We start from the raw sequence: 52,610 nt of genomic DNA on the forward strand, positions 1-52,610 counted from the left end.
ACCCGATCGGCATCGAGATACCCACGGACGGCTGGAAGCCCTGGGATTAGAACTGCCTACCGGCCCTCGGGACCCTCCCAAGGGCCGGCCGGGATCAGCGCTGGATCGGCGCCACAACGACCTCGACCCGCTGGAACTCCTTGATGTCGGAGTAACCGGTAGAGGCCATGGTCCGCTTCAAAGCCCCCATCAGATTCATCGACCCGTCCGCCACACTCGACGGCCCGTGCAGGATCTGCTCCAACGTCCCCACGGTCCCGAATTCGACCCGCCGCCCCCGAGGCAGATCCGGGTGGTGCGCCTCCGACCCCCAGTGGAACCCGTGCCCCGGCGCCTCGGCCGCCCGCGCCAGCGGCGAGCCCACCATCACCGCGTCGGCCCCGCACGCGATCGCCTTGGCGATGTCGCCGGACGTGCCCATGCCGCCGTCGGCGATCACATGGACGTACCGCCCGCCGGACTCGTCCATGTAGTCCCGGCGCGCCGCGGCGACGTCGGAGATCGCGGTGGCCATCGGCACTGCCACCCCCAGCACGTTGCGCGTCGTGTGTGAGGCGCCGCCGCCGAACCCGACCAGCACCCCGGCCGCACCGGTGCGCATCAGGTGCAGGGCGGCGGTGTACGTGGCGCAACCACCCACGATGACCGGCACGTCCAGTTCGTAGATGAACTGCTTGAGGTTGAGCGGCTCGGCCCTTCCCGACACATGCTCGGCGGACACGGTCGTGCCGCGGATGACGAAGATGTCGACGCCCGCGTCGATCACGGTCTTGTGGTATTGGACGGTGCGCTGCGGCGACAGCCGCACGGCCGTCGTCACCCCGGAGGCCCGGATCTCCTCGATGCGCCGCCCGATCAGCTCCTCCTTGATCGGCGCCGCGTAGATCTCCTGAAGCCGCTTGGTGGCCGCCGCCACGTCCAGGGCGGCGCACTCCTCCAGCAGCGGCGACGGGTCGTCGTACCGCGTCCACAGCCCTTCGAGGTCGAGCGGGGCCAGGCCGCCGAGGCGCCCGATCTCAATCGCGGTGGCGGGCGACACCACGCTGTCCATGGGCGCGACGATCACGGGCAGCTCGAACCGGTAGGCGTCGATCTGCCAGGCGATCGAGACTTCCTCCGGGTCACGGGTGCGCCGCGAGGGCACCAGGCCGATCTCGTCAAGCGCGTACGCCCGCCGCCCGGTCTTCCCCCGGCCGATCTCCACCTGCTGAGTCATGAACTTACCTTCTGTGATAGTTCGGAGCTTCCACGGTCATCTGGATGTCGTGGGGGTGGCTCTCCTTGAGGCCCGCCGCCGTGATCGGCATGAGCTCGCAGTCGGTGTGCATCTGCTCGATCGTGCGGCATCCGGCGTACCACATGCCCTGGCGCAGCCCGCCGACCAACTGGTGCGCGACCGCCGCGACCGGGCCGCGGTAGGGCACCTGACCCTCGATGCCCTCCGGGATGTACTTGTCGTCGCCGCCGACGTCGGCCTGGGCGTAGCGGTCCTTGCTGAACGACTGGCCACCGCGCTCGCGGTTGCGCACCGCGCCCAGCGACCCCATGCCCCGGTACGACTTGAACTGCTTGCCGTTGATGAAGATCAGCTCACCGGGCGACTCCTCGCAGCCGGCGAGCAGCGAGCCCAGCATGACCGTGTTGGCGCCGGCCGCGATGGCCTTGACGATGTCGCCGGAGTATTGCAGGCCGCCGTCGCCGATGACCGGGATGCCGGCGGGCGCGCACGCCTTGGACGCCTCGTGGATGGCCGTGACCTGCGGCGCGCCCACTCCGGCCACCACCCGGGTGGTGCAGATCGAGCCGGGTCCGACCCCCACCTTGACCGCGTCCACGCCCGCGTCGACCAGCATCTGCGCGCCCGCCCTGGTCGCGACGTTGCCGCCGATGACCTCGACCTTGCTGTTGGCCTTGACCTTGGCGATCATTTCGGCCAGTCCCTTGGAATGCCCATGGGCCACGTCCACGACCACCACGTCGACCCCGGCCTCGATCAGCGCCTTGGCCCGCAATTCGGCGTCGCCGCCGACTCCCACGGCCGCGCCGACCAGCAGGCGGCCGTCGGGGTCCTTGGTGGCCAGCGGATACTGCTCGCTCTTGGTGAAGTCCTTGACCGTGATCAGGCCGCGCAGCCTGCCGTCGGCGTCGACCAGCGGCAGCTTCTCGATCTTGTTGTGCCTGAGGAGGGTGAACGCCTCGTCGCGCGACACCCCGACCGGGGCGGTGACGAGCGGCATCTTCGTCATGACCTCGCGCACGGGCCGCGACTGGTCGGTCTCGAAGCGCATGTCGCGGTTGGTCACGATGCCGACGAGCGTCCCCGACACGTCCGTCACGGGCACCCCGGAGATCCGGTACGTCGCGCACAGCCGCTCCACGTCGGCCAGCGTGTCGTCCGGGCTGCAGGTCACCGGATTGGTGACCATCCCGGCCTCGGACCGCTTGACCAGGTCGGCCTGCTGGGCCTGCTCATCGATGGACAAGTTGCGGTGGAGGACGCCGATGCCGCCCTGCCTGGCCATGGCGACCGCCATGCGCGCCTCGGTGACGGTGTCCATGGCCGCCGAGACCAGCGGGATGGAGAGCCTGATGCCGCGGGACAGCCGGGATCCGGTGTCGGCCTCCCCGGGCTGCATGTCCGAATAAGCAGGCACCAGCAGCACGTCATCGAAGGTCAGTCCGGTCTCCGTGAACTTGCCCATGCTGCGGCCCCCTCTGCCGTTGCTTTGATTGAGCCAAGTCTAGGGCCTGCCTCCAAAACCGGATTTCACCGCCTCACCGCGTGAGACGGGCTCGGTCGCCAGACGCCGCCGTCGGCTCTCCCTCACCATGATGCCGGGAGGACGATGACCCCCACGGTCCGTCGTACTCCCGGCATCAAAAGTGCCGGGGGATGGGACGGTCGGTGATCCGTCCCATCCCCCGGCCACCGGCATCCGGTGTGGCGGCGCGATGCACCACCGAACCCCCCTCCGCGTCCTGATGGGCGGCGCAACCACACCTTCCAGGGGATGCCGACGCTAAGTGAATCCTGCGTTACTCAACGGCACATCGCAATGTGAAAACGTGCAATTGCACGAAGTTGCATCCCCGAAGCTGTGAGTCCGCGCAAGGAGCGGACACGGGCGTAATGCGGCGTTATCCTCGCGGCACGCCCGTGTCCCCCAACGGAGCCGCACACAATGCGCAACGAGTCCCGCACCGGGTCAGATCCCTTCGAGACGCTGGGCCTCAACCCGGCCCAGCGCACCCTTTACACCGCTGTCCTGCGCCTGCACAGAGCGACGCGCACCGATCTCGCGCAGGCCCTGGACGGGCCGGTGGAGAAGGTCGGCCGCCAGCTCGACGACCTCGTCAAGCTGGGGGTGGTCGACGAGCAATCGGGGGAATACCTGGCCAGGCACCCCGCCGCGGCCCTGGGCCGGGTGATCGCCGAGCGCCTCGACCGGCTGGCCGAGGAGAGCCGGATGATCGACTCGGCGCTGGGCTCGATCCGCGGCCTGATCCGCGACTACGACGCCGGCCGGGACTACCAGAGCGGGCCGTTCACGGTGGAGATGGTGAGCGGCGCGGACGTGCTCTACGAAAGCGTGGTGGGCATCGCGGTGCAGTCGCCCGGGATGGAATTAGTGACCGCCATTCCCGATGAACGCACCATGACCGACTTTGCCCGCAAATTTGCGGATCCCTGGATAGACGCGCAAAAACGAAAACTTCTCACGGTTCGTGCTGTCATCCCGGTCACCACTCTCATGCTGCCCGGCGTTCGCGACCAGCTCGTCAATCTCATCGAAACCGGCGGCAAGGTACGCACGCTGCGCCACGTGCCGAGCTGGTTCATGACCGTGGGGCCGGAGGTCGCGGGCCTGCCGCCGTTCTGGGGCGGCAACCTGCCCGATCACGCGTACAACTTCTATCTCGTCCGCACGCCGATCGTCGTCGGCGTGCTCCACGCGTTCTTCGACGAGCTGTGGGCCAGGGCCATGCCCCTGCCCTGGGGCCGCAGGGGTGACGGGATGGTGCAGGTGCTGCGCCTGGCGGCGCAGGGCATGTGCGACGACTCGATCGCCCGCCAGCTCGGCGTATCCGTGCGCACGGTGCGCGCCAGGTTCGCCGACGCCATGGCGGAGCTGGGCACACAGTCACGCTTCCACGCAGGCGTGGAGGCTACCCGGCGCGGATGGCTGAGTTAGATACTCACCGCAGGGGCCGCATCGGTCATATGGTGGGAAGGTGCTGGAAGACGTCCCCCGCGACCCGTTCGCGGACGACCCGAACGACCCTTCCTCGGCGATGGGCGCGCTCGACGACGCTGAGCCACTGACCGCAGCGGAGCGTGACGAGGCCATCACGGACCTCGCCGACGTCGAGGTCTTCCGCTCCCTGCTCGAACCGCAGGGGGTACTGGGTCTCGTACTCGACTGCCCGGAATGCGGCGAGCAGCACTACTTCGACTGGGAGCTGCTGCGCGGCAACCTACGACAAATGATCGAGAAAGGTCAGCCCCAGGTCCACGAGCCGGCCTTTCACCCGGACCCGGCCGACTACGTCAGCTGGGAGTACGCCAGAGGCTACGTCGACGGCGTCATCGACACGGAGGAACGCCGCTGACCAGAGGACCGCATCGGGACATGTGATCGGCTGACATCACCTGATGGAGAGGAGGAACGCCGGAGATCCGTCGGACCCATCGGGCGGGCAGGACCCGTCGGACCCATCCAGGACATCCTTGACCAGGACGGCAAGCAGCCGCACGGCCGGATCGTCCCGATCTCCTCGACCGCCCGGATGACCAGGGCCATCCGAACGGGCGGCCGGATCAGTAGGCCGCTCTCCACGACCGAGCGCATCGAACAGTGCGTCGGTCTTCTCCTCTGGCGTCAAGCCGACTCCAGCTCCGCCATCTGCCGCAACCTGGCGAGCGCTCGATGCTGGGCGACGCGGACCGCACCTGGGGACATACCGAGTACATTACCGGTCTCCTCCGCCGACAGTCCGGAGACCACCCGCAAGAGCAGCAACTCGCGCTGGTTCTCGGGCAGCCTGGCCAGCAGCCGGCGCGCCTGCTCGACCTCGATGTAGCGGACCACGGTCTCCTCCGGCCCGGGCCCATCGTCCGGCCCGTCCGGCAGATCCTGGGTCGGCACGGCCGACCGCACGGAGCTCCGCAACGCATCGGCCACCTTGTGCGAGGCGATCCCGAAGACGAAGGACGCGAAGGGCCGTCCCATGTCCCGGTACCGCGGCAGCGCGGACAACACCGCGATGCACACCTCCTGGGCTACGTCATCGGCAATGTGATATTGCCCTGAAACCCTGCCCAGCCTGGCGCGGCAATACCGCACCACCATCGGACGCAACTCACCGAGCAGGGATTCGATCGCGCTGCGATCCCCCTGTACGGCGAGGCTCGTCAGTTCCCTAAGGTCGGAGTCATCCGTCCGTGCCGGAAGTCTCGACGCGAGCCTTACCCCAATTTTGGCGTCGGCGACGCTTCCCTCGCTCACGATAGGCATGATGCCCGCACTGATCGGGCCTGTCGTCATGGCGAACGGCTACGGATTGGTCACATTGAAGCGACGATAACCAACAGTAACCATTCGGACACACTAAGCCTTAGATATCGCCATAATATTTCACCTGATAACCCGCAATGCGCGATAATTGTCAGACCTCGACGCTTATCCCCCGCTCCCGGTTTACTCCAATAGTCCACCTTTTCCCCCATTTCCCCCCATGGGAGCCGGCCGGGTCCGCCCGAAAAGCCAAGGCCTCCGCAGGCGACCTCCCCGGTCCCCGCGTCCAGAGGATTCACCCGGCTCCGGCACGTGGAAGCGGGTGACTGACTCTCGCGCTCAGGGCTCGTTCAATGGGAAGTGTCATGTCGTCAACGGCCGGACTTCGCCGCCGGCCGGACCACCACCTGGCCCGGAACACATGACGGCGGCCCTCGCCTGATCACAGCAAGCAGGGGCCGCCGCCGCCCAGCACTATACGGGGAGGCGGAGATCACGATGCATTGGCACGCCTACCAGTGGACGGGCGCCGGCGTCGAGCGCGACAACGAGGCCGAGCGGCGCCCGGACTCACCCGGCTTCCGTGCCTCGGCGCTGCCGCCCATGAGGACCGGCGACTGGCTGGTCAAGCCCGCTTCCCGCATCGCGGCCAGTTTCGACGACGTCGACGCGGCGGTCAGCTGGCTGGCGGCCGCGTACGGCGAGATCCGCGACGCCTTCCTCGTCCCCGATCGCCTCCCGGTGGAGGACCGGCTCGCGAACGCCCGCGATCTGCTGCCGCGCGGCGTTGACGTGCAGTGGGGCGAATGGCTCCTGGGCGGCCGCTTCGCCACCGTCGCCGTGATCTGCTGCCCGAACCGGCACGTCTCCCACCCCTGCCCCATCCGGCGAAGCGCCGGGGTGGCCGGCGGCTCGTCGTGAGCTCCCCCGATGACCGGCTACTCTCCCCGCGCGTCGAGCAGGTCCAGGTAGCCCTGCACGGCCTCCCACAGATGATGCTCCGGATACCGGCCGAGCCCGCGATGCTCCCGCCGCCACTTCCGATCCCAGTACGAGCGGTGCACGGCCCGCAGGTGCTCCAGAGCCGCCTCGAGCTCGCCGGCCATCTGGACCCGCTCTTCCTCGGCTCCGGCCGTCACCCGGCGCAGCACGTCGAAGCGGCGCTCGGCCAGCGCGTCCAGGACGGCCTTCTCGGGCCCCTCCAGTGACCAGAACCGCACCGGGCCCCGGATGACATGGTTCCACGCCGGATCCCGGAAGGACCGCCACGAGTAGGCGATCCCGCCCCGGTCCAGCCGCAGGAAGTCGACCAGCCACGCGGTCCCGGGCGGCTGGGACCCCCAGGTCACCTCCTCCGGCGGCAGGTTCAGCACGAAGACGGCCTCGATGGCGTCAATGGGGTCGGCGCCCTCCACCAGGTCCCCGAAGACGTACGCCTCCCTCAGGAACGGCTCCGCCGCCGGCACGCGTTTGGTCTGGTCACACGCCTCGGCGAGCATCCGCAACCGCTCCACCGCCCGCCGGTACCGCATCCCGCCGCCTCCTCACGCTCGCCTCGCGACCAGCGTACGGACTACACAAAGCCCACCTGTCCTGCGCCGTCCCCTTCGGGCGGCTGGTGCTGGGCGCCCCAGTCCCAGAGCGCCTGTAGGACGGGGCCGAGGCCGTGGCCTTGCGGAGTCAGCCTGTAGTGGGTGCGGGGCGGCCAGCCGGGCTCGCGGCGGCGGTCCACGACGCCGGCCTCGGCGAGGTGGGCCAGCCGATCCGACAGGACCTTGTCCGACAGGGCAGGCAGGGCTTGGCGGAGCTCGGTGAAGGTGCGCTCGCCCTGGAGGAGCTCGCGTATCACCAGGGTCGTCCAGCGGCCGCGCAGGGCCGCGAGGGTGATCTCCACCGGGCAGGACGGGCTGGGCTCCGCGACGTTCGCGCGCGGGTCGCCGGGCAGGCCCGGCCGGATCAGGTGGCCAACCGTTTGGTGAGTCACGAGGGCCCCTCCTAGCGTTGCCGGCGTCTCAGTGATTCCTACCTGCTGGAAGGACGTGCGTGCGGAATGCGGCAGCTTGCGGAGCGACTTTGCTGATCGTGGACTGGGTCATCCGGGGCACGGACGGTGACGGGCAGCCGGTCCACATCGAGGGCACCGCCACCGACGTCGCCCGGCGCGGGGAGGACGGGCGCTGGCGGTACGTCATCGACAACCCGTTCGGCGTACGCCAAGAAATCGCTCCCTAATCGGGACGCGTGCTGTCGAATTCGGGCCTGCCGTCCGACGTAAGGGTGTAAGGACGATGAGCAGCTGAAAGGGAGACCTCCATGGCCCAGTACGCGATCCTGCTGTACGCGAAGGCCCCCGCCGACCCCGACGACCTCACGCCTGAGGAGAGTGAGGCGCATCACCAGCACGGCCAGGACGTGGCGAAGCTCGGCGGCACCATGCTCACCGCGTTCGCGCTGCAGCCCAGCACCACGGCGACCACCGTACGCGGCGACGCCATCACCGACGGGCCCTTCCTCGACGCCAAGGAGGTCGTCGCCGGGGTCTATGTGATCGAGGCGCCCGACCTCGACGTGGCTCTGGAGATCGCCCGGCGCAACCCCATCACCCAATTGGGCGGCGGCGTCGAGGTACGGCCCGTGGCGAGCGGGTTCTTCGAGGGATGACTGAGGTCGAAGCCGCTGTGGCGGACGCGCACCGTCGCGGGTGGGCCCTGGTGCTCGCCTCGACGGCGCGCGTGGCGGCGGACCTGGACCTGGCCGAGGAATGCGTACAGGAGGCGTACGCGGCGGCGCTGGCGAGCTGGCGGCGCGACGGGATCCCGGACAACCCGGCGGCATGGCTCACCACCACCGCCAAGCGCCGCGCGATGGACGCGGTACGACGCGAGCGGGCGTTCCGCGCGAAACTGCCGTTGCTGGTGGAGCCGGAGGAGACGGAAGAGACCGCGGACGAGCGGGAGGAGGCGGCGGGCGAGGACCGATTGGAGGACGCGGTGCCGGACGAGCGGCTGCGGCTGATCTTCATGTGCTGCCATCCCGCGCTGGCTCAGGAGGCGCAGCCGGCTCTCACGCTCAGGCTGGTGTGCGGGGTGCCGACCGGTGACGTCGCCCGGGCGTTCCTGGTGTCGGAGACGACGATGGCCGCCCGGCTGACCAGGGCGAAGAAGAAGATCTCGGCTGCCAGGATCCCCTACCGGGTGCCGGGAGCGGCGGCGTTGCCGGATCGGCTGCGCGCGGTGCTCGGCGTGATCCACCTGCTGTTCACCATCGGGTACGCCGCGCCCTCGGGCGCGGAGCTGATGCGTGCGGACCTGATGGACCAGGCGCTGCACCTGGCCCGCATGCTCCGGGAGCTGATGCCCGACGAGCGGGAGGTGTGGGGGCTTCTCGCCCTGCTGCTGGTCACCGACGCCCGGCGCGCCACCCGGGTCGACGCCCGCGGCCGGCTGCTGCGGCTGGAGGAGCAGGACCGGTCGCGATGGGACCGTGCGGCCATCGCCGAGGCGCACGACCTGATCGTGGACGGCCTGCGGGGCGGGCGGCCGGGACGCTACGTGCTGCAGGCCGCCATCGCGTCCCTGTACGCCGAGGCGCCGTCCTACGAGCGGACGGACTGGCCGCAGATCGTGACCCTGTACGACGCGCTGCTGGCGGTGTGGCCGTCTCCCGTGGTGGCGTTGAACCGCACGGTGGCGCTGGCGCGCGTCTCCGGCCCCGGGCGGGCACTGGCGGAGGTCGAGGAGCTTGAGAAGGACGGCCGGCTCGCGGGATACCAGTATCTACCGGCGATCAAGGCCGACCTGCTGCGCCGGCTGGGGCGCGCCGAGGAGGCGTCGGCCGCCTACAGGCAGGCCCTGGATCTCAGCGGGAACGAGGCCGAGCGGGAGTTCCTGACCGGACGGCTCGCGGATCTCCCGCTGGATCACCGGGCCGGGCCGGCTACTCCGGCATGACACTCATCGGGAACGGCGCCATCGGCGCCCTGTACGAGGCGGGCGCGGGCCGGTTCCGCGACGAGATCCGCCGGAACCGGTCCTGGGAGAGCGCCATCGGCCGGCGCTGAAACGCCGTACGGCCCGCACCCCAACGCCATGGGGATGCGAGCCGTACCGCGACAAAAGGTCAGTGGCCGTGGCCGTGACCGTGACCCTGGCCGGCGGCCGGGGCCTCCTCCTCGGGCTTGTCCACCACGAGCACCTCGGTGGTGAGCAGCATGCCCGCGATCGAGGCCGCGTTCTGCACGGCCGACCGCGTGACCTTCACCGGGTCGATGACGCCCTGGTCCAGCAGGTTGCCGTATTCGCCGGTGGCGGCGTTGAGGCCGTTGCCGGCGCTCAGCTCCGCGATCTTGTGAGTGACCACGTAGCCCTCGAGGCCGGCGTTCTCGGCGATCCAGCGGGCCGGCTCGACCAGAGCGCGGCGGACGATGGCGACGCCCGTGGCCTCGTCGCCCGACAGGCCGAGGTCGTCGAGCTCCTTGGAGACGTGGATCAGCGCGGAGCCACCGCCGGAGACGATGCCCTCCTCGATCGCGGCGCGCGTCGCGGAGATCGCGTCCTCGAGGCGGTGCTTCTTCTCCTTCAGCTCCACCTCGGTGGCGGCGCCGACACGCAGCACGCACACACCGCCGGCGAGCTTGGCCAGGCGCTCCTGCAGCTTCTCGCGGTCCCAGTCGGAGTCGGACTGCTCGATGGCGAGCCTGATCTCCTTGACGCGGTCCTCGATGGCCGTCGCGTCACCGGCGCCGTCGACGATGGTCGTGGCGTCCTTGGTGACCACGATGCGGCGGGCGGTGCCGAGCACCTCCAGGCCGACGTGCTCCAGCTTGAGGCCGATCTCCTCGCTGACGACCTGGCCACCGGTGAGGATGGCCATGTCCTGCAGCATCGCCTTGCGGCGGTCGCCGAAGCCGGGGGCCTTGACGGCGACGGAGGTGAACGTGCCGCGGATCTTGTTGGTGACCAGGACGGCCAGGGCCTCGCCCTCGACGTCCTCGGCGACCACGAGCAGCGGCTTCTTGGTCTGGGCGATCTTCTCCAGCAGCGGCAGGAAGTCCGCGATGGAGGAGATCTTGCCCTGGGTGAGCAGGATGTAGGCGTCCTCGAGGACCGACTCCATACGCTCGGGGTCGGTCACCATGTAGGCCGACAGGTAGCCCTTGTCGAACTGCATGCCCTCGGTGAACTCGAGCTCCATGCCCATGGCGTTGGACTCTTCGACGGTGAGGACACCGTCCTTGCCCACCTTGTCGAACGCCTCGGCGATCAGGTCGCCGATCTGCGCGTCCTGAGCGGAGATCGTAGCGACATTCGCGATCTCCTTCTTGTCCTCGACCGGGCGGGCGGTGGCGAGCAGCCTGTCGCTGACGTCCTTGGCGGCCTTGTCGATGCCGCGCTTGAGCGACAGGGGCGAGGCGCCGGCGGCCACGTTGCGCAGGCCCTCACGGACCATGGCCTGGGCCAGGACGGTCGCGGTGGTGGTGCCGTCACCCGCGATGTCGTTGGTCTTGGTCGCCACTTCCTTGGCGAGCTGGGCGCCGAGGTTCTCGTAGCGCTCCTCCAGCTCGATCTCACGAGCGATGGTCACGCCATCGTTCGTGATCGTCGGCGCACCGAACTTCTTGTCGATGACGACGTTGCGGCCACGCGGGCCGAGCGTCACCTTCACTGCGTCCGCGAGGGCGTTGACGCCGCGCTCCAGCGCGCGGCGGGCACCCTCGTCGAACTCCAGGATCTTCGCCATTGCTGAAAGTCCTCTCCTTGCGTCGAAAGCCCCGGCCGCCCTCTAGAGCGCCCGGGGCCCGACACATCCGGCTTACTTCTCGATGATCGCGAGAACGTCGCGGGCGGAGAGCACGAGGTACTCCTCGCCGCCGTACTTGACCTCGGTACCGCCGTACTTGCTGTAGAGGACGATGTCGCCCTCCGAGACGTCGAGCGGAATCCGCTTGTCGCCGTCCTCATCCCAGTTGCCGGGGCCCACCGCGAGGACCTTGCCCTCTTGCGGCTTCTCCTTGGCGGTGTCTGGGATGACCAGGCCAGAAGCGGTGGTCTGCTCTGCCTCAAGCGGCTGGACCACAATGCGGTCGCCGAGCGGCTTAACGGGAACCTTAGTGGCGGTCGTCACGATCGGACCTCCCCTTCAGATTTGAATGATCTAGAAGAGGCGACCAGCTGGGCCTGCCGTCGCGGGTGTCAGACCTGCCTCGTCGCACGTTGGCACTCTCAAGGTGAGAGTGCCAACAGGAAACATATGCAAGAGGGGCTTGACAGTCAACACGAACGCGTCTGCTCAGAGCGATAACGCGTTGTCCGCGTACGGGCCGGCGGCGAGAATGCCGGGCCGGTGGGGCGCCGGACGCGGGCCTGGCCGGGCCGGCCGCGGCCTCGGCGACGGCGGTGACGGGCACGGCCTTTTCGCTCACAGCGTGATAGATGGTGGACTCGCCCTTCTCGACCACGGTTGCGCTCAGTTCGCCCGAGTCTTCCACGTGAACGACGGCGACACGGCAGCAGGGCAGGGAGGGCGCGGCGGGGTGGGGAGTTCGCGGGGGGTGGGCGCGGTAGCGTCGGGTGGTGTGGACCTCGATGCCTTCAACGAGCTGCTGACCCCTCGCGGCCGGCGGGCGCTCGCCGAGGCCGGGGAGCTGACCGGCGCCGATCCGGTCGCCGCCGCCACCAAGCTGCGCAAGACCTACGACACCGCCCTCACCTCGGCCGCCCTGACCCAGGCCGCTCTGCGGGAACGCGCCAGGGCCAAGTTCGGCGAGGACGCCGCGCGGATGTACTTCACGCCCCACGGCCTGGAGCAGTCCACGAGGAAGGAGGTCGCCGAGCACCGCGCCCGCCGCCTGGCAGGAGCCGTGGTCGTGGATGCCTGCTGCGGCATCGGCGGCGACTTCCTGGCGCTGGCCCGCGCCGGCTGCACCGTGACGGCCGTGGACATCGACCCGCTGACCGTCGCCGTCGCCAGGGCCAACGCCGAGGCGCTCGGGCTGGCGGGCAGGGTGACGGTGGCCGTGGGGGACGCGGCCGCCGTCCGGCCGGAGGACTACGACGTGCTGTTCGCCGACCCGGCGCGGCGGACGAGCAGGGGCAGGACGTTCGACCCGCTGGCCTACTCGCCGCCCTGGCCCGTGGTGCTCGACCTGGTCTCCAGGGCCGGGCGGGCCTGCGTCAAGGTCGCGCCCGGCATCCCGTACGAGTTCATCCCGGAGAAGGCCGAAGCGGAGTGGGTCTCGTACAAGGGCGAGGTCAAGGAGGCCACCCTCTGGACCGGGGACCGGCCGGCCCGCCGCGCCACGCTGCTGCCCGGCGGCCACACCCTCGCCGCCACCGGAGCCCGGGCCGCGGTCGGCGCGATGGGGCGGTACGTCTACGAACCCGACGGCGCCGCGATCCGCGCGCACCTGGTGGGCGAGGTGGCCGAGCTGGTCGGCGGCCGCCTGCTGGATCCGCGCGTCGCCTACATCGCGGGCGACGAGCCGGTGGACACGCCGTGGGCCGCCAGATACGAGGTCGACGACCTCATGACATTCTCGCTGAAGAAACTACGCGCGGCGCTCCGCGAGCGGCAAATCGGAAATGTCACCATCAAGAAGCGAGCGTCCGCCGTCGACATCGAACGCCTCCGGTCAGACTTGCGCCTTAATGGGGAAAAGTCAGCAGTAATCATCTTGACCCGAATTATGGATAAACCGTATGCCCTCATCTGTAACACCACCCCACCTGCCTGAACGAGGAAATCGGTCATTCTTTCGTTAACCGCGATCTTTCAATTCGCCCCTGACGGACCTTGATCGAAAGGCTAAGGTGGGCGGGCGGGAGTTCTCCCCCTAATGCGGTTACCCGTGTTCTCGCCCTTTCATCTGCAAACCGGACCTATCCCACCGCTGCGCGGCAGACCGTCGGCGAGCGAAGGAGCCTTTCGGTGGACAATTCCAACCACACGACCCTTCTTCACCCAGGAGGCCATTCCCCCGTCTCCGAGAGGATGCGGGAGATCCTCAACCGCGCCGCACAGGACCACGTGTATGAGCAGCGCACGCAGGGAGCCGTGCTCGACGAGATCCGCCAGCGCCTCGAGGGCATGGAGTGGCTGCTGCGGGAAGTGCGCGAGCGCGAGCTGGGCGGCCTGAGCGGCACGCTGGAGTCCGTCAACGGCCGCCTGGAGGACATCGCCGCCAAGCCGCCGATGTGGGCGGAGGGGCTGGCTCAGCACGTGGAGGCGGTACGCGACCACGTGGACGCCGTCGGCGAGCGGGTGCGCCACGTGGACGCCCGCGTCGCCCCGGTCTCCGAGCTGCCGAGCCTCTGGGCCGATCTGGGCACCGTGGGCGAGAGCGTCGACGAAGCGCTCAAACGCCTGCAGTCCGTGCTCGACACCACCGATGGCATCACCAAAGGCATGTCCGATTTCGCCGTCATATTGGCCGGCCTCAACTCCAGCATGGAGGCCGCCGCCAGCCGCTTCACCAAGCTTGACAAGTCGGTGGCCGAGCTGGCCACCCGTGCCGACCGCGTGGAGGCCGTGGTCGGCGACCTCTCCGAGGGCATCAACGACCAGCTGTCCGGCGCGGCTGAAGAGCTGGCCGGCAAGGTGGACGCCGCCGAGCGGCGCCTGACCACCCGCCTCGACGAGACCGACCAGCGCCTCACGACCCGCCTGGAGGAGACGGACCAGCGGCTCACCGCCAAGCTGGAGGAGACCGGCAGGGACCTCACCGTCCGCCTGGAGGAGACCGACCAGCGCCTGACCGCCCGGCTCGGCGAGGCGGACCAACGGCTCGCCGCGCGCCTCCAGGAGGCCGACGCGCAGGTCACCGGCCGCCTGGCCGAGGTCGAGGAGCGCCTCACCACCCGCCTGGACGAGGCCGACCAGCACCTGGCCGTGCAGCTCGGCGAGAGCGAGCAACGCCTGACGGCCAGGCTCGACGGCGTGGACGCCAGGCTCGACCGGGTCGAGGGCAGGCTTCTCGGCCTCGACTCCAGGCTTACCGGGTTCGACGGCCGCCTGGAGTCCGCCGACGAGTGCCTGGCCGACATCGACACCAGGCTCGACGGCCTCGACGGCAGGATGGCCGGCGTCGACAAGCGGCTCACCGGCATGGACGGCCAACTCGGCGCGGTGGGCAAGCGGCTGGGCACGGTGGACGGCCACCTGGGCAGGCACGACGACCGTTTCGACGCGCTGGACGTACGCATCGACGCCCGCTTCACCGCGCTCGACGAACGTGTGGCCGCCACCGACCAGCACCTCAGCGAGGCCGCCACCCGCAACGAGGGCCGCTTCAACAAGCTCGACAGCCACCTGGACGCCGTCGACGAGCGACTGGTGGAGGCGGAGGAGCACCTGAGCGGCCGCTTCGACGCGGTGGACGGCCACCTGGGCGGGATCGACACCCGGTTCAACGGCCTCGACACCCACATGAACGGCCTGGCCGCCCGCGCCGAGCAGGCCAGCGAGCATCTGGAGGCGGTGGACGACCACATCGAGGCCGTCAACCAGCGCGTCGGCCGGATCCCCGCCGACCTGGGCCTCCCCGACCTGGGCCTCCCCGAGCTGCTCCAGTCGCAGGCCGGCGAGCAGGCCGAGCGCCTGGCGGCCGCCGCCGACGTGCTGACCGACCTGGTCAGGTCTCGCCCCGACCGCGACGAGCTGGCCCAGACCGTCACCAGCGTCGTCGAGCCCGCCGCCACCGACCTGACCAAGCGGCTCAGCGCCCTGGAGGAGACCATGCTGGCCCTGGCCGAGGCCCTGCTGCGCCCCACGAGGGCCAAGGACTGAGTGTGGGGCACCTCACAGCCGACGCTGTCACGTCCGCCTGATCTCGATCGTCCGTTGCTCGGAGTCGAAAGGAGAACGGACGCATGTTCATCAAGATCTCGGTGGTCGTGGGCGCGGCCTCGGTGCTCCCCACCGGCGTGTGGATGCGGATCGACCCCGCGGGATTCGCCGCGTGGGCCAACTGGCCCAACCACGTCCATTTCTTACACGATCTGGCCGTGTTCCATATCGGCATCGGCCTGATGATGCTGGCCGCGCTGTGGTGGCGGGACGTGATCGCGGTCGTTCTGGCGGGCTACCTGGTCACCAACACCCTCCACGCGATCAACCACCTCCTGGACCAGCACATGGGCGGGCGCGAGTCCGACTGGTGGCTCCTGGGCCTGTTCTCGGTGCTCGCGGCCGCCGCCCTGGCCGTGCGCCTGCGTGGCCTACGCCGCGGGCAGACGGTGTGAGCGGCTCAGACGTAGACCGTGGTGATCGGCAGCGACGAGTCGGCCGGGATCTCCAGGCTGGAAGGCGTGACGCCGGCCGCCACCAGGTCGGAGCCGAGCGCGGCCACCATGGCGCCGTTGTCGGTGCACAGCCCGGGACGGGGCACCCGCAGCCGTACGCCGGCCGCGTCGCACCGCTCCTGGGCCAGCGCCCGCAGCCGGGAGTTGGCCGCCACCCCACCGCCGATGAGCAGGTCGTCCACGCCGTACTTCCGGCACGCCTGCAGCGCCTTGCGGGTCAGCACGTCGACCACGGCCTCCTGGAACGAGGCGGCCACGTCGGGCACGTGGATGGACTCCCCCGACGACTCGCGGGCCTCGACCCAGCGGGCCACGGCCGTCTTGAGCCCGGAGAAGGAGAAGTCGAGCGTGCCGTCGTCGATCTTGCCGCGCGGGAAGGCGATCGCCTTCCCGGAGCCCTCGCGGGCGGCCCGGTCGATGTGCGGCCCGCCGGGGAACGGCAGCCCCAGCACCCGCGCCACCTTGTCGAACGCCTCCCCCGCGGCGTCGTCCACGGTCGAGCCGAGCGAGATCACGTCCTCGGCCACGTCGGGCACGAGCAGCAGCGAGGAGTGGCCGCCGGAGACGAGCATGGCGACGCACGGCTTGGGCAGCGGCCCGTGCTCCAGCTGGTCGACGGCGACGTGGGCGGCCAGGTGGTTGACGCCGTAGAGGGGGACGCCGAGCCCGAGCGCGTAGGACTTGGCCGCCGCGACCCCGACCAGCAGCGCGCCCGCAAGGCCCGGACCGGCCGTGACGGCGATGGCGTCGATGTCGGAGAACTTGAGACCGGCCTGGGCCAGCGCGGCCTCCACGGTCGGCGTCATGGCCTCCAGATGGGCGCGCGAGGCCACCTCGGGCACCACGCCGCCGAACCTGGCGTGCTCGTCCATGCTGGAGGCGATGGTGTTGGCCAGCAGCGTGTGGCCCCTGACGATGCCGATGCCGGTCTCGTCGCAGGACGTCTCGATGCCCAGGACCAGTGGTTCGTCAGCCATCCAGCTTCCTTCTCATCATGATCGCGTCGGTGCCGTCGTCGTAGTAGCGGCGGCGGGTGCCGATCTCCTCGAATCCGAAATGCCGGTAGACCGCCTGGGCGCGCGGGTTGTCGGCGCGTACCTCCAGGAAGATCTCCCGCGCTCCTCTGCGCCCCGCCTCGGCCAGCAGCTCGGTCAGCATGGCGCTGCCGATGCCCGTGCCCTGGTGCTTCTCCAGCACCGCGATCGTCTGCACGTCGGCCTGGTCGGCCGCGACGGCGAGCCCGGCGTACGCCACGATCTCGTCGTCGAGCAGCGCCACCACGTAGTGGCGCGAGCGCGGCATGTCGGCCAGCTCGCCGCGCATCATGCCCTCGCTCCACGCGTCGAGCGGAAACGTGGCCCGCTCGATCGCCATGACCGCCGGCAGATCGGCCTCGGTCATCGGCCTGAGCTTCACGCCGTCACCCTCTTCGGCGCGCCCGGCACCACGGCGTCGGGCCGGCGCAGGTAGATCGGGCGGGGCGGGTCGAGCGGGGTGCCCTCCGCGAGCCGCTCGGCCGCCAGGGAGGCCAGGGCACCCGCGTAGGGGTATGGCGGAGCCTCGGTTTGTCCGAAAATATCGCGATAAAGCTCGGCGCCGGCTCCCACTACCGGCAACCCCTCCACCGGCACCTGCGCGGGCCGCTCCACGAACGGCCCGTCGAGCCGGGTGCGCATGTCCGCGTAACGCGCCCAGAACACCTCTTTGCGCCGCGCGTCGGTGGCCACCAGGAACGGTTCGGCCAGCCCGCTGCCGTAGGCGACCGCGTCGAGCGTGCAGATGCCGTACGCGGGCACGCCCAGCGTCGTGGCGAGGCCCTGCGCGGTCATCAGCCCCACACGCAGCCCGGTGTAGGGCCCGGGGCCGCTGCCCGCCACGATGGCCGTCACGTCGCGCAGCGCCGCGCGCGCCTCCCCCAGCACCAGCTCGATGGTGGGGACGAGCAGCTCGCCGTGGCGGCGGGCGTCGATCGTCGTGGACTCGGCGAGCACGCGCTCGCCGTCGTGGAGCGCGGCGGTGACGGCGGGCGTCGCGGTATCAAAGGCCAGGACCAGCACGACTGTCAAGCGTACCCGCAGGACGCCTCTCGCCCGGCCGTATCCTCAGGACCAGCCGGTACGCCGCCGCACCCAATCGAGCGCGACCACGCCCTGCGCCCGCTGGAACTCCCGGACCGTCGGAAGCCCCGGCGGATCCGGCTGGCGGGACTGCCGCACGAAATACCCGGCAAGCGCGGCGACGACCGAGGTCACAGCCGGGTCGGGATCGGTGAGCAGTTCGTGCGGCGGCGGCCCGCCCTGCATGCCGACCGAGGGCAGCATGCCCATCCGGTCGAACCAGGGCGCGCCGACGCAGGCCCACGGCCAGTCCACGACGTAGACGCGGTCGTCGGTGAGCAGGATGTTGTCGGCCCGCAGGTCGGCGTGGACCAGGCTGTCGCCCGCCGCCGCCTCGGCCCACCCCGACTCCAGCTCGGCCAGCTCGCCAAGGTGACGCAGCGCCCACGGGTCCAGGCCGTCGGTGTCCTCCTTGAGCAACTTGCGCCAGCCCTTGAACGCCGGCCCGAAGACGTCGCTGATCGGTGGCGCGTCGATCGGCGCAGGGGTGAGCGCGGCCGACATCCGGTCGATGGCGTGGAGCACCCGGTCGAGCTCGTCGCGCCGCCACGGCAACTCGGGGTGCCCGGCCTCGACGTCCTCGAAGACCAGCACCACCCAACCCTCCAGCTCGAACCCGGTCAGCAGCCTGGGCGCGGGCACCGACTCGGGCAGGGCCGCGGCGATCTTGAGCTCGGAGCGGTAGAGGAGGACGGTGTCGGGGTTCGGCTCGGGACCGACGGCCTTGACGAAGGCCCGCCTGCCCTCGTCGGTACGCAGCCGCACCGCGGCCGCCGGCGAGAACCCGCCGGGCTGAGTGATCGCCTCGGCCACACGCCCGCCGAGGAACTCCTCGACCGCCGCGCGCACCGCCGGGTGCACCTTGTGCCAGGGCACACGCGTGCCCGCGGCGGGAGGATGGCTCACACCTGCGAAGCGTAGACGATGATGTTGTCGACGTATTCGCCCCTGGCGTAGTCGAACTTGCCGCCGCACGTCACCAGCTTGAGCCCGTCCTCCATGTACACGCGCCGGGTGGGGAAGCTGTCCTTGTGCACCTGCTCGATCGAGTCGACCTTGTACGTCACGGTCTTGCCGTCACTGCGTTCGACCTTCACGGTCTGGCCCTTACGAAGCTGCCTGAGCTTGTAGAACACGGCAGGCGCCGTCTTGGTGTCGACGTGGCCGATGATCACCGAGGCGCCCTTCTCACCGGGCACCGCGCTGCCGGTGTACCAGCCGGCCATCTTGGGCTTCTCGTACGGCGGCAGCTCGACGTCGCCGTTCTTCTCCAGGCCCAGCTTCATCAGCGGGGCCTCGACGTCGATCGAGGGGATGTCGAGGGTCTCGGGTATGACGTTCGCGACAGGGGTGGAGGCGGTCTGCTGCACGCCCTTGCCGAAGGCGAACAGCAGCAGTCCCGTCACGGCTCCCGCGAGCACCACCCGTCCTGGGCGGGCCATGGTCTACGCCCGGTTACGCCGCTTGACCGCTATGCCGATGCCCGCGGCCAGCGCGAGGCCGATCAGCACGCCCGCGGGTCCGAGCGGGATCGCGGAGTCGTCCTCGGCGTCCTGCGCGTACGTGCCGCCGCCGCCGGCCCTGGGCGCCCTGGTCGGCACGTTGGTCGGCAGCGCCTCGCCCGCGACGACCCGCAGCCTGGCCTTGCCCATGTCGTTGGTGCCGTCGCACTTGACGTTGACGTCGTACGTGCCGCGCCCGATCGTTCCCCCGACCTGCGCCGAGCCGCGTACCCATGGCGAGCCGCCGGACGCGCCGGTCGGGGTGGGGGAGCTGGATCCCGCGGGCGCCGGGTTCAGCGTGGCGCCGCTGACGAACGCCCTGGACTGAGCGGTGCCGGTGTGGGCGGGGCCACCGCTCGGAACGGGGCAGTTGGCCAGGATCCACACCGTCGAGGTCTGGCCGGCGGTGACGCGGTCGGGGTTGAGCTGGACCTGGATGGTGGGCCTGGTCACGGTCGGTCGCGGGCTTGTGACCGTGGCGGTCGGGGTGGCGGTCGGGCTGACCGTGCCACTGGCCGTGGGTGTCGGTGTGGTAGGTGTCGGGTTCGCCTCGGCCGAGGCTGTGCAGCCCGTCAGACCGACCATGACGATGGCTCCCGCGTACGCGACTCGTCTGACCCTGAGCACCGGCCGCACCCCACTTTGCCGTCCTGCCACCAGCATCCACCCAAAACCTGGATGTCGCCCCTCCTGATACCCAGAAATTCTGGGCGAATCCCTAGCCAACGATCATGATTTACATCATTGGCCTGGTACGTCAAGGGTGCCAGCTTTACCGGGGATTGATCGAGATTTTAACCTTCGAGCCGATCAACCGGCGTGTCGGTCCACCGCGGGCCGACCCCGCGCAGCGTCACGATCCTCGCCTCGTCGCCTGCCTCCCGGTCGATGTGGATCTCCAGCCGGTCCTCGGCCAGCCCTTCGACCAGGCCTTCGCCCCATTCGACGACGGTGACGGACTCCTCCAGGGAGGCGTCCAGGTCCAGGTCGTCCACCTCCAGGTCGCCGCCGAGCCGGTAGGCGTCGGCGTGGACCAGCGGCGGGCCCTGGCGCAGCGACGGGTGCACCCTGGCGATCACGAACGTGGGCGAGGTGATGGGGCCGCGTACCTTGAGCCCTTCGGCGATGCCCTGCACGAGCGTGGTCTTGCCCGCGCCGAGCGGCCCGGACAGGACGATCAGGTCGCCGGCGCGAAGGTGCCCGGCCAGGCGGGCGCCGTACGCGCGCATGTCCTCGGCGGTCGCGGCCCTCATTACAGCTCCACCCTCTTCACCAGGTCGCGCAGCGCGTCGTTGACGACGCCGGGGCGCTCCATCTGGATCAGGTGCGAGGTGTCGGGCACCTCGGTGAACTGGGCCTTGGGCAGCGCGGCCGCGATGGCCTTGCTGTGGTCGGGCGGGGTCAGCCAGTCCCGGTCGCCGACCACGATCGCGGTCGGGACCGGGTCGAGAACGTCCAGCGCGGACAGTTTGTCGTGGTTCATCAGAGCGGGGTAGAAGTCGGCGAAGACCTCGGTCGGGGTCGCCCTGATCATCGACTCGGCGAAGTCGACCACAGTGGGGCTGATGTTCTTGGAGTCGCCGAAGCCCATGTAGCGGGTGATCAGGAAGGCGATGTCGCTGCCCGCGTGGCGGGTCCTGTCGACCAGCGATCCCCGCTTGCCCAGCATCGACACCGTGGAGGGGGCGACCTTGTGCACGACCTTGGACACCATCGCCGGCAGGCCCAGCGTGAGCTCGGCCAGCTTGCCCGCCGAGGTCGCGATCAGCGCCACGGCGCGGATCTTTTCGCCGAACAGCGCGGGGTGACGGTCGGCGAGCGCCATGATCGTCATGCCGCCCATGGAGTGGCCGACCAGCACGCACGGGCCCGGCACGAACTCCTCGATCACCTCGGCCAGATCCTCGCCGAGCCGGTCGATCGTGCTGTCGTCGGCGCGGGCGCGTTGCGAGCGGCCGTGCGAGCGCTGGTCCCACAGCACGATGCGGTAGTTCTCGCGCAGGTCCTTGCGCTGGTAGTGCCAGGACTCCAGGTTGAGGCAGTAGCCGTGACAGAACACGATCGTCAGCGGCGCGTCCTCGGGGCCGTCGATCTCGACGTGCAGCGCCACCCCGTCGGAGGTGACGAGCGTGCGCTCCCTGCCCCGCAACTCGCCGAACGGCTCGCTGGCCTCGGTGTCGGGGCGCAGCCTGATCCGGCCGACCGCGTAGCGCTTGGCCAGCGCCGCCGCGGCGACACCGGCGGAAGCCGCGCCGACGATCGCGCCGGCGATTCCTACCCTGCGCCGTGTTGTCGTCGTCATCTCCCCGATCCTTCTTAGGCCCGACCCTCATAAACCCGCGGCACCCGCGAGCCGATCCTGGTCACGATCTCATGCGTGATCGTGCCGAGAGTATCCGCCCACTCCTGAACGGTCGGCTCGCTCCTGTCACCAGGCCCGAACAGCACGACCTCGTCCCCCGCCGCGAGTGAGTCGTCGCCCATGTCGATCATGAACTGGTCCATGCACACCCGGCCGGCGATCCGCCTGCGGCGCCCGCCCGCCAGCACCTCGGCCCTTCCCGTCGCGGTCCTGAGTATGCCGTCGGCGTAGCCGAGCGGGATGAGTCCGAGCGTGGTCTCGCGGTCGGTGGCGTAGAGGTGCGCGTACGAGACGCCCGAGCCCTCCGGGACCCGCTTCACCAGCCCCACCTGGGCCGTGAGCGTCATGACCGGCCGCAGGCCGAAGTCGCCGAGCTCGGGGATCGGGCTCAGGCCGTACATCGCGATGCCGGGCCTGACCAGGTCGTAGCGGGCGGCGGGGAGGGTCATGGTGGCGGCGGAGTTGGCTATGTGCCTGATCACGTGGGAGCCGGCCGCGCCTGCCCGCTCGGCCAGCTTGAGAGCCGTCTCGAACGCCTCCAGCTGCTGGTCGATCGACGGATGCCCGGGGATGTCCGCGCAGGCGAAGTGCGACCAGACGCCGACGATCTCGACGACGCCCTCGGCGCGCAGCTCCATCGCCCTGGCCAGCAGCTCCGGCCAGGCGGCGAGCGGGGAGCCTCCCCTGCTCATGCCGGTGTCGGCCTCCAGGTGCAGCTTCACGGTGCGGCCCGTACGCCGCGCCGCGGCCTCGATCTCACCGAGCAGCCGCTCGTCGGCCGCCGACAGCTCGACGTCCTGCTCCAGCGCCTCGTCCAGCGGCTCGTCCGGGGTGATCAGCCAGGACAGGATGGGCGCGGTCACGCCGGCCTCGCGCAGCGCGAGCGCCTCCCTGACGAACGCGGTCCCGAGCCGGCTCGCGCCCCCCTCCAGCACGGCCTCGGAGCACGGCACCAGGCCGTGCCCGTACGCGTCGGCCTTGACGGCGCCCATCAGCTCCGCGCCGCCCGCCCGCTCCTTGAGCAGGGCCACGTTCTGCCTGATCGCGGCCAGGTCCACCCGCGCTTGTGCGGGCGTGGCCTTCGGGGAGTACATCCTTCTAGTGTGGCAGCTCACGCCCGTGGTCGAGCGCGATTCCCACCCCAAGCCCCCGCCCCGCCCCGGCGCGTCGGCGAGGCGGGCGTCGGGACAGCCGGGGCGGTCAGGGGTTGTCGGCGCTCACCGCGCGGATGGCAGCCGGAATCGCCGTAGCCACGTCCGCCGCCGTGAGCGGGGCGCCGTCGGCGGCCAGCCGGCCGGCCACCCCGTGCAGGTACGCCGCACACGACGCCGCGTCGTAACAACTCAGTCCCTGGGCGAGCAGCGCCCCGGCGACGCCGGACAGCACGTCGCCGGTCCCGCCTGCGGCCAGCCAAGAGGTGCCGGTCCCGTTGACGCGTACCGGCCTGGACTCCTCGGCCACCACCGTGGTCGAGCCCTTGAGCAGCACGGTCACCCCGAGCTCGGCCGCCGCCCGCCGGGTGTACTCCAGCCGGGCCGCCTCGATGTCGTCCCGATCGGCGCGCAGGAGCCGCGCCAGCTCACCGGCGTGCGGCGTGATCAGCGTCGGCACGCTCCGGAACAGCAGCGACCGCTCCTTGGCCACGAGCGTCAGCCCGTCGGCGTCGATCAGCACCGGCACATGGGATTCGAGCACCCTCGCCGCCACCTCGTGCGCCCAGTCGTCGGTGCCGAGCCCCGGCCCGAGCACCCATGCCTGCACCCGCCCGACGTCCTCGATCGAGGGCCGCTCCAGTTGCGTGATCACCGCCTCCGGCCAGTGCGCGCGTACCTGGGCCACGGGCGCGGACGGCCCGGCGTACCGGACCATGCCCGCCCCCGCCCGCAGCGCCCCGCCCACGGCCAGTACGGCGGCGCCGGTGTACAGATCGCTCCCGGCCGCCACGCCCAGCACGCCTCTGCGGTATTTGTCCGACTCCTTGCCCGGACGCGGCAACAGGATGTCCACATCACCGGCGGTCAGCCCCGCGACGTCCGGGTCGGGCAGGTAGGACCCGAGCCCGATGTCCACCAGCTCGATCGTCCCCGCGCAGGCGGCGCCGGGATCGACGAGCAGCCCCGTCTTGTACGCCCCCATGGTCACGGTCACCCGGGCGTGGACCGCCGTCCCGTGCACCTGACCGCTGCTCGCGTCCACGCCGCTCGGCACGTCCACCGCGACGATCGGGGCCCGGGCGGCGTTCGCCTCCTCGACGAGCTCCCGGTACGGCTCCCGCAGCGCCCCCGTCGCCCCGATCCCGACGAGCCCGTCGACGATCAGGTCGGCCCCGTCGAGCGCCGCCGGGTCGGCCACCCGCCCGCCGGCCCGCCTGAGCGCCTCCAGCCCCGCCTCGTGGGTCTTGGACCCGGCCAGGATGGCGCCCACCCACGCCCCGCGCCTGGCCAGGCGCTCGCCGGCGTAGAGGGCGTCGCCACCGTTGTCGCCGCTGCCGACGAGGAGGACGACGCGTTTGCCGTACACCCTGCCGAGCAGGTCGGCGCAGACGGCGGCGAGCCCGGCGGCGGCCCGCTGCATGAGCGTGCCGGGCGGCAGCTTCGCCATGAGCACGTGCTCGGCGGCCCGGATCTGGTCGGCGGTGTAGGCGGTTTTCATGGCCTCACTCCGTTCGGCTGCTCGGTCGCCACATGCCGTCGCGCATGATCCGAAGCTATCCCTCCGCGATCACATAGGCCACGGCCACGCCCGCGTCGTGGCTGAGCGAGAGGTGCCAGCGTTTGACCCCGAGCTCGTAGGCGACCTCGGCGGCCTTGCCGGTGACCCGCAGCTCCGGCTTCCCGAGTTCGTCGCAGCGCACCTCCGCCTCCAGGTGCCCCAGCCCCTTGGGCGCGCCGAGCGCCTTGGCGACGGCCTCCTTGGCGGCGAACCTGGCGGCCAGCGAGTGCACCGGCAGCGGCCTCTCCACCTCGGTGAACAGCCGCTCGCGCAGGTGCGGCGTGCGTTCGAGCGCCGCCTCGAAGCGGGCGATGTCCACGATGTCCACGCCGATGCCCAGGATCATCGTCCCAGACTACTTAGAAGAGCCCGCGCTCCCACGGACCCCAGATGGCGAAGGATCGGCCCTGCTTGGCCTGGACGTTGACGTACAGCGTGTGGCCGCCGGGCCCGAAGGTGGAGCCGGCGAACTCCGCGCCGGCGTCGTCGGGGATCGGCACCAGGCGGCAGAAGTCGAAGATCTGCCCCGACCTGGTGAGCCCGCGCAGGTAGTTGTCGCCCTCGCCGTCCTCGCACAGCACCAGCGTGCCGCGCCTGCTGACGGTCACGTTGTCGGGCAGGTCGAGCGCCGAGGCGCGCGGCGACTCGTAGACGAGCTTGAGCCGGCCGCTCCACGTCTCGTACCCCCACACCTGGCCACGCCCCTTGCCGAACCCGGAAGGCGGCGGGTCGGCGGGGTCGGTGTCGCCGCCCTGGGTGGAGACGAAGTAGATCGTGCCCTGGTGGAAGACCGCACCCTCCAGCCTGGAGAAGATCGCCGCCCCCTTGGCCCGGCCCTGCCGGCCGACGGCCTGCACGACCTCGTCGTTGGACGGCTTGCCTTTGAAGTCGGGGTCGGGGTCGTCGATGTCCACCCACGTGGTGGCGTACGAGGCGCCCGGCTCCTGCCCCAGGGACAGGTCCTTGCCCCTGGCGCCCTTGACGGCGAGCATCTGCAGCCGGCCGCCGTCGAGCAGCTTCCCGGCCAGGACCGGGTGCTTCGGCGGCAGGTACCGGTAGAAGCCGGACGGGAAGGCGAAGTTGTCCTCGGTCAGGTAGATGGCGCCCGACGACGGGTCGAACGCCGCCGACTCGTGCGGGAACCGGCCCGCCGACCTGATCGGCCTGGCCGTGGCCGCGCGGGCGACCGGGACCTCGAAGATGTAGCCGTGCTTCTCGGTGAGCTTGGAGTTGTCGGAGCCGGAGAAGTCGTCGGCCACGTCGGGGCCGTTGACCGTCTCCTCGCAGCTCACCCAGGCCCGCCACACCATGGGGCCGCCCGAGCAGTTCATCATGGTGCCGTTGAGCGAGGGCGCGCTTTTGATCACCTCGCCGTAGCGGCTGACCCGCAACGTCGAGGTGCCGCCACCGGCCATCGGGTCGTAGGCCCTGTCCTTGTCGCCGAACGCGCCGACCGGTCCGTTGACCTCGTGGTTGCGGATCAGGATCGCGCTCCCGCCGGGACCCGAGAACGCCGCCATGCCGTCGTGCCTGCCCGGCACGGTCGACCCGTCGCTGAACTTCTCCCCCGCGGCGCTGAACGAGCGGTATTTGAAGCCCTCGGGCAGGTGCAGCCGCACCTTGCCGTCACGCAGGTCGCGTACGGGACGCAGCTGCCCGTACCCGCTGGGCGCCGGTTGGGCGCCCCCCTGGGTTCCGGCACACGCGACCCCGGCGAAGGGCCCCGCGACACCCATGACGACGTTGGAGATGAAGCGACGGCGGTCCACAACTCGTGACAGTAGCCGCCCGCCCACCCTCACCCAACGATTTCGCCAAGATCGATGTGTATTCCCCGAACTGAGTCTCGGTAATCCCACGTCTTTATCCACAGGCTGTGGACATACCCCGATGAACGCCCGCTTTGTTCGCCGTCGCTACGCTGCCTAGGTGAATAACGGCTACGTGGAACTGAGCAGGGAGCAGTGGAGCGACCTCCGCAAGAACACGCCCTTGACTCTCACCGCAGAAGAGCTGGAAGAGCTGCGAGGCGTCGACGACCCCATAGACCTCACCGAGGTCACCGACATCTACCTCCCGCTGACCCGGCTGCTCAACCTGCACTTCACCGGATCCAAGCAGCGCAGCAGCGTGCTGAGCGCGTTTCTCGAGCATTCCGAGCAGCGCGTCCCGTACATCCTGGGCATCGCGGGCAGCGTCGCGGTGGGCAAGTCGACGACGGCGCGCCTGCTGCACACGCTGCTGGCCCGCTGGCCCGAGCACCCGCACGTGGAGCTGATCACCACCGACAGCTTCCTCTACCCGAACGCGATGCTGGAAGCCAAGGGGATCATGCATCGCAAGGGCTTCCCGGAGAGCTATGACCGGCGGGCGCTGGTCAGGTTCGTGGCGGAGGTGAAGGCGGGCGCGGCCGAGACGAAGGCGCCGGTGTACAGCCACCTCGAGTACGACATCGTCCCCGGCGCGGTCCAAACGGTGAGAAGTCCGGACATCCTGATCATCGAGGGCCTCAACGTCCTCCAACCCGCCCCGCCCACCTCCCTCGCCGTCAACGACTACTTCGACTTCTCCATCTACGTCGACGCCAAGGTCGAGGACATCCGCACCTGGTACGTCGACCGCTTTCACAAACTCCGCCGCACCGCCTTCGAGGACCCGAAGTCGTACTTCCGGTACATCGCGGACATGTCCTACGAGGAGGCCACCGCCTTCGCGGTCAACGTCTGGCGCGACATCAACGAGCGCAACCTGGTCGAGAACATCGCCCCGACGAGGGGCCGCGCCGACCTCGTACTCAAGAAGGACGTCGACCACTCGGTCAGGCGGGTACGGCTTCGCCGTACCTGAACACCTCCTGGAACAGATAGCGAGCGAACCTCCCCCCGCACTCCTGGTCGTCGATGTCGGCGAACCAGCAGTCCTCACCGTGGTCATGGCACATGAACCGGGTCATGTGAGGCAGCCTCGGATACGCGTATCAAAACACCGTCAACATCTGATCGACGACAATGGGTGAGTGCTGCATCTCCGACTGATCACCCCGGCCGCTCGCACCGAGGAAGTGACGGCGGTGTTGGAGGACTGCCCCGGCGTCACCAACATCATCGTCCTGGCCGGCGCGGGTCACGAGCCGAAGGGCGACGTGATCCTGTGCGACGCGGCCAGGGAAGCGGCCAACGAGGTGATCGGCCGGCTCGACTGGCTGAAAAGCGAGGGCTCCATCGCCGCCGAGCAGGTCGACCTCTCGCTCTCCAAGGTCGCGGCCGACGCGATCGAGGAGGCGCCGGGCGACCCCGACGACGCGGTGATCTGGGAGGAGCTGGCGCAGCGGGTGTCGGCGGACTCCCGTATCACGTGGGCATACCTGGCGTTCCTGGCCGTCGCCACGCAGATCGCCGGAATCGGCATCCTGCAGAACTCGCCCATCCTGATCGTCGGCGCGATGGTGCTGGGGCCGGAGTTCGGTGCGGTCGCAGCGATCTGCTTCGGCCTGCTGCAGGGCAGGTGGGCCCTCATCGTGACCTCACTCAAGACGCTGGCCGCCGGCTTCGCGGTGGCCATCGCGATCACTTTCGCCTGCGCGCTGGTGTCCAACTGGCTCCGCTGGATCGGAGATGCCAACCTCGTCACGAACGCGGAGGTCCAGTTCATCGTCAAGCCGGACAAATGGTCGTTCATCGTGGCGCTGCTGGCCGGCGTGGCCGGGGTGCTGTCGATCACGGCAGGCAAGTCGTCGGCCCTAGTCGGCGTCTTCATCTCGGTCACCACCGTGCCCGCGGCCGGCTATGTGGCCGTCGCCTTGGCACTGGGTCACTGGGACGAGGTCCTGCCCTCGGTCGCGCAGCTGGGGGTCAACATCGCCGGCATGATCATCGCGGGCACGGCGACGCTCCTGGTCCAGCGGAAATTCTGGCCTCAAGTAGGACGACGTTCATCCCTATGACCGAGGCCACAGCCCTGATCGCACGGGTAGGGTCCGGCACATGCACATCCTCGCCACCGAGGGGCTGACCAAACGCTTCCCCACCGTCACCGCGGTCGACCAGCTCACGGTCACCGTCGGTCCCGGAGTCACCGGGCTGGTCGGGGCGAACGGCGCGGGCAAGTCGACGCTGATCAAGATCCTGCTCGGACTGCTCCCGCCCACCGGCGGCGCGGCGCGCGTGCTCGATCTGGACGTCACCTCCCAGGGCGCCGAGATCCGCAGGCTCGTCGGCTACATGCCCGAGCACGAATGCCTGCCCCCCGACGTCTCCGCCACCGAATTAGTCGTCCACCTCGCCCAGATGTCCGGGCTGCCACGCACCGCCGCCCGCGAACGCGCCGCCGACGTGCTGCGCCACGTCGGCCTGGCCGAAGAGCGCTACCGTGCCGTCGGGGGCTACTCCACGGGCATGAAGCAGCGGGTGAAGCTGGCCCAGGCCCTCGTCCACGACCCCAAGCTGATCTTTCTCGACGAGCCCACCAACGGGCTCGACCCGCGCGGCCGCGACGAGATGCTGGCGCTGATCAGGCGCATCGGCACCGAGTTCGGCATCAGCGTGCTGGTCACCTCCCACCTGCTGGGCGAGCTGGAACGCATCTGCGACCACGTGATCGTCATCGACGCCGGGCGGCTGCTGCGCTCCTCGGCCATCGGCGAGTTCACGCAGGCCACGGAGACGGTCACGGTCGAGGTGGACGAGGGCCTGGAGCCGCTGGCCGCCCGGCTGACGGAGGACGGGCAGACCGTCTCGCAGCAGGGCCGCATGCTGGTGGTCAAGGTGCTCGGCCCCGGAACGTTCGACGCGATCCGGGACGCCGCCGTCGACCTGGACCTCTGCCTGATCCGCATGGAACAGGGACGTCACCGCATCGAGGACGTCTTCAGGGAGGAGGTCGCAGGTGTCTGAGATCTACGACATCGGCTACCGGCACTACGACGGCCCCCGCCTGGGTCGCGGCTACGCGGTCAGGGCGCTGACCCTGCACAGCCTGCGCGGCGTCTTCGGCCTCGGCCGCCCGGCGCGCAGCAAGATCATGCCGTTCGCCCTGCTCACCGTCATGCTCCTGCCCGCCGTTGTGACCATCGCCGGGATGGCCCTCGCCCAGCAGCGCCTCATCCCCTACAGCGCCTTCGCGGTCATCATGCAGGCCGTGGTAGCGATCTTCCTGGCCTCGCAGGCGCCCACCGTCGTCGCGCCCGACCTGCGCCACCGCGTGCTGCCGCTCTACCTGTCGCGCCCCGTCTCCGTCTTCGAGTACGTCGGGGCCAAGCTGTCCGCGATGACCGCGGCGCTGTTCGTGCTGGTGGGTCTGCCGCTCACGCTGATCTATGTGGGCGAGCTCGTCGTGGACATGCCGGGGCCGCCGGCCACCGGTGAATACGTCGGCTCCATCGTCATGGCCCTGGTGCTGGCGCTGCTGCTGTCGGCGTACGGCCTGTCGCTGGCCTCGTTCACACCGCGGCGCGGGCTCGGCGTGGCCTCCGTGATCGTCGTCTACCTGCTGTCGTCGGCGTCCGTCCCGATGATGTACGGCGTGCTGGCGGAGACGGGCAACAAGTCCGGGGCCGCCTGGGCGTGGCTGCTGAACCCGTTCTGGCTCGTCGACTCCGTCCAATCCTGGCTGTTCGGCACGCCGCCGCACTCCATCGAGGGCGACTACCCCAACGGCCCCGCCTCGGCGGTGATCCTGGTGGTGCTGATCGGCATCGGCATGGCCGCTCTCGCGCTGCGTTACAGGAAGGCGGCCGCGCAATGAAGATCGAGCTCTCGCAGGTGTCCCGCTGGTACGGCAACGTGGTGGCGGTCAACGATGTGACGATGACGATCGGCCCTGGCGTCACCGGCCTGCTCGGCCCCAACGGCGCGGGCAAGTCGACGCTCCTGCACATGATGGCGGGCTTCCTGGCGCCGTCGGGCGGCACAGTGACGCTGGACGGCGCAAAGGTCTGGAAGAACCACCACATTTACCGAAATATCGGCCTGGTTCCGGAACGGGAGGGTGTGTATGGGTTTCTGACCGGCTGGCAGTTCGTGCTCTCCGCCGCCCGCCTCCACAGGCTCTCCGACCCGGTCGAGGCGGCCCGCAAGGCGCTGGCCACGGTCGAGATGGAGGAGCCGAAGGACCGGCGTGTGGAGACGTACTCGAAGGGCATGCGCCAGCGCGTCAAAGTGGCCGCTGCGCTGGTCCACGACCCGCCGGTGCTCCTGCTCGACGAACCGTTCAACGGCATGGACCCGCGCCAGCGCCTGCACCTGATGGACCTGATCCGCGCCATGGGCACGGCAGGCAAGACCATCCTGTTCAGCTCCCACGTCCTGGAGGAGGTCGAGCGGGTCGCCCAGCACATCGAGGTGCTGGTGGCGGGACGGCACGCGGCGTCCGGCAACTTCCGGGAGATCAGGCGGCTGATGACCGACCGGCCCCACCTGTTCATGATCCGCTCCAGCGACGACAGGAAACTCGCCGCAGCCCTCATCCGCGACCACTCGGCCGGGGGCATCACGCTCCGCCCCGACGGCATGGAGGTCCAGGCCATCGAGTTCCGCCGCTTCGCCCGGCTCCTGCCCAAGCTCGCCCAGGCGGAAGGCGTACGCCTGCACCAGGTCTCCCCGGCGGACGAGGACCTGGAAAGCGTCTTCTCCTACCTGATCAACAGGAGCACCTGAATGAATACCGTGGTCGCGGGCATCACCTACCGCGCTCTGCTGGGCCGTCGCCGGATCATCCTGCTCCTCCTGCTGCCCCTGGCCCTCGTCGGCCTGGCCGTGTTGTTCCGCCTCCTCGGCGAGGCCGACCAGGACACGGCCGTCGTGCTCATGAAATTCTCCATCGGCACCGTGCTGCCGCTGCTCGGCGTGATCGCGGGCACCGGGGTCATCGCCCCGGAGATCGACGACGGCACCATCATCCACCTGATGTCCAAGCCGATCTCCCGCCCGCTGATCATCCAGACGAAGTTCCTGGTGGCGGCGTCGGTGCTGGCCTTGTTCGGCGCCGTGCCGACATACTTCGCGGCCTGGCTCCTGGTCAGCAACGAGGACGGCATCGCCGCGGGCTTCGCACTGGGCGCCCTGGTGGCCGGCATCGCCTACGCCGCCGTCTTCCTGCTGCTGGGCGTCGTCACCCGGCACGCGGTCACGATCGGCGTCATCTACGCACTGGTGTGGGAGACCGTGGTGGGCGGGTTCATCACAGGTGCGCGAAAGTTCTCGATCCAGCACTGGGGCACGACGATCGCCGACCAGATCTCGGCCTCGCCGTTCCTCAAGGCCGACGTCACGCTGAGCTTCGCCATACCGGCCCTGCTCGTCGTCACCGTCGGCGGCGTCCTCTGGGCCGGTCAGCGGCTGCGGGTCTTCTCGCTCACAGGCGACGAATAAGCCCGCGGGGGCGAACCCCCGCGGGCTTCAATTCAGATGCACGCCTTGCGGACCACGTCCGCGAGGCGGTCCGCCACCTGCGTGGCGTGCTCCTCCGACGCGGCCTCGACCATGACCCGGATCATCGGCTCGGTCCCGCTCGGCCGGATCAGCACCCGGCCCGTCTCGCCCAGCTCCGCCTCGGCCTCGGCCACGGCGGCTACCAGTTCGGGGACGGAGGCCTTGCCCTTGTCCACGTCCTTGACGTTGATCAGGATCTGCGGCAGCGGCGTCATCACCGAGGCCAGCTCCGTCAGCGGCACCCCGGCCTTGGCCACCACGCCCATCAGGTGGAGCGAGGTGAGCAGGCCGTCGCCCGTGGTGGCGTGGTCCAGCATGATGACGTGGCCCGACTGCTCGCCACCCAGGTTGTAGCCGCCGGACTTCATCCGCTCCAGCACGTAGCGGTCGCCCACCGCGGTCTCCACCACGGTGATGCCCGCGTCGCGCATCGCCAGCTTGAAGCCCAGGTTGGACATCACGGTCGCGACCACGGTGTCCTTGGACAGCATGCCCTCGCCGTGCATGGCGGCGGCGAGGATGGCCATGATGTGATCGCCGTCGATGATCGCGCCCGTGTGGTCGATCGCCAGGCAGCGGTCGGCGTCGCCGTCGTAGGCCACGCCCAGGTCCGCGCCGCGCGACACGACCACCTGCTGGAGCTTGTCCAGGTGGGTGGAGCCGTGGCGGGCGTTGATGTTGAGGCCGTCCGGCCGGGCGCCGATGGCCTCGACCCTGGCTCCCGCCCGCACCAGCGCCTCCGGGGCCACCATGTGGGCGGCGCCGTGAGCGCAGTCGACCACCACGTTCAGCCCGTCGAGCGAGGCGTTCATCGTGGTCAGCACGTGCGAGATGTAGCGGTCGGCCTCGCCGTACGCGTCCCGCACGCGGCCCACGCCCGAGCCGACGGGGAAGCTCCAGTCCTCGCCCAGCCGCCGCTCGATCTCGTCCTCGACCGCGTCGGACAGCTTGAAGCCGCCCTTGGCCAGGAACTTGATGCCGTTGTCCGGCGCCGGGTTGTGCGAGGCCGACAGCATGACGCCGAGGTCGGCGCCGAGCGCGGCCGTGAGATGGGCGACGGCAGGGGTGGGCAGCACGCCGAGGCGCAGCACATCCACTCCGGACGCCGCGAGGCCGGCGACCACGGCGGCCTCGAGGAATTCCCCCGAGGCACGCGGGTCCCGGCCCACGACCGCTACCGGACGGCGTCCGGTAGCGGCGAACGCGCCTGCATCGCCGAGGACGTGAGCCGCCGCGACCGCCAGGTCCATGGCAAGCTCAGCTGTGAGGTCGCGCCCCGCGACCCCACGTACCCCGTCGGTGCCGAAAAGGCGCCCCACTTAGCGCTTGCTGTACTGCGGAGCCTTACGGGCCTTCTTGAGGCCGTACTTCTTCCGCTCCGTGGCGCGGGCGTCACGGGTGAGGAAGCCGGCCTTCTTCAGCGGCGGGCGGTTGACCTCGACGTCCAGGATCGACAGGGCGCGGGACAAGCCCATGCGCAGCGCGCCGGCCTGGCCGGTCACGCCGCCGCCGTCGATGCGCGCGATGACGTCGAACGCCTCTTCGGCGCCGAGCACCACGAAGGGCTCGTTGACGATCTGCTGGTGGACCTTGTTGGGGAAGTAGGCGTCCAGCGAACGACCGTTGATCGTCCACTTGCCGGTGCCGGGGACGATGCGCACGCGGGCGATCGCCTCCTTGCGGCGGCCGGTGCCGTACGAGTTGCCCGTGGTGACGGGCTTGCGCACGGGTGCGTCGGCGCTGGCGGCGGACTCGGTGGTGTATTCAGACGGGAAGTCCTCGCTGGAGACCTCTTCCAGCTCAGGCTCGACGGCCGTCTCGACACCAGTGGGCTCAGCCACGGTTCTCCTCTAACTCTTTCGTACTACTACTGGGCGATCTGGGTGATCTGGAACGGCACCGGCTGCTGCGCCTGGTGCGGGTGTTCGGAACCCGCGTAGACCTTCAGCTTCTTGATCATCTTCCGGCCGAGGGAGTTCTTGGGGAGCATGCCCTTGACGGCCTTCTCGACGGCCTTGTCGGGCCGCTTCTCCATGAGCTCGCCATACGAGACGGAACGCAGACCGCCCGGGTAGCCCGAGTGGCGGTAGGCCTTCTTCTGCTCAAGCTTGTTGCCGCTCAGCGCGATCTTGTCCGCGTTGATGATGATGACGAAGTCACCGGTGTCGACGTGGTTGGCGAAGATCGGCTTGTGCTTGCCGCGGAGCAGGGTCGCGACGTGGCTGGCCAGCCGGCCCAGCACGACATCGGTCGCGTCGATGACGTACCACTGACGCTGGACGTCGGCGGGCTTCGGTGAGTACGTGCGCACGGTCGTAGCCTTCTTTATGCTCGCGTCTTCGGCGCTGTCGGATGCGACAGCTACATTGGTCGGTCGGTGCGGGCACACGGCAGCCCGGACCTTCCGTCTCCACAGAACGGGAGATGACGCCGGACGCGCCGCGCATTGGTCTCGCTGGACCTATGCACACAACGAACGATTAGGCTACCCGCCCTAAGGCGTGCAGGTCAAAAGACCGGTAACCTCGGACGAGTCTACCCGACGCAGAACGGTTCGATTTCGTTTCCCTGGGACCCCTTCTTTCCCAGGACCAGACATCTCTATCGTTGACTGCGGTATGTGGCAGAACTCTCACACCCGGCCAACCCAGCGGGGCGCTCGGCGCCGGAGTCATCTGGGTGTGTTGACCTGCCTCATGGCGGCGGTCCTTTTCACCGGCGTGCTCATCGGCCGGATCACCGACGATCCTCAGCAGAACGCCCACATCTACCTCAACGGCACCGCCCCGCCCGCCGCCGCCACGGCCCACCCCGCGCCCACGACGGCGAAGACGGCGTTGCAGCAGTTGGAGAGCATCCCGCGAGAGGTCACGACCAAGAGGGCCCCGCGCGGCACGGCCACTCCCCGGCCCACCGGCAAGACGCCGGACGACCAGATCGCGGGCTTCGACGCCCAGGACGACCCCGCCCAGGTGTTCACCGACGAGGGGTCTTCCGTCGCGGTGATCCGCGGCATGGCCTCGAAGGTCGTGTCCCTCACCAACGCCGCCAGGTCCAAGTTCGGCTGCGGGCCGCTCAGGGTGGACGGAGGGCTCATGCGCTCGGCGCGTACGCACTCGCTGGAGATGGCCAAAATGGGGCAGCTCTCGCACAACTCCCCCGACGGCGCCTCCCCGTGGGACCGCATGGAGCGCGCCGGATACCGCTACGGCGCCGCCGAGAACATCGGCGCCGGCTACAGCACCGCGGAAGAGGCGGTACGCGGCTGGCTCGACAGCCGCGACCACCGCAAGAACATCTTGGACTGCCGGCTGAAGGCCATCGGCGTCGGCGTCGCCTCGGGCCCCAACGGGCCATGGTGGACCCAGGACTTCGGAACCCAGTGACGCGCATCAGGGTAATGTCGCCGCATGGTTTCCAAAGGCAGTGCGGAACGTGAAACCGGCACGGAGAGCGCCAGCCCCCGCCGCTCCCGCAGGGAACGCGCCGCCGACGACCCCGAGAAGGCGCCGCAGAGCGGCAGCAACAGCAGGATCGGCTGGAGCCCGTACGACGAGGGACCGCGCTCGCGCGCGCCGCTGTGGTTCGCGATCGGCGGTGTGGCGGTGCTCGGGCTGCTCGGCGGCGGCATCGCGGTGATGTGGAACATGAAAAGCCCCAGCACCGCCGCCGAGACCGCCACCCGCCCCACGTCCGCCCCGCTGCCGTCCCCCCCTCCCGGCAAGTACGGCTTCGCGGCCGACCGTTCCACGGACCCCGAGCCGATCACGGTCAAGGAGATCTTCGGCGCGAAGAAGAAGTTCACCTTCTCCGGCCGCGGCTACGAGATGACGATCACCAGCAAGGACAAGAAGTGCACCGACGGCGCCCTGGGCGACAAGCTGCAGAAGGCGCTCAAGGCCGGCAAGTGCAACCAGTTCGTCCGAGCCAGCTTCCGCGACAAGGCGGGCAAGGTGATCGGCACGGTCGGCGTGGCCAACCTCACGACCAGCAAGACCGCGGGCGCGGTGGCCAAGAGCGGTGACCAGAAGAACTACGTGAAGCCGCTCAAGGGTAAGGACAGTGTCACCAAGTTCCTCGGCGCGGGCGCCGGCGGGGCCAAGATGTGGACGCACGGACACTACGCGATCATGGTCTGGTTCCAGAACAAGGACGGCACCAAGCCCGACAAGAACGGCACCAAGCGGGTTTCCCAGGCCATCGACGACATCACCAAGGCGACCATATTCAAGGCCCTGGACAACAGGACGCTGACGGGCAGCCCGTTGACGTAGCTGAGATGGGTCCATAGCGAAGCGAGGACATCCATCTCAGTCCGCCGAGCACCGCTCGGCCAAAGGGATACGGCATGCCTTAAGGCCCCAAACCGGATGCCGGATGCCACTGGGAACGCCCATACCGACCTAACGATCTCGCTCCTCTCGCTAGGCTCGCCCTATGCGTGGCCAGGAACCCGGGTCTGAGCACGATCGCAGGGAGGCCGACGGTACGGCCCGACCTGCGACGCCACCGCCGAGCTTCGGCCGGACCAGCGGACAAGACGTTCCACCGGCGTTCCCTCCTGCCGAGGAGGCGGACGACGGCGAGACGCGTACCGTCGTTCCCGTACTCAAGGGACCGCCTCCCGGACTGCCCGACCCGCAGCCGGGCGACGCGCAGCCCTGGGAGGTGCCGGACGACGACGCGGCCCCCTACGACTGGTTCGCCGACGACACCGACACCGACCCCACGTTGGCGAGCCGCGCCCCGGTGCTCTACTCGCGCGCCGACCGCGGCCTCCCCGCACCACCGCCGAACGCTCCCCGATCCGCCTCCACGGACTCGGCACCGGCCGAACAGGCGCCCGCGACCTCCTCACCGGCCGAACGTATGCAGGCGGCCCTCTCACCGGCCGAACGTATGCCGGCGGCAGCCTCCTCGCCAGGAGACCGTCCTCCGGTAGGCGCCTCTCCGGCCGAACCCGGCGCCGAGGGACCTGTGGCGGCCGAAGGCCCCGCAGCGGGCTCTCCGTGGGCCGGACGCGGGGCGGCCGCCCCTGGGGCGGCCGAGCAGCCGCAGCCGGGTCGCGAGCAGGCCGGCGAGCAAGCACCGACGGGCGGGTCGCTCTCCGAAACCCCATGGCCGTCGGAGAGCTCATGGGCGGGGCAGAAGGCCGCCGACAGCCCCTGGGCGAGCCCGCTCCAACCGGGCCAGGCCGACGAGGAGCAAGCAGACCGCGGACCGGCCGAGCCGGTGAACGCGCTGCCGCCGTGGCCGGTCGAGCCGGTGGTGCCCGGTGCGCCACCGTGGGACCCGCCGCCCGCGTTCACCGCCGCGGCCGCGGGCATGCCGGTGTGGCCCGGCCCCGATCCACACGCCATGCCGCCGTGGCCGGCCGCGACGGGCGAACTGGTGGCCGAGCCCGACGCCGACGAGCCGGACGCCCCCGGCTTCGACCCGAACGCCACCGAGCCGGAAGGCATCACCCGCCCGGCCCACTATTTCGACCCAGAGGCCGCAAAACGCGACGCGGCCCAGCAGCGGGCCCCCCAGCCCGGCATCGCCCCCTCCGGCATCTCACAGCCGGCTCCGGCACAGGCCGCGGCCGCTGCCACTCAGGCGAGCACCACCGAACCGGCGGCCGCCGAGCCGGGAAGCACTCAGCAGAAAGCCGCCGCCCAGGAAACCAGCCCCGGCATCACGCCGGACGAAACGACCCAGCAACGGACCACCGTCCCCCTCGCCGCCCCTGTCGCCTCGGAGCACGAGGACACTCGCCCGGTCGCCCGTGAAGACGCCGCGCCCGGCACTTCGATGCCGCGGCAGGAGACCGGGCAACCGGCCCACTATTTCGACCCGAAGGCGGCCGAGCACGACCAGCCCCCGACCGGCCCGGCCTCCCTGTTCGACCCGAACGCCACCACCCCGGCGACCGTCCGCCCTCCGGAGCCCGGCGACGTCCCGGTCTGGCCGCCCCTTCCCCCGGCCGGCCAGAAGCTCCCGGACCTTCCGTTCTCCAGGGAATCCTGGGGCCAGAGATCATCGACCGCCCTGGACCTGCCGACTCCGCCCCAGGGCACCGGTCCGGCGTTCCCGCCTGGAGCGTTCAAGCAGCCACCGTTCCAGACCCCGCCCCCGCCCCCAGCCCCACCGGGCAAGAGCAAGCGCGCCCTCCTGGTGACACTCGGCGCGCTGGCCCTGGCCGGCGTGGCGACGGGAGGCTTCTTCGCCTACCAGGCGGTGAGCAAGCCCGCGGCCACCACGGCCGCCTCCCGCGGCGGCACCACCGCCCCCTCCACGCCTGCCGAAGTGCCGGAGTCGACGCCGACCGACCTCCCCGGCGCGTCCGTGCTCAACTCGGAGCAGACCGACCCGCAGAAGCTGTCCCTGTCGGAGGCGTTCCCGAAGAAGAAGGTCAGTGCGGCGGGCACGACGTTCACCAGGGTCAAGGCCGGCATGGAGACGACCTGCGACAAGGCCGCCACGGGCGCCTTCGCCGAGGCGCTGAAAGAGCAGAAGTGCAGCCGGGTGCTCCGTGCCACGTACGTCGACAGCAAGCGCCGCTACGCCGTCACCACGGGCATCGCCGTGCTGCCGACCAAAGACGCGGCCACGGCCGCCGACCAGGCGAAGAACCTCAGCAAGAACGTCTGGTTCCGCCCCCTGCCCGGTGCCGCCGGTTCGGGCGGCGAGCGCGTGCACATCGCCGGCGGCTACGCGGCCGGCCTGGTGTGGGGCAGGTACATCGTCTTCAGCTACGCCACCCACGCCGACGGCCACACCCCGGCGGTCAAGGAGAAGACGCTGCCCAAGGTCAGCGGCGCGTTCCGCGACCAGACCTCACTCGTCCTGGAGCGCCGCGTCACCGACTGAGAGCGTACGGACCCGCCGCGTGGACTCGGCCCGCGCGGCGAGCTCCGCCTCCAGCGGGTAACCGACCTCCTCCAGGCACAGCCCGTGAGCGGGCGCCACGTGCACTCCGGAGTCGCGTACGGCCCGGACCAGCACCTCGCCGGGCCACTCCACCGGCCGCCGCCCGTCGCCCGCGGCCAGCAGCGACCCGACCAGCGCCCGCACCATCGAGTGGCAGAACGCGTCCGCCACGACGGTCGCCACGAGCACCCCGTCGAGTTCGCGCACCCATTCCAGCCGCTGCAGTTCCCTGATCGTGGTGGCCCCCTCGCGCTTCTTGCAGAAGGCCGCGAAGTCGTGCTCGCCCAGCAGCCGCGCCGCCGCCGCGTTGAGCGCACGGAGGTCCAGCGGCCGGTTGTGCCAGACCACCTCACGCCGCCGCAGCGGGTCGACGCCGCCCACCGCATCACTCACCCGGTAGGCGTACCGCCGGAACACGGCCGAGAACCGGGCGTCAAAGCCCTCAGGAGCCACCGAGACCCGATAAATGCGTACGTCTGGGGGCAAGACCCCACCCAGCCGCCGGACGAGCGCAGAGAGCCGCTCATCCACGCCCAGCGGCCCCCGGTTCCCGTCCAGCTCGGCCAGCGACCCCTCGGGCACGTCCACGTGAGCGACCTGGCCTCGCGCGTGCACCCCGGCGTCGGTACGGCCGGCCACGGTCAGCATGGCGGGTTCGCCCAGGCGCAGAATCCGGCCGAGCGCCTGCTCGATCTCGCCCTGGACCGTACGCCGCCCGGGCTGTCTGGCCCATCCGGAGAATTCGGTCCCGTCGTACGCGAGGTCGAGGCGGAGCCGTACCACGATGATCCTCCTAACCGAAAAGGGCCCGAACCCCCGAGAGGGGGTCCGGGCCCGATGCCTGAAAGATCAGGCCTCGTCCTTCTTCGCCTCGGCCTCGGCGGCCGGAGCCTCCTGGCCGGCGGCCTCGGGAGCCTCAGCGGCCTCGGCGGTCTCCTCAGCCTTGGGGGCCTCGGTCTCCTCCGCGGCCGGCGCGGGCGCCGCGGCGGCGGCCGGAGCCTCGGTGCGGCGGGTGGTGACGGCGTTCAGCGGCTCGGTCACCAGCTCGATGACCGCCATGGGCGCGTTGTCGCCCTTGCGCGCACCGACCTTGGTGATGCGGGTGTAACCACCGGGACGCTCGGCGAACGTCGTCGCGATCTCGGTGAAGAGGTGGTGCACGACGCCCTTGTCCTTGACGACGGTCAGGACCTGGCGACGGTTGTGGATGTCGCCCTTCTTCGCCTTGGTGATCAGGCGCTCCGCCAGCGGGCGCAGGCGCTTGGCCTTCGTCACCGTGGTGCGGATCTTGCCATGGCGGAACAGATCGGTGGCCAGGTTGGCCAGGATCAGCCGCTCGTGCGCCGGGCTGCCGCCAAGACGTGCACCCTTGGTGGGCTTGGGCATTTCATCTCTCCTTGTGGATTAACCCGCCCCGGCCGTACCAGGTACCGGAGTCGGGCCGGCGCCGCGATGGCGCGACACCGTTACGTTCACCCGCAGGCCCCACGCCCCCGACAGACCCGAGAACCTCAGCCCTCCGGAGCCGGACAGCGGCGATTTCTCGCCGCTGCCCCAGCCCGAAGGACCTCAGCCCTCCGGAAAGCGCGGAGACGAACCGCGGGAAGTTATCAGTACTGCTCGGTCTCGACGTAAGCGCTGTCGTCATCGTCGTAACCGCCACCGGCCACCGCGCTCGGGTCGAACCCGGGCGGGGAGTCCTTGAGCGCCAGCGACATCTCGTGCAGCTTCTGCTTGACCTCTTCGATCGACTTGGCGCCGAAGTTGCGGATGTCCAGCAGGTCCTGCTCGCTGCGGGCGACGAGCTCACCCACGGTGTGGATGCCCTCGCGCTTGAGGCAGTTGTAGGAGCGAACGGTGAGGTTCAGCTCCTCGATCGGCAGCGCCAGGTCGGCGGCCAGGGCGGCGTCGGTCGGCGACGGGCCGATGTCGATGCCCTCGGCCTCGACGTTGAGCTCGCGGGCCAGGCCGAAGAGCTCGACGAGGGTCTTACCGGCGGAGGCCACCGCGTCGCGGGGCTTCATCGCGGGCTTGGTCTCGACGTCGAGGATGAGACGGTCGAAGTCGGTACGCTGCTCGACTCGGGTCGCCTCGACCTTGTAGGTGACCTTGAGGACCGGGGAGTAGATCGAGTCGATCGGGATGCGACCGATCTCCTGACCCGGCTGCTTGTTCTGGGCGGCGGAGACGTAGCCGCGACCGCGCTCGACGGTCAGTTCCATCTCCAGCTTCGCCTTGCCGTTGAGCGTGGCGATGCGGAGCTCGGGGTTGTGCACCTCGACACCGGCGGGCGGCGCGATGTCGGCGGCGGTGACCTCACCCGGGCCCTGCTTGCGCAGGTACATCACGACCGGCTCGTCGTGCTCGGAGGAGACGACCAGCTCCTTGAGGTTGAGGATGATGTCGGTGACGTCTTCCTTGACCCCGGGAACGGTCGAGAACTCGTGCAGCACGCCCTCGATGCGGATGCTCGTCACGGCCGCGCCCGGAATGGACGACAGCAGCGTGCGGCGCAGCGAGTTGCCGATGGTGTAGCCGAAGCCCGGCTCCAGCGGCTCGATGACGAATCGGGACCGGGTGTCGTCGATCGACTCTTCGAGAAGAGTCGGGCGCTGAGCGATCAGCATGTGTGGGTTCTCCCCTTTTTCGTGTGGCGACCGCTATATGACGCCACTCCGATATAAAGCGTAGTCGAGGTGCGGAAATCCGCACCTCGACCAAGGCTCACTTCGAGTAGTACTCGACGATGAGCTGCTCTTGCACCTGGGTGTCGATCTGCTGGCGAACCGGCAGCTGGTGAACCAGGACGCGGAGCTTGTCCGGCACGACGCCGAGCCACGCGGGAACGGTGCGCTCACCCGCGGTCGCCCGGGCGACCTCGTACGGAAGAAGATTGCGCTTGGTCTCGCGGACCTCGATGATGTCGTGCTCGCGAACGCGGTACGACGGGATGTCGACCTTCTTGCCGTTCACCAGGAAGTGGCCGTGGCGCACCTGCTGGCGGGCGGCGTCACGCGACTGCGCGAGGCCGGCACGGTAGACGACGTTGTCGAGACGGCTCTCCAGGATCTGGAGCAGCACCTCGCCCGACTTGCCGCTCTTGCGGGCGGCTTCCTCGTAGTAGTTGTGGAACTGCTTCTCGAGGACGCCGTAGATGCGGCGGGTCTTCTGCTTCTCGCGAAGCTGAAGCTGGTACTCGGACTCCTTGGGACGTCCGCGGCCGTGCTCACCCGGCGGGTAAGGACGGATCTCGATGGGGCACTTGGCGGACTCGCACTTGCTGCCCTTGAGGAAGAGCTTGGTCTTCTCGCGACGGCAGAGCTTGCAATCCGCGCCCGTGTAACGAGCCATTTCTCTCTATCTCCTGGGCTAATTCAGACGCGGCGGCGCTTGGGCGGGCGGCAGCCGTTGTGCGGAACCGGGGTGACGTCCTGGATCGAACCCACTTCGAGGCCGGTGGCCTGCAGCGAGCGGATCGCGGTCTCACGGCCGGAGCCGGGACCCTTGACGAAGACGTCGACCTTGCGCATGCCGTGCTCCATGGCGCGGCGGGCGGCGTTCTCCGCGGCCATCTGGGCGGCGAACGGGGTGGACTTACGGGAGCCCTTGAAACCCACGTGGCCGGCGCTGGCCCAGGAGATCACGTTCCCGTTCGGGTCGGTGATCGAAACGATCGTGTTGTTGAACGTGCTCTTGATGTGGGCGTGCCCATGAGCGACGTTCTTCTTCTCCTTGCGGCGCACCTTCTTCGGTGCGCCCTGACGGCTCTTAGGAGGCATTGTTTGCCATTACTCCTGAGGTCTTCGGTCCAGCGGCTGTGTAGAACGGTCGCGCTCACTCGGCCCTCGCTGATCACGCGAGCTACCGCTCTCGGGCCTGAGTGTTCGCCGCTCCGGAGCGGACTACTTCTTGCCGGGCTTCTTCTTGCCGGCGACGGTCTTCTTCTTGCCCTTGCGGGTGCGCGCGTTGGTCTGCGTGCGCTGACCGTGCACGGGCAGGCCCTTGCGGTGCCGGATGCCCTGGTAACAACCGATTTCGATCTTGCGACGAATGTCGGCCTGGACCTCGCGGCGCAGGTCACCCTCGATCTTGAAGTTCGCCTCGATGTAGTCACGCATCGGGACGAGCTCGGTGTCGGAGAGCTGGTGAACCCGGAGGTCGCCGCTGACACCGGTGGCCTCGAGGACCTCCTGGGCGCGGGTGCGGCCGATTCCGTAGATGTAGGTGAGAGCGATCTCCAGCCGCTTGTCGCGGGGGAGGTCGACGCCAACCAGGCGAGCCATGGTCGGGCATTCTCCTTCGTTGTGGCGGAGGTCTTGCGCCTCACTGCCCCTCCCCATGCCCGGGGTGAGGGCCCCGGCCTCCGACCGGGGGTCTCCTGAGCGGTTCGGAACCCGCCTGCTCAGGTGTGACGCGCTATTGCTTGTTCAGGCTTCTCATGCGTCGAGCCCGCTCCCTTGCGGGGCGGACTCGGAGAAGCCTTGCGGCGACTAGCCCTGGCGCTGCTTGTGGCGCAGGTTGTCGCAGATCACCATGACGCGACCGTGCCGGCGGATCACCTTGCACTTGTCGCAGATCTTCTTGACGCTCGGCTTTACCTTCATTGTCCTTTATGTCCTCAGACGTTCTTACTTGTATCGGTAGACGATCCGCCCACGACTGAGGTCGTAGGGGCTCAGTTCAACGACTACCCGGTCGTCCGGAAGGATCCGGATGTAGTGCATCCGCATCCGTCCACTGATGTGGGCCAGGACCTTATGGCCGTTGTCGAGCTGCACCCGGAACATGGCGTTCGGGAGCGATTCGACCACAGTGCCCTCGATCTCGATGGCGCCGTCTTTTTTGGCCAAAATTCCTCGCGTTTCACTGATCGGTCGTCTGAGGCTCCGGTTCACTACGCAGCCGCGACCTTCACGCTTCGGAGAGAGCGGCGATCACGAAGATCGCCGACGCGTGATAGTCATAGTGAGCCGACTAAGGAGTGTACGACACCTGGGCCAAAAACGCGAAACGCGTGCCAGGTGTCCTGACACAACCATCAAATAGTGTACCCCACGCACAGCGGAAGGCCCGCCAGGGGAGAGAACCCGGCGGGCCTTCCAGGGGATGGGATGGGAAGATCTAGTAGATGCGGTGCACCGAGCCGCAGTACTTGAACTTGCCGCCCCAGCAGGTGTACGTGTACAGCTTCTTGATGCCCTTCATGTTCCACGTGTGGTTGTACGAGCCGTTCCACCCGTAGAAGTGCTTGCCGGAGCCGCCGTTCTTGAACTCGTAGCGGAACCAGACGTAGCCCTTCTTCGAGGTGAACTCCTTGCCGTACCAGTGGGTGTAGACCTTGCCGTTCTTCTTCCAGGTCTTGCCGTAGGTGTAGGCCTTGCGGTTGCTGGAGTAGTACTTGCCCCAGTTGCCCATCGACGTCGCCGTCGAGGCGGCGGTCTGGGTGGCGGTCGCCGTCTGAGCGGCGGTCGCCGCCTGGGCGGCGGGGGCGACGGTGAGGCCGGCCAGGGCGATCGCGCCGGAGAGAGCGGTGGCTGCGAGGACCTTACGCATGTGGATTTCCTCCGTGAGTCGTGTTCTCGACACAGCTCACGTTAGGAATCCGGCCGTATCCGTACTGCGCACGAATGCACACAGTGCACTAATGCACAATCTTCTACTTCTTCTTGGGCTGGTTACTCCCGAAAATGGTGCTCACCAGCAGGATCACGCCCCAGGGGCCCATGACCCACAGCGGCCACGGATAGACCGCGCCGTCCGAAGAGAGGCTCACGATGAGCCAGATCACCCAGTTGATGCCGCTGGCCATGGCCCAGGCACCCCAAGCCGCCTGCATGCCGGAGTGCATGCTCCCCTGCTTCGCGGGCAGCTGCGCCTGCTTGGCCGGGCGGTGACGCAGGTCCACGTCGGGCAGGTCGGCGGTCAGCTTGGCGAGCTCGCCATAGGTCTTGCTCTGGTAGAGCTGTTCGAGTCGCTCGTTGAACTCGTCCATCGTGATGCGGCCCTGAGCGGTATGTTCACGGAGGATGGCGGCGACTTTGTCGCGGTCGGCGTCGGAGGCACGCATTTCGGGGCTGTTCGCCATCCCACCACTCCCGGCTAGTTCTTCAGCTGAGCCAGGCGCTCTTTGCCCCCATCCAGGGCGGTCAGCACCCAAGGACCATTATGTGTCACCGCGACGCTGTGTTCGAAGTGTGCGGAGGCCTTACCGTCGATCGTCACCACGGTCCAGTCGTCGGACAGCACCCGCGTGCGCTCCGTGCCCAGGTTGACCATGGGCTCGATGGCCAGGCACATGCCCTCCTCCAGGGCCGGACCGCGGCCGGAGCGGCCGTGGTTGGCGATCCAGGGGTCCATGTGCATCTCGGTGCCGATGCCGTGGCCGCCGTACTCGGGGGGGATGCCGTAGCGGCCCTGCGACTTGACGTACCGCTCGATCTCGAAGCCGATGTCGGACAAGTGCCGGCCGGGCCGCAGCGCGGCGATGCCACGCCACATGGACTCCTCCGTGACGCGCATCAGCTCGGTCAGCTTCGAGTCCACCTCGCCCACCGGGACGGTCACGGCCGAGTCGCCGTGCCAGCCGTCCAGGATGGCGCCGCAGTCGATCGAGATGATGTCGCCCTCGCGTAGCCGGCGGGCGTCGGTCGGGATGCCGTGCACCACCTCGTCGTTCACGGACGCGCAGATCGTCGCGGGAAAGCCCTGGTAGCCCTTGAACGACGGGATCGCGCCCTCTCCCCTGATCGCCTTCTCGGCGATGGAGTCGAGGTCGAGCGGCGTCATACCGGGCTCGACCGAGCGCTTCAGCAGGTCGAGCGTGCGCCCGACCACCAGGCCGGCGGCCCGCATCTTCTCGAGTTGCTCCGGCGACTTGATCTGGATTCCGTGCCGGTTTCTTTTGAACATCCTTTGCCCCCCTGGGTCTCAACGGGCCACCTGGGGGCCCAATTCCCCCACAATAGCCGCGAGGTGGCACGGAAACCCGTGCCACCTCCGCAATCGGTGCCGCCGCAGCTCAGCCCATGAACGGACGGATCTCCTCCATGGCTCGCCGGGTGACCTCCTCGACCGGGCCGGTCGCGTCCACCCCCACGAGGATGCCCTCGTCGGCGTAGTACGAGACCAGCGGCGCCGTCTGCTCCTGGTAGACCTCCAGGCGGTGCCTGACGGTCTCCTCCTTGTCGTCGTCCCGCTGGAACAGCGCGCCCCCGCACGCGTCGCACTCGTCATCCTTCTTGTCGTCGAACTCGACGTGCCAGATGCGGCCGCACTGGCTGCAGGTGCGCCGGCCGGCCAGCCGCCTGACCACCTCGTCGTCGTCGACGACGAGTTCGAGGACGAGGTCAAGCGCCTGGCCCCAGTCCTTGAGCATGTCGCGCAGGATCTCGGCCTGCGCGACATTGCGTGGGAAGCCGTCGAGCAGGAAACCGTCCTGCGCGTCGTCCTCCGAGAGGCGGTCACGGACCATGGCGATGGTGACCTCGTCGGGCACCAGGTCGCCACGGTCCATGTACGTCTTGGCCAGCTTGCCAAGGTCCGTGCCGCCCGAGACGTTGGCACGGAAGATGTCACCTGTCGAGATTTTCGGGATGGACAGGTTCGATGCGATGTACTGGGCCTGTGTCCCCTTACCCGCTCCGGGGGGCCCGACCAGAACGAGACGCACTACCTCAGGAAGCCTTCGTAATTACGCTGCTGCAGCTGGCTCTCGATCTGCTTCACCGTGTCCAGGCCGACGCCTACCATGATCAGAATGCTCGTCCCTCCGAACGGGAAGTTCTGGCTCGCCCCGGCAATCGCCAGCGCGACGATCGGGACCATGGAGATCAGACCCAGATAGAGCGCGCCGGGCGCGGTCAGACGGGTGAGCACGAAGTTCAGGTATTCAGCCGTCGGCCGGCCGGGGCGGATGCCCGGAATGAAACCACCGTACTTCTTCATGTTGTCGGCGACTTCAGTGGGGTTGAACGTAATCGACACGTAGAAGTACGTGAAGAAGACGATCAGCAGGAAGAACGAGCCCATGTAGATCGGCGTGTCGCCCGTGGCCAGGTTCTGCGCGATCCACAGGATCACCGGGTTGTTGCTGGTCTGGAAGAGCGAAGTGACCAGCTGCGGCAGGTAGAGCAGCGACGAGGCGAAGATGACCGGGATGATGCCGGCCTGGTTGACCTTGAGCGGGATGTAGGTCGATGTTCCGCCGTACATCCTGCGCCCGACCATCCGCTTGGCGTACTGGACCGGGATGCGCCGCTGCCCCTGCTCGACGAAGACCACCGCGGCGATCATGAAGACGCCGACCACCAGGACGACGGCGAAGGTGAACTTGTTGGCCTGGAAGATGTTGGCCAGCTCGGACGGGAAGACCGCCACGATCTGGGTGAAGATCAGAATGGACATGCCGTTGCCCACGCCGCGGTCGGTGATCAGCTCGCCCAGCCACATGATCACGGACGTGCCGGCCGTCATGATGACCACCATCGTGACGATGCCGAAGATGTTGTCGGGATCCAGCAGCACGTCCTGCTGGCAGTTCGGGAAGAGCTGGCCGGTGCGGGCCAGGGCGATGAACGCGGTCGACTGCAGGACCGCGAGGCCGATCGTCAGATAACGCGTATACTGCGTGATCTTCGTCTGGCCGGCCTGGCCTTCCTTCTTCAGCGCCTCGAGGCGCGGAATGACCACGACCAGCAACTGGAGAATGATGCTCGCGGTGATGTACGGCATGATGCCCAGCGCGAACACCGAAAGTTTCAGGAGTGCGCCGCCGCTGAACAGCTGCACCATCCCGTAGATGTTGCCGGTGCTCTCGTCAGCGCGCGCCTGGTTGAAACAGGCCGCCAGATTCTGTACGTGAACGCCCGGTGTCGGAAGAACCGAGCCGAGACGGAAAAGCGCGATGATGCCCAGGGTAAAGAGCAACTTCTTGCGCAGGTCCGGCGTCCGGAACGCCCGGGTAAACGCGGTCAGCACGGTCCCTCCTGCGCGCCTATTCGGCGATGTGAGTATGCGATGGTGCGGGGATCTGCCATCTGAGTCTCATTGTCAAAACGAGCCGGACAGAAGCCTGCCGTCTCGCGAACTCTAACGCACTACGGGCGTGGGGGCCCATTGTCAGAACCCCCACGCCTCGTCATAGCGTTACTACAGCTCGGTAACGGAGCCACCGGCGGCGGCGATCTTCTCCTTCGCGGTGGACGAGAAGGCGTGTGCCTGCACGTTCACCGAGACCGAGATCTCGCCGGTGCCGAGCACCTTCACGAGCTGGTTCTTGCGAACAGCCCCCTTGGCGACCAGCGCCTCGACGGTGACCTCGCCACCCTCGGGGAACAGCTCTCCGAGTCTGTCAAGGTTGACGACCTGGTAGGTCGTCTTGAACATGGCGTTGGAGAAGCCCTTGAGCTTCGGCAGACGCCTCTGCAGCGGCACCTGGCCACCCTCGAAGCCCGGAAGCATCGTGGTGCGGGCGTGCGTGCCCTTGGTGCCGCGACCGGCCGTCTTGCCCTTGGACGCCTCGCCACGACCCTTGCGGATCTTGGCCTTGTTGGCGCCAGGGGCCGGACGGAGGTCGTGAATCTTGAGCGGAGCCTTGTCAGTCATGACTAGTCGACCTCTTCCACCTCGACGAGGTGCGTCACCACGGAGACCATCCCGCGAATCTCGGGCCGGTCCTCCTTGACGACGACGTCGCCGATTCGCTTCAGGCCAAGCGAACGCAGCGAGTCACGCTGGTTCTGCTTGCCACCGATCTTCGAGCGAACCTGAGTGATCTTCAGGCGTGCCATGACTAGCTCACCGCCTTCGCGGCCGCGGCCTCCGCGATGCCCTCGCGCTGAGCCTTGAGCATCCGGGCCGGAGCCACGTCCTCGATCGGCAGCCCACGGCGGGCGGCGATCTCCTCGGGGCGCGAGAGGCCCTTCAGAGCCGCCACGGTGGCGTGCACGATGTTGATCGGGTTGTCCGAGCCGAGCGACTTGGACAGCACGTCGTGGATGCCGGCGCACTCCAGCACCGCACGCACCGGGCCACCGGCGATGACGCCGGTACCGGCCGAGGCCGGACGCAGGAAGACGACGCCGGCCGCCTCCTCGCCCTGCACGGTGTGCGGGATGGTGCCCTGGATCCGAGGCACCTTGAAGAAGTGCTTCTTCGCCTCTTCGACGCCCTTGGCGATGGCCGCGGGAACTTCCTTGGCCTTGCCGTAGCCGACGCCGACCAGGCCGTTGCCGTCACCGACGACGACGAGGGCGGTGAAGCTGAAGCGACGACCACCCTTCACGACCTTGGCCACTCGGTTGATCTTCACTACGCGCTCGATGTACGAGACGCCCTTGTCGGCGGCGCCACCGCGGCGATCGTCACGACGGTCCCGCCGCTCGCCACCGGTGCCGCCACCGCGACGCGGAGCTGCAGCCATCAGTGGTTCCTCATCTCAGTTGCCATCATTTGCGATCCTCGGGCCCTCATCAGAACTCGAGCCCGCCCTCGCGAGCGCTGTCGGCCAGCGCCGCGATCCGACCCGCATACCGGTTGCCACCGCGGTCGAAGACGACCTGGGTGATCCCGGCTTCCTTGGCCCGCTGAGCGAGGAGCTCGCCGACCTTCTTCGCCTTCTCGGTCTTGTCCGCCTCCAGCGTGCGCAGCGAGGGGTCCATGGTGGACGCGCTCACCAGCGTGTGGCCGACGGAGTCGTCCACGATCTGGACGAACATGTGACGTGTCGAGCGGTTGACGACCAGGCGCGGACGCGCGGCCGTACCGACGACGTTCTTGCGGACGCGGCGGTGGCGGCGGGCCCGCGAGACGGTGCGGGCAGCCGTGTGCTTGCTGAACGCAGTCTTCGGAGCCATGCCTACTTACCAGCCTTTCCGACCTTGCGGCGGATCTGTTCGCCCTGGTAACGCACGCCCTTGCCCTTGTACGGGTCAGGCTTGCGCAACTTGCGGATGTTGGCGGCGACCTCGCCGACCTTCTGCTTGTCGATGCCGTCCACGTGGAACAGAGTCGGCTTCTCGACGCGGAAGGTGACGCCCTCGGGGGCGTCGACGATGACCGGGTGACTGAAGCCCAGCGAGAACTCCAGCTGCGCCGGGCCCTTGGCCTGAACGCGGTAACCGACGCCGACGATCTCCAGGGACTTGGAGTACCCCTGGGTGACGCCCTGCACCATGTTGGCGATCAGCGTCCGAGACAGGCCGTGCAGCGCACGAACCTTGTTCTCGTCGTTGGGCCGGCTGACGGCGATGGCGCCGTCGTCGTCCCGAGCCACCTTGATGGGCTCGGCGACCTTGTGAGAAAGCGTGCCCTTCGGGCCCTTGACCTGGACATCCTGACCGTCGATCGTGATGTCGACGCCGCCGGGCACAGGGATGGGCAGCCGTCCGATTCGCGACATGCTGTGTTCCTCCCCTCTACCAGACGTAGGCGAGGACTTCCCCGCCCACACCACGCTTGCCGGCCTGCTTGTCGGTCATGAGGCCGTGGGACGTCGAGATGATCGCGACGCCCAGTCCGCCCAGGACTCGAGGCAGGTTGTCCTTCTTCGCATAAACCCGCAGACCGGGCTTGGAAACCCGGCGCAGGCCCGCGAGCGACCGCTCACGGGTAGGCCCGAACTTGAGCTCCACCACGAGGTTCTTGCCAACCTTGGCGTCCTCGACGGTCCAAGCCTGGATGTAGCCCTCCTGCTGGAGGATCTCGGCGATGTGCGCCTTGATCTTCGAGTACGGCATCGACACGCTGTCGTGATACGCCGAATTCGCGTTGCGCAGACGCGTGAGCATGTCTGCGATCGGGTCGGTCATCGTCATGGCCAGTGGCCTTCCTCGCCGCGGTTTCCAGTCGGCCAAGCAGAGCTCTACCGGTGGACCTTCGGCGCGGTCATGGACGCTCGTGTGAGAGCGTCCGGGTCTTCTACTGAAATATGGTCACCGTCGGGGCGGCACAGGGCCGCCCTTCAGGGTATCTACCAGCTCGACTTGGTGATGCCGGGCAGCTCGCCCCGGTGCGCCATCTCACGGAAGCACACGCGGCAGAGCCCGAACTTGCGGTAGACGGCGCGGGGCCGGCCACAGCGGGAGCACCGGGTGTACGCCCGGACCTCGAACTTCTGCTTGCGCCCCGCCTTGGCGATCAGCGACTTCTTCGCCATTGGTTCAGGCCTCCTTGAACGGGAAGCCGAGGAGCTTCAGCAGCGCCCGGCCCTGGTCGTCGTTCTTCGCCGTGGTCACGATCGTGATGTCCATGCCCCGCGGCCGGTCGACCTTGTCCTGGTCGACCTCGTGGAACATGACCTGCTCGGTCAGGCCGAAGGTGTAGTTGCCGTTGCCGTCGAACTGCTTCGGCGACAGGCCGCGGAAGTCCCTGATGCGGGGCAGCGCCAGCGACAGCAGCCGGTCCAGGAACTCCCACATGCGGTCGCCGCGCAGCGTGACGTGCGCGCCGATCGGCATGCCCTCGCGCAGCTTGAACTGGGCGATGGACTTGCGGGCCCGGACGACCGCCGGCTTCTGGCCGGTGATCACGGTGAGGTCGCGGACGGCACCCTCGATGAGCTTGGAGTCGCGAGCGGCCTCGCCGACGCCCATGTTGACCTTGATCTTGGTCAGACCCGGGATCTGCATGACGTTCTCGATGCCGAACTGCTCGCGAAGCTGGGCCGCGATCTCCTCGCGGTACTTCGTCTTGAGTCGCGGCGTCGGGCGCTCGGTCTCAGTGGTCGTCGCAGTCATCAGCTGTCCTCACCCGTCTCGTCGGCCTTCTTCTCGTCGGCCTTCTTGTCGGCGGGCTTCTCGTCCTTGAGCTTCTTCACGTTCGAGACGTGGATGGGACCCTCCATGGTCTGCACGCCGCCGGTCTTGGCGCCGCGCGGGCCCTGGTGGGTCTCCTTGGCGTGCTTCTTGATCATGTTGACGCCCTCGACCACCACGCGGTCCTCGCGCGGCAGCGTGGCGATCACGCGGCCCTTGGCACCCTTGTCCTTACCGGCGATGACCTGGACCAGGTCACCCTTCTTCACATGCAACAACTTCGGCATTACAGCACCTCCGGGGCGAGCGAGATGATGCGCATGAACTTCTTGTCGCGCAGCTCGCGGCCGACCGGGCCGAAGATACGAGTGCCACGAGGGTCACCGCTGTCCTTGATGATGACGGCGGCGTTCTCGTCGAAGCGGATGTAGGAGCCGTCGGGCCGGCGGCGCTCCTTGACCGTGCGGACGATGACGGCCTTGACCACATCGCCCTTCTTGACGCCCGTGCTGCCGGGCAGCGCGTCCTTGACAGTGGCGACGATGACGTCGCCGATACCGGCGTAGCGTCGGCCCGAACCACCGAGAACACGGATGCAAAGGATCTCCTTCGCGCCCGTGTTGTCGGCGACCTTGAGCCGCGACTCCTGCTGGATCACGTTGAACTCCTGTTAGTCGCGCCGGTTCTCATCTCTGAGCCTGGCGGAACCTGCTGTTGTCTTGTTCCCACGGCCACAGCCCTCCTGGGAGGGCCGCACCGCAGGCGACGGGCACGCTGGGCGCACCCGTCCTTGGACGCCGTCATGGGGGCTCTGAGAGCCCCCACGAGGCGCGGTATATCCGAGAGGGCCTTACTTGGCCTTCTCGAGGATCTCCACGACCCTCCACCGCTTGGTGGCGGAGAGGGGGCGGGTCTCCATGAGCAGCACTCGGTCGCCGACGCCGCAGGCGTTGGCCTCGTCGTGTGCCTTGTACTTGGTCGTACGGCGGATGACCTTGCCGTACAGGCGGTG

At 69.0% G+C, this 52,610-nt stretch carries 66 protein-coding genes (2 of these 66 cut by a window edge); 19 read left to right on the forward strand and 47 right to left on the reverse strand.

The window, feature by feature from the left end:
* On the forward strand, positions 1-50 hold the 3' portion of the coding sequence (locus tag ACIBX3_RS05095; RefSeq protein ID WP_397113223.1) for a Uma2 family endonuclease. It extends 616 nt beyond the left edge of the window; only the last 50 of its 666 coding nucleotides appear in the window; its start codon lies off the left edge, out of view; its stop codon occupies positions 48-50.
* A gap of 44 nt (positions 51-94) precedes the next feature.
* Here ACIBX3_RS05095 and ACIBX3_RS05100 read toward each other — a convergent pair whose 3' ends face one another.
* Together ACIBX3_RS05100 and guaB are read right to left on the reverse strand one after the other, a co-directional pair.
* Positions 95-1,216: a GuaB3 family IMP dehydrogenase-related protein gene (locus ACIBX3_RS05100; RefSeq protein WP_397113225.1), complete on the reverse strand. Its 1,122-nt coding sequence runs from the start codon at positions 1,214-1,216 to the stop codon at positions 95-97.
* A gap of 4 nt (positions 1,217-1,220) precedes the next feature.
* Complete coding sequence (gene guaB / locus ACIBX3_RS05105) at positions 1,221-2,702, reverse strand: IMP dehydrogenase (RefSeq protein WP_397113227.1); 1,482 nt, start codon at positions 2,700-2,702, stop codon at positions 1,221-1,223.
* Between the two features lie 480 nt (positions 2,703-3,182).
* On the opposite strand from guaB, the gene ACIBX3_RS05110 reads away from it, so the two are divergent.
* Both ACIBX3_RS05110 and ACIBX3_RS05115 read left to right on the forward strand, forming a co-directional pair.
* On the forward strand, positions 3,183-4,193 hold the full coding sequence (locus ACIBX3_RS05110) for a helix-turn-helix domain-containing protein (protein ID WP_397113229.1): 1,011 nt from the start codon (positions 3,183-3,185) through the stop codon (positions 4,191-4,193).
* Positions 4,194-4,233: 40 nt separating this feature from the next.
* Positions 4,234-4,611, forward strand: coding sequence for a DUF5319 domain-containing protein (locus ACIBX3_RS05115; RefSeq protein WP_397113231.1), 378 nt, complete (start codon positions 4,234-4,236; stop codon positions 4,609-4,611).
* A gap of 269 nt (positions 4,612-4,880) precedes the next feature.
* On the opposite strand, the gene ACIBX3_RS05120 is transcribed toward ACIBX3_RS05115, so the two are convergent.
* Positions 4,881-5,516 carry a sigma-70 family RNA polymerase sigma factor gene (locus tag ACIBX3_RS05120; RefSeq protein WP_397113233.1) on the reverse strand — a complete coding sequence of 212 codons (636 nt, stop codon included), beginning with the start codon at positions 5,514-5,516 and terminating at the stop codon, positions 4,881-4,883.
* 498 nt (positions 5,517-6,014) lie between these two features.
* Here ACIBX3_RS05120 and ACIBX3_RS05125 point away from each other — a divergent pair, with 498 nt between their 5' ends.
* Positions 6,015-6,437 carry a hypothetical protein gene (locus ACIBX3_RS05125; protein WP_397113235.1) on the forward strand — a complete coding sequence of 141 codons (423 nt, stop codon included), beginning with the start codon at positions 6,015-6,017 and terminating at the stop codon, positions 6,435-6,437.
* A 17-nt stretch (positions 6,438-6,454) separates the two neighbouring features.
* Here ACIBX3_RS05125 and ACIBX3_RS05130 read toward each other — a convergent pair whose 3' ends face one another.
* Both ACIBX3_RS05130 and ACIBX3_RS05135 read right to left on the reverse strand, forming a co-directional pair.
* A complete protein-coding gene (locus tag ACIBX3_RS05130; protein WP_397113237.1) occupies positions 6,455-7,048 on the reverse strand; it encodes a hypothetical protein in 594 nt (197 codons plus the stop codon).
* Between the two features lie 41 nt (positions 7,049-7,089).
* Positions 7,090-7,500, reverse strand: a complete 411-nt coding sequence (locus ACIBX3_RS05135; protein ID WP_397113239.1) for a winged helix-turn-helix transcriptional regulator — start codon at positions 7,498-7,500, stop codon at positions 7,090-7,092.
* 98 nt (positions 7,501-7,598) lie between these two features.
* Here ACIBX3_RS05135 and ACIBX3_RS05140 point away from each other — a divergent pair, with 98 nt between their 5' ends.
* The 3 genes from ACIBX3_RS05140 to ACIBX3_RS05150 all read left to right on the forward strand — a co-directional run bounded on the left by ACIBX3_RS05140 (position 7,599) and on the right by ACIBX3_RS05150 (position 9,466).
* Positions 7,599-7,748 (forward strand): hypothetical protein, encoded by a 150-nt coding sequence (locus ACIBX3_RS05140; protein WP_397113241.1) that lies wholly within the window; start codon positions 7,599-7,601, stop codon positions 7,746-7,748.
* 81 nt (positions 7,749-7,829) lie between these two features.
* Complete coding sequence (locus ACIBX3_RS05145) at positions 7,830-8,177, forward strand: YciI family protein (RefSeq protein WP_397113243.1); 348 nt, start codon at positions 7,830-7,832, stop codon at positions 8,175-8,177.
* A complete protein-coding gene (locus ACIBX3_RS05150) occupies positions 8,174-9,466 on the forward strand; it encodes an RNA polymerase sigma factor (protein ID WP_397113245.1) in 1,293 nt (430 codons plus the stop codon). The genes ACIBX3_RS05145 and ACIBX3_RS05150 overlap by 4 nt, the downstream gene beginning before the upstream one ends.
* A gap of 169 nt (positions 9,467-9,635) precedes the next feature.
* On the opposite strand, the gene groL is transcribed toward ACIBX3_RS05150, so the two are convergent.
* Both groL and groES read right to left on the reverse strand, forming a co-directional pair.
* A complete protein-coding gene (groL, locus tag ACIBX3_RS05155; RefSeq protein ID WP_397113247.1) occupies positions 9,636-11,255 on the reverse strand; it encodes a chaperonin GroEL in 1,620 nt (539 codons plus the stop codon).
* Between the two features lie 72 nt (positions 11,256-11,327).
* Positions 11,328-11,642 carry a co-chaperone GroES gene (gene groES / locus ACIBX3_RS05160; RefSeq protein WP_197093639.1) on the reverse strand — a complete coding sequence of 105 codons (315 nt, stop codon included), beginning with the start codon at positions 11,640-11,642 and terminating at the stop codon, positions 11,328-11,330.
* Positions 11,643-12,090: 448 nt separating this feature from the next.
* On the opposite strand from groES, the gene ACIBX3_RS05165 reads away from it, so the two are divergent.
* The 3 genes from ACIBX3_RS05165 to ACIBX3_RS05175 all read left to right on the forward strand — a co-directional run bounded on the left by ACIBX3_RS05165 (position 12,091) and on the right by ACIBX3_RS05175 (position 15,754).
* Entirely contained in the window at positions 12,091-13,248 is a 1,158-nt protein-coding gene (locus ACIBX3_RS05165; RefSeq protein WP_397113249.1) for a methyltransferase domain-containing protein, read from the forward strand.
* Between the two features lie 194 nt (positions 13,249-13,442).
* On the forward strand, positions 13,443-15,299 hold the full coding sequence (locus ACIBX3_RS05170; protein ID WP_397113251.1) for a hypothetical protein: 1,857 nt from the start codon (positions 13,443-13,445) through the stop codon (positions 15,297-15,299).
* 83 nt (positions 15,300-15,382) lie between these two features.
* Positions 15,383-15,754 carry a hypothetical protein gene (locus tag ACIBX3_RS05175; RefSeq protein ID WP_397113253.1) on the forward strand — a complete coding sequence of 124 codons (372 nt, stop codon included), beginning with the start codon at positions 15,383-15,385 and terminating at the stop codon, positions 15,752-15,754.
* A 5-nt stretch (positions 15,755-15,759) separates the two neighbouring features.
* Here the strand turns inward: ACIBX3_RS05175 and tsaD are convergent, their stop codons facing one another.
* From tsaD to ACIBX3_RS05235, 12 genes are all read right to left on the reverse strand, one after another.
* Positions 15,760-16,791, reverse strand: a complete 1,032-nt coding sequence (gene tsaD, locus ACIBX3_RS05180) for a tRNA (adenosine(37)-N6)-threonylcarbamoyltransferase complex transferase subunit TsaD (RefSeq protein WP_397113255.1) — start codon at positions 16,789-16,791, stop codon at positions 15,760-15,762.
* Positions 16,784-17,215, reverse strand: coding sequence for a ribosomal protein S18-alanine N-acetyltransferase (gene rimI / locus ACIBX3_RS05185; protein ID WP_397113399.1), 432 nt, complete (start codon positions 17,213-17,215; stop codon positions 16,784-16,786). Before rimI ends, tsaD begins: the two co-directional genes overlap by 8 nt.
* 11 nt (positions 17,216-17,226) lie before the next feature.
* Positions 17,227-17,871 carry a tRNA (adenosine(37)-N6)-threonylcarbamoyltransferase complex dimerization subunit type 1 TsaB gene (gene tsaB, locus ACIBX3_RS05190; protein ID WP_397113257.1) on the reverse strand — a complete coding sequence of 215 codons (645 nt, stop codon included), beginning with the start codon at positions 17,869-17,871 and terminating at the stop codon, positions 17,227-17,229.
* Between the two features lie 45 nt (positions 17,872-17,916).
* Positions 17,917-18,837, reverse strand: coding sequence for an aminoglycoside phosphotransferase family protein (locus tag ACIBX3_RS05195; RefSeq protein ID WP_397113259.1), 921 nt, complete (start codon positions 18,835-18,837; stop codon positions 17,917-17,919).
* Positions 18,834-19,373, reverse strand: a complete 540-nt coding sequence (locus ACIBX3_RS05200) for a class F sortase (protein WP_397113261.1) — start codon at positions 19,371-19,373, stop codon at positions 18,834-18,836. The genes ACIBX3_RS05195 and ACIBX3_RS05200 overlap by 4 nt, the downstream gene beginning before the upstream one ends.
* A 3-nt stretch (positions 19,374-19,376) precedes the next feature.
* Positions 19,377-20,060, reverse strand: a complete 684-nt coding sequence (locus tag ACIBX3_RS05205; RefSeq protein ID WP_397113263.1) for a hypothetical protein — start codon at positions 20,058-20,060, stop codon at positions 19,377-19,379.
* Between the two features lie 167 nt (positions 20,061-20,227).
* Positions 20,228-20,686 carry a tRNA (adenosine(37)-N6)-threonylcarbamoyltransferase complex ATPase subunit type 1 TsaE gene (tsaE, locus tag ACIBX3_RS05210; RefSeq protein WP_397113265.1) on the reverse strand — a complete coding sequence of 153 codons (459 nt, stop codon included), beginning with the start codon at positions 20,684-20,686 and terminating at the stop codon, positions 20,228-20,230.
* Positions 20,686-21,735, reverse strand: coding sequence for an alpha/beta fold hydrolase (locus tag ACIBX3_RS05215; protein WP_397113267.1), 1,050 nt, complete (start codon positions 21,733-21,735; stop codon positions 20,686-20,688). Before ACIBX3_RS05215 ends, tsaE begins: the two co-directional genes overlap by 1 nt.
* Before the next feature lie 14 nt (positions 21,736-21,749).
* Positions 21,750-22,889, reverse strand: coding sequence for an alanine racemase (gene alr / locus ACIBX3_RS05220; protein WP_397113269.1), 1,140 nt, complete (start codon positions 22,887-22,889; stop codon positions 21,750-21,752).
* A 106-nt stretch (positions 22,890-22,995) separates the two neighbouring features.
* Positions 22,996-24,447 (reverse strand): NAD(P)H-hydrate dehydratase, encoded by a 1,452-nt coding sequence (locus tag ACIBX3_RS05225; RefSeq protein WP_397113271.1) that lies wholly within the window; start codon positions 24,445-24,447, stop codon positions 22,996-22,998.
* Positions 24,448-24,502: 55 nt separating this feature from the next.
* Positions 24,503-24,853, reverse strand: a complete 351-nt coding sequence (locus ACIBX3_RS05230) for a holo-ACP synthase (RefSeq protein WP_397113273.1) — start codon at positions 24,851-24,853, stop codon at positions 24,503-24,505.
* Between the two features lie 13 nt (positions 24,854-24,866).
* Positions 24,867-26,276, reverse strand: coding sequence for a PhoX family protein (locus ACIBX3_RS05235; protein ID WP_397113275.1), 1,410 nt, complete (start codon positions 26,274-26,276; stop codon positions 24,867-24,869).
* A gap of 175 nt (positions 26,277-26,451) precedes the next feature.
* Here ACIBX3_RS05235 and coaA point away from each other — a divergent pair, with 175 nt between their 5' ends.
* Positions 26,452-27,354: a type I pantothenate kinase gene (gene coaA / locus ACIBX3_RS05240; protein WP_397113401.1), complete on the forward strand. Its 903-nt coding sequence runs from the start codon at positions 26,452-26,454 to the stop codon at positions 27,352-27,354.
* Here the strand turns inward: coaA and ACIBX3_RS05245 are convergent.
* On the reverse strand, positions 27,326-27,460 hold the full coding sequence (locus ACIBX3_RS05245; RefSeq protein WP_397113277.1) for a hypothetical protein: 135 nt from the start codon (positions 27,458-27,460) through the stop codon (positions 27,326-27,328). The genes coaA and ACIBX3_RS05245 overlap by 29 nt on opposite strands.
* A gap of 63 nt (positions 27,461-27,523) precedes the next feature.
* Here ACIBX3_RS05245 and ACIBX3_RS05250 point away from each other — a divergent pair, with 63 nt between their 5' ends.
* From ACIBX3_RS05250 to ACIBX3_RS05270, 5 genes are read left to right on the forward strand one after another with little or no spacing between them, the layout of a single operon-like run.
* Positions 27,524-28,450 (forward strand): DUF389 domain-containing protein, encoded by a 927-nt coding sequence (locus ACIBX3_RS05250; protein ID WP_397113278.1) that lies wholly within the window; start codon positions 27,524-27,526, stop codon positions 28,448-28,450.
* A 40-nt stretch (positions 28,451-28,490) separates the two neighbouring features.
* On the forward strand, positions 28,491-29,399 hold the full coding sequence (locus tag ACIBX3_RS05255) for an ABC transporter ATP-binding protein (RefSeq protein WP_397113280.1): 909 nt from the start codon (positions 28,491-28,493) through the stop codon (positions 29,397-29,399).
* Positions 29,392-30,249, forward strand: a complete 858-nt coding sequence (locus ACIBX3_RS05260) for an ABC transporter permease (RefSeq protein ID WP_397113282.1) — start codon at positions 29,392-29,394, stop codon at positions 30,247-30,249. Before ACIBX3_RS05255 ends, ACIBX3_RS05260 begins: the two co-directional genes overlap by 8 nt.
* Positions 30,246-31,160, forward strand: coding sequence for an ABC transporter ATP-binding protein (locus ACIBX3_RS05265; protein ID WP_397113283.1), 915 nt, complete (start codon positions 30,246-30,248; stop codon positions 31,158-31,160). The genes ACIBX3_RS05260 and ACIBX3_RS05265 overlap by 4 nt, the downstream gene beginning before the upstream one ends.
* Positions 31,161-31,874 (forward strand): ABC transporter permease subunit, encoded by a 714-nt coding sequence (locus ACIBX3_RS05270; RefSeq protein WP_397113285.1) that lies wholly within the window; start codon positions 31,161-31,163, stop codon positions 31,872-31,874.
* 32 nt (positions 31,875-31,906) lie between these two features.
* On the opposite strand, the gene glmM is transcribed toward ACIBX3_RS05270, so the two are convergent.
* From glmM to rplM, 3 genes are read right to left on the reverse strand one after another with little or no spacing between them, the layout of a single operon-like run.
* Positions 31,907-33,253, reverse strand: a complete 1,347-nt coding sequence (gene glmM / locus ACIBX3_RS05275) for a phosphoglucosamine mutase (protein WP_397113287.1) — start codon at positions 33,251-33,253, stop codon at positions 31,907-31,909.
* Positions 33,254-33,775: a 30S ribosomal protein S9 gene (gene rpsI, locus ACIBX3_RS05280; protein ID WP_397113289.1), complete on the reverse strand. Its 522-nt coding sequence runs from the start codon at positions 33,773-33,775 to the stop codon at positions 33,254-33,256.
* A gap of 26 nt (positions 33,776-33,801) precedes the next feature.
* On the reverse strand, positions 33,802-34,245 hold the full coding sequence (gene rplM / locus ACIBX3_RS05285; RefSeq protein WP_397113291.1) for a 50S ribosomal protein L13: 444 nt from the start codon (positions 34,243-34,245) through the stop codon (positions 33,802-33,804).
* Positions 34,246-34,630: 385 nt separating this feature from the next.
* Here rplM and ACIBX3_RS05290 point away from each other — a divergent pair, with 385 nt between their 5' ends.
* The 3 genes from ACIBX3_RS05290 (at position 34,631) to ACIBX3_RS05300 (ending at position 38,786) form a co-directional block, all read left to right on the forward strand.
* Complete coding sequence (locus ACIBX3_RS05290; RefSeq protein WP_397113293.1) at positions 34,631-35,320, forward strand: CAP domain-containing protein; 690 nt, start codon at positions 34,631-34,633, stop codon at positions 35,318-35,320.
* Between the two features lie 24 nt (positions 35,321-35,344).
* Entirely contained in the window at positions 35,345-36,208 is an 864-nt protein-coding gene (locus ACIBX3_RS05295; protein WP_397113294.1) for a hypothetical protein, read from the forward strand.
* A 163-nt stretch (positions 36,209-36,371) separates the two neighbouring features.
* On the forward strand, positions 36,372-38,786 hold the full coding sequence (locus ACIBX3_RS05300; RefSeq protein WP_397113296.1) for a hypothetical protein: 2,415 nt from the start codon (positions 36,372-36,374) through the stop codon (positions 38,784-38,786).
* On the opposite strand, the gene truA is transcribed toward ACIBX3_RS05300, so the two are convergent.
* The 24 genes from truA to rpsQ form a co-directional block, all read right to left on the reverse strand.
* A complete protein-coding gene (gene truA, locus ACIBX3_RS05305) occupies positions 38,754-39,629 on the reverse strand; it encodes a tRNA pseudouridine(38-40) synthase TruA (protein ID WP_397113298.1) in 876 nt (291 codons plus the stop codon). The two genes, ACIBX3_RS05300 and truA, sit on opposite strands and share 33 nt — an antisense overlap.
* Before the next feature lie 66 nt (positions 39,630-39,695).
* Positions 39,696-40,232 carry a 50S ribosomal protein L17 gene (rplQ, locus tag ACIBX3_RS05310; protein WP_397113299.1) on the reverse strand — a complete coding sequence of 179 codons (537 nt, stop codon included), beginning with the start codon at positions 40,230-40,232 and terminating at the stop codon, positions 39,696-39,698.
* A 224-nt stretch (positions 40,233-40,456) separates the two neighbouring features.
* Positions 40,457-41,473 (reverse strand): DNA-directed RNA polymerase subunit alpha, encoded by a 1,017-nt coding sequence (locus ACIBX3_RS05315; protein WP_103960866.1) that lies wholly within the window; start codon positions 41,471-41,473, stop codon positions 40,457-40,459.
* Positions 41,474-41,570: 97 nt separating this feature from the next.
* A complete protein-coding gene (gene rpsD, locus ACIBX3_RS05320) occupies positions 41,571-42,197 on the reverse strand; it encodes a 30S ribosomal protein S4 (protein ID WP_397113301.1) in 627 nt (208 codons plus the stop codon).
* A gap of 23 nt (positions 42,198-42,220) precedes the next feature.
* Entirely contained in the window at positions 42,221-42,625 is a 405-nt protein-coding gene (gene rpsK, locus ACIBX3_RS05325; RefSeq protein ID WP_020542285.1) for a 30S ribosomal protein S11, read from the reverse strand.
* A 123-nt stretch (positions 42,626-42,748) separates the two neighbouring features.
* Complete coding sequence (gene rpsM, locus ACIBX3_RS05330) at positions 42,749-43,129, reverse strand: 30S ribosomal protein S13 (RefSeq protein ID WP_397113303.1); 381 nt, start codon at positions 43,127-43,129, stop codon at positions 42,749-42,751.
* Between the two features lie 207 nt (positions 43,130-43,336).
* Complete coding sequence (gene rpmJ, locus ACIBX3_RS05335; RefSeq protein ID WP_003956441.1) at positions 43,337-43,450, reverse strand: 50S ribosomal protein L36; 114 nt, start codon at positions 43,448-43,450, stop codon at positions 43,337-43,339.
* A gap of 24 nt (positions 43,451-43,474) precedes the next feature.
* Positions 43,475-43,696, reverse strand: a complete 222-nt coding sequence (infA, locus tag ACIBX3_RS05340) for a translation initiation factor IF-1 (protein WP_012887858.1) — start codon at positions 43,694-43,696, stop codon at positions 43,475-43,477.
* Positions 43,697-43,967: 271 nt separating this feature from the next.
* Positions 43,968-44,399, reverse strand: a complete 432-nt coding sequence (locus ACIBX3_RS05345; RefSeq protein ID WP_397113305.1) for a hypothetical protein — start codon at positions 44,397-44,399, stop codon at positions 43,968-43,970.
* Between the two features lie 103 nt (positions 44,400-44,502).
* Positions 44,503-44,931: a DUF1707 domain-containing protein gene (locus tag ACIBX3_RS05350; protein WP_397113307.1), complete on the reverse strand. Its 429-nt coding sequence runs from the start codon at positions 44,929-44,931 to the stop codon at positions 44,503-44,505.
* A gap of 14 nt (positions 44,932-44,945) precedes the next feature.
* Entirely contained in the window at positions 44,946-45,755 is an 810-nt protein-coding gene (gene map / locus ACIBX3_RS05355) for a type I methionyl aminopeptidase (protein ID WP_397113309.1), read from the reverse strand.
* Positions 45,756-45,864: 109 nt separating this feature from the next.
* Complete coding sequence (locus ACIBX3_RS05360; RefSeq protein ID WP_397113311.1) at positions 45,865-46,515, reverse strand: adenylate kinase; 651 nt, start codon at positions 46,513-46,515, stop codon at positions 45,865-45,867.
* Positions 46,515-47,822 carry a preprotein translocase subunit SecY gene (gene secY / locus ACIBX3_RS05365; RefSeq protein WP_397113313.1) on the reverse strand — a complete coding sequence of 436 codons (1,308 nt, stop codon included), beginning with the start codon at positions 47,820-47,822 and terminating at the stop codon, positions 46,515-46,517. Before secY ends, ACIBX3_RS05360 begins: the two co-directional genes overlap by 1 nt.
* A 171-nt stretch (positions 47,823-47,993) precedes the next feature.
* Positions 47,994-48,449, reverse strand: coding sequence for a 50S ribosomal protein L15 (gene rplO, locus ACIBX3_RS05370; RefSeq protein WP_397113315.1), 456 nt, complete (start codon positions 48,447-48,449; stop codon positions 47,994-47,996).
* 2 nt (positions 48,450-48,451) lie between these two features.
* Complete coding sequence (gene rpmD / locus ACIBX3_RS05375) at positions 48,452-48,634, reverse strand: 50S ribosomal protein L30 (protein WP_080043226.1); 183 nt, start codon at positions 48,632-48,634, stop codon at positions 48,452-48,454.
* Between the two features lie 2 nt (positions 48,635-48,636).
* On the reverse strand, positions 48,637-49,266 hold the full coding sequence (rpsE, locus tag ACIBX3_RS05380) for a 30S ribosomal protein S5 (protein ID WP_049572667.1): 630 nt from the start codon (positions 49,264-49,266) through the stop codon (positions 48,637-48,639).
* Positions 49,267-49,315: 49 nt separating this feature from the next.
* The gene (gene rplR / locus ACIBX3_RS05385; RefSeq protein ID WP_397113317.1) at positions 49,316-49,699 is read right to left on the reverse strand and encodes a 50S ribosomal protein L18; all 384 of its coding nucleotides are present in this window, start codon (positions 49,697-49,699) and stop codon (positions 49,316-49,318) included.
* Between the two features lie 2 nt (positions 49,700-49,701).
* Positions 49,702-50,244, reverse strand: coding sequence for a 50S ribosomal protein L6 (rplF, locus tag ACIBX3_RS05390; protein ID WP_397113319.1), 543 nt, complete (start codon positions 50,242-50,244; stop codon positions 49,702-49,704).
* Between the two features lie 16 nt (positions 50,245-50,260).
* The gene (gene rpsH / locus ACIBX3_RS05395) at positions 50,261-50,659 is read right to left on the reverse strand and encodes a 30S ribosomal protein S8 (RefSeq protein ID WP_020542297.1); all 399 of its coding nucleotides are present in this window, start codon (positions 50,657-50,659) and stop codon (positions 50,261-50,263) included.
* A gap of 155 nt (positions 50,660-50,814) precedes the next feature.
* Positions 50,815-51,000, reverse strand: a complete 186-nt coding sequence (locus ACIBX3_RS05400; RefSeq protein ID WP_020542298.1) for a type Z 30S ribosomal protein S14 — start codon at positions 50,998-51,000, stop codon at positions 50,815-50,817.
* Between the two features lie 4 nt (positions 51,001-51,004).
* Positions 51,005-51,580 (reverse strand): 50S ribosomal protein L5, encoded by a 576-nt coding sequence (gene rplE / locus ACIBX3_RS05405; protein ID WP_132509674.1) that lies wholly within the window; start codon positions 51,578-51,580, stop codon positions 51,005-51,007.
* Complete coding sequence (rplX, locus tag ACIBX3_RS05410; protein ID WP_397113402.1) at positions 51,580-51,873, reverse strand: 50S ribosomal protein L24; 294 nt, start codon at positions 51,871-51,873, stop codon at positions 51,580-51,582. Before rplX ends, rplE begins: the two co-directional genes overlap by 1 nt.
* Before the next feature lie 11 nt (positions 51,874-51,884).
* Positions 51,885-52,256, reverse strand: coding sequence for a 50S ribosomal protein L14 (gene rplN, locus ACIBX3_RS05415; RefSeq protein ID WP_026214151.1), 372 nt, complete (start codon positions 52,254-52,256; stop codon positions 51,885-51,887).
* 192 nt (positions 52,257-52,448) lie between these two features.
* Positions 52,449-52,610 carry the 3' portion of a 30S ribosomal protein S17 gene (gene rpsQ / locus ACIBX3_RS05420; RefSeq protein ID WP_397113321.1) on the reverse strand. The gene runs 141 nt beyond the window's last position, so only the last 162 of its 303 coding nucleotides appear in the window; the start codon falls outside the window, past its right edge; it ends in the stop codon at positions 52,449-52,451.

This window comes from Nonomuraea sp. NPDC049480 (assembly GCF_044465905.1).
Classification (GTDB): domain Bacteria; phylum Actinomycetota; class Actinomycetes; order Streptosporangiales; family Streptosporangiaceae; genus Nonomuraea.

Coding starts and splice junctions, on each gene's coding strand:
- ACIBX3_RS05100 (WP_397113225.1), bottom strand. CDS start 1,216: ATGACTCAGCAGGTGGAGATCGGCCGGGGGAAGACCGGGCGGCGGGCG.
- guaB (WP_397113227.1), bottom strand. CDS start 2,702: ATGGGCAAGTTCACGGAGACCGGACTGACCTTCGATGACGTGCTGCTG.
- ACIBX3_RS05110 (WP_397113229.1), top strand. CDS start 3,183: ATGCGCAACGAGTCCCGCACCGGGTCAGATCCCTTCGAGACGCTGGGC.
- ACIBX3_RS05120 (WP_397113233.1), bottom strand. CDS start 5,516: ATGCCTATCGTGAGCGAGGGAAGCGTCGCCGACGCCAAAATTGGGGTA.
- ACIBX3_RS05125 (WP_397113235.1), top strand. CDS start 6,015: ATGCATTGGCACGCCTACCAGTGGACGGGCGCCGGCGTCGAGCGCGAC.
- ACIBX3_RS05130 (WP_397113237.1), bottom strand. CDS start 7,048: ATGCGGTACCGGCGGGCGGTGGAGCGGTTGCGGATGCTCGCCGAGGCG.
- ACIBX3_RS05145 (WP_397113243.1), top strand. CDS start 7,830: ATGGCCCAGTACGCGATCCTGCTGTACGCGAAGGCCCCCGCCGACCCC.
- ACIBX3_RS05150 (WP_397113245.1), top strand. CDS start 8,174: ATGACTGAGGTCGAAGCCGCTGTGGCGGACGCGCACCGTCGCGGGTGG.
- groL (WP_397113247.1), bottom strand. CDS start 11,255: ATGGCGAAGATCCTGGAGTTCGACGAGGGTGCCCGCCGCGCGCTGGAG.
- ACIBX3_RS05175 (WP_397113253.1), top strand. CDS start 15,383: ATGTTCATCAAGATCTCGGTGGTCGTGGGCGCGGCCTCGGTGCTCCCC.
- tsaD (WP_397113255.1), bottom strand. CDS start 16,791: ATGGCTGACGAACCACTGGTCCTGGGCATCGAGACGTCCTGCGACGAG.
- rimI (WP_397113399.1), bottom strand. CDS start 17,215: ATGACCGAGGCCGATCTGCCGGCGGTCATGGCGATCGAGCGGGCCACG.
- ACIBX3_RS05200 (WP_397113261.1), bottom strand. CDS start 19,373: ATGGCCCGCCCAGGACGGGTGGTGCTCGCGGGAGCCGTGACGGGACTG.
- tsaE (WP_397113265.1), bottom strand. CDS start 20,686: ATGAGGGCCGCGACCGCCGAGGACATGCGCGCGTACGGCGCCCGCCTG.
- ACIBX3_RS05215 (WP_397113267.1), bottom strand. CDS start 21,735: ATGACGACGACAACACGGCGCAGGGTAGGAATCGCCGGCGCGATCGTC.
- alr (WP_397113269.1), bottom strand. CDS start 22,889: ATGTACTCCCCGAAGGCCACGCCCGCACAAGCGCGGGTGGACCTGGCC.
- ACIBX3_RS05225 (WP_397113271.1), bottom strand. CDS start 24,447: ATGAAAACCGCCTACACCGCCGACCAGATCCGGGCCGCCGAGCACGTG.
- ACIBX3_RS05230 (WP_397113273.1), bottom strand. CDS start 24,853: ATGATCCTGGGCATCGGCGTGGACATCGTGGACATCGCCCGCTTCGAG.
- ACIBX3_RS05245 (WP_397113277.1), bottom strand. CDS start 27,460: ATGACCCGGTTCATGTGCCATGACCACGGTGAGGACTGCTGGTTCGCC.
- ACIBX3_RS05255 (WP_397113280.1), top strand. CDS start 28,491: ATGCACATCCTCGCCACCGAGGGGCTGACCAAACGCTTCCCCACCGTC.
- ACIBX3_RS05265 (WP_397113283.1), top strand. CDS start 30,246: ATGAAGATCGAGCTCTCGCAGGTGTCCCGCTGGTACGGCAACGTGGTG.
- ACIBX3_RS05270 (WP_397113285.1), top strand. CDS start 31,161: ATGAATACCGTGGTCGCGGGCATCACCTACCGCGCTCTGCTGGGCCGT.
- ACIBX3_RS05290 (WP_397113293.1), top strand. CDS start 34,631: ATGGCGGCGGTCCTTTTCACCGGCGTGCTCATCGGCCGGATCACCGAC.
- ACIBX3_RS05295 (WP_397113294.1), top strand. CDS start 35,345: ATGGTTTCCAAAGGCAGTGCGGAACGTGAAACCGGCACGGAGAGCGCC.
- ACIBX3_RS05300 (WP_397113296.1), top strand. CDS start 36,372: ATGCGTGGCCAGGAACCCGGGTCTGAGCACGATCGCAGGGAGGCCGAC.
- rplQ (WP_397113299.1), bottom strand. CDS start 40,232: ATGCCCAAGCCCACCAAGGGTGCACGTCTTGGCGGCAGCCCGGCGCAC.
- ACIBX3_RS05315 (WP_103960866.1), bottom strand. CDS start 41,473: ATGCTGATCGCTCAGCGCCCGACTCTTCTCGAAGAGTCGATCGACGAC.
- rpsD (WP_397113301.1), bottom strand. CDS start 42,197: ATGGCTCGTTACACGGGCGCGGATTGCAAGCTCTGCCGTCGCGAGAAG.
- rpsK (WP_020542285.1), bottom strand. CDS start 42,625: ATGCCTCCTAAGAGCCGTCAGGGCGCACCGAAGAAGGTGCGCCGCAAG.
- rpsM (WP_397113303.1), bottom strand. CDS start 43,129: ATGGCTCGCCTGGTTGGCGTCGACCTCCCCCGCGACAAGCGGCTGGAG.
- rpmJ (WP_003956441.1), bottom strand. CDS start 43,450: ATGAAGGTAAAGCCGAGCGTCAAGAAGATCTGCGACAAGTGCAAGGTG.
- ACIBX3_RS05345 (WP_397113305.1), bottom strand. CDS start 44,399: ATGCGTAAGGTCCTCGCAGCCACCGCTCTCTCCGGCGCGATCGCCCTG.
- ACIBX3_RS05350 (WP_397113307.1), bottom strand. CDS start 44,931: ATGGCGAACAGCCCCGAAATGCGTGCCTCCGACGCCGACCGCGACAAA.
- map (WP_397113309.1), bottom strand. CDS start 45,755: ATGTTCAAAAGAAACCGGCACGGAATCCAGATCAAGTCGCCGGAGCAA.
- rplO (WP_397113315.1), bottom strand. CDS start 48,449: ATGACTGACAAGGCTCCGCTCAAGATTCACGACCTCCGTCCGGCCCCT.
- rpmD (WP_080043226.1), bottom strand. CDS start 48,634: ATGGCACGCCTGAAGATCACTCAGGTTCGCTCGAAGATCGGTGGCAAG.
- rpsE (WP_049572667.1), bottom strand. CDS start 49,266: ATGGCTGCAGCTCCGCGTCGCGGTGGCGGCACCGGTGGCGAGCGGCGG.
- rplR (WP_397113317.1), bottom strand. CDS start 49,699: ATGGCTCCGAAGACTGCGTTCAGCAAGCACACGGCTGCCCGCACCGTC.
- rplF (WP_397113319.1), bottom strand. CDS start 50,244: ATGTCGCGAATCGGACGGCTGCCCATCCCTGTGCCCGGCGGCGTCGAC.
- rpsH (WP_020542297.1), bottom strand. CDS start 50,659: ATGACGATGACCGACCCGATCGCAGACATGCTCACGCGTCTGCGCAAC.
- ACIBX3_RS05400 (WP_020542298.1), bottom strand. CDS start 51,000: ATGGCGAAGAAGTCGCTGATCGCCAAGGCGGGGCGCAAGCAGAAGTTC.
- rplE (WP_132509674.1), bottom strand. CDS start 51,580: ATGACTGCGACGACCACTGAGACCGAGCGCCCGACGCCGCGACTCAAG.